The sequence below is a fragment of the Flavobacterium sp. DW-iso2 genome (genome assembly GCF_058725285.1).
In genome coordinates this window covers 1-48,889 of record NZ_JBZXDY010000029.1, presented here as the reverse complement: position 1 = coordinate 48,889, position 48,889 = coordinate 1, and the positions used below count along the sequence as shown (strand labels likewise).

47 protein-coding genes and 2 pseudogenes are annotated in these 48,889 nt (G+C 34.2%); 25 read left to right on the top strand and 24 right to left on the bottom strand.

All coding sequences use genetic code 11. From position 1 onward, the window contains the following. Positions 1-66: 66 nt before the first annotated feature. Positions 67-981 (top strand): DNA topoisomerase, encoded by a 915-nt coding sequence (locus AC4PRO_RS16005; RefSeq protein WP_492118090.1) that lies wholly within the window; start codon positions 67-69, stop codon positions 979-981. A 497-nt stretch (positions 982-1,478) separates the two neighbouring features. Here the strand turns inward: AC4PRO_RS16005 and AC4PRO_RS16000 are convergent, their stop codons facing one another. The 7 genes from AC4PRO_RS16000 to mobA all read right to left on the bottom strand — a co-directional run bounded on the left by AC4PRO_RS16000 (position 1,479) and on the right by mobA (position 8,767). Beyond that, positions 1,479-1,781 (bottom strand): hypothetical protein, encoded by a 303-nt coding sequence (locus AC4PRO_RS16000; protein ID WP_492118089.1) that lies wholly within the window; start codon positions 1,779-1,781, stop codon positions 1,479-1,481. A 6-nt stretch (positions 1,782-1,787) separates the two neighbouring features. Further along, a complete protein-coding gene (locus AC4PRO_RS15995) occupies positions 1,788-2,552 on the bottom strand; it encodes a hypothetical protein (protein WP_492118088.1) in 765 nt (254 codons plus the stop codon). After that, entirely contained in the window at positions 2,546-3,535 is a 990-nt protein-coding gene (locus AC4PRO_RS15990; protein ID WP_492118087.1) for a MarR family transcriptional regulator, read from the bottom strand. Before AC4PRO_RS15990 ends, AC4PRO_RS15995 begins: the two co-directional genes overlap by 7 nt. 145 nt (positions 3,536-3,680) lie before the next feature. After that, entirely contained in the window at positions 3,681-4,439 is a 759-nt protein-coding gene (locus AC4PRO_RS15985) for a metallophosphoesterase (protein WP_492118086.1), read from the bottom strand. Between the two features lie 468 nt (positions 4,440-4,907). Continuing rightward, positions 4,908-6,908 carry a conjugal transfer protein MobC gene (mobC, locus tag AC4PRO_RS15980; RefSeq protein ID WP_492118085.1) on the bottom strand — a complete coding sequence of 667 codons (2,001 nt, stop codon included), beginning with the start codon at positions 6,906-6,908 and terminating at the stop codon, positions 4,908-4,910. 105 nt (positions 6,909-7,013) lie between these two features. Beyond that, entirely contained in the window at positions 7,014-8,330 is a 1,317-nt protein-coding gene (mobB, locus tag AC4PRO_RS15975) for a conjugal transfer protein MobB (protein ID WP_492118084.1), read from the bottom strand. Beyond that, on the bottom strand, positions 8,327-8,767 hold the full coding sequence (mobA, locus tag AC4PRO_RS15970; RefSeq protein WP_492118091.1) for a conjugal transfer protein MobA: 441 nt from the start codon (positions 8,765-8,767) through the stop codon (positions 8,327-8,329). Before mobA ends, mobB begins: the two co-directional genes overlap by 4 nt. Before the next feature lie 728 nt (positions 8,768-9,495). Here mobA and AC4PRO_RS15965 point away from each other — a divergent pair. The 3 genes from AC4PRO_RS15965 to AC4PRO_RS15955 are packed head-to-tail and all read left to right on the top strand — an operon-like array spanning position 9,496 to position 11,333. Next, entirely contained in the window at positions 9,496-10,263 is a 768-nt protein-coding gene (locus AC4PRO_RS15965) for a ParA family protein (protein WP_492118083.1), read from the top strand. 4 nt (positions 10,264-10,267) lie between these two features. Then, the gene (locus AC4PRO_RS15960; protein WP_492118082.1) at positions 10,268-10,693 is read left to right on the top strand and encodes a DUF3408 domain-containing protein; all 426 of its coding nucleotides are present in this window, start codon (positions 10,268-10,270) and stop codon (positions 10,691-10,693) included. Continuing rightward, entirely contained in the window at positions 10,668-11,333 is a 666-nt protein-coding gene (locus AC4PRO_RS15955; protein ID WP_492118081.1) for a conjugal transfer protein TraD, read from the top strand. Before AC4PRO_RS15960 ends, AC4PRO_RS15955 begins: the two co-directional genes overlap by 26 nt. 244 nt (positions 11,334-11,577) lie before the next feature. On the opposite strand, the pseudogene AC4PRO_RS15950 reads toward AC4PRO_RS15955, so the two are convergent. The 9 genes and pseudogenes from AC4PRO_RS15950 to AC4PRO_RS15910 all read right to left on the bottom strand — a co-directional run. Then, positions 11,578-12,290: pseudogene (locus AC4PRO_RS15950) on the bottom strand (NADP-dependent oxidoreductase); the annotation flags it as partial. A 511-nt stretch (positions 12,291-12,801) separates the two neighbouring features. Then, the gene (locus AC4PRO_RS15945) at positions 12,802-13,470 is read right to left on the bottom strand and encodes an FAD-binding oxidoreductase (RefSeq protein ID WP_492118080.1); all 669 of its coding nucleotides are present in this window, start codon (positions 13,468-13,470) and stop codon (positions 12,802-12,804) included. A 31-nt stretch (positions 13,471-13,501) separates the two neighbouring features. Beyond that, positions 13,502-13,723: a hypothetical protein gene (locus AC4PRO_RS15940; protein WP_074723859.1), complete on the bottom strand. Its 222-nt coding sequence runs from the start codon at positions 13,721-13,723 to the stop codon at positions 13,502-13,504. Positions 13,724-13,733: 10 nt separating this feature from the next. After that, a complete protein-coding gene (locus AC4PRO_RS15935; protein WP_492118079.1) occupies positions 13,734-14,486 on the bottom strand; it encodes a PRC-barrel domain-containing protein in 753 nt (250 codons plus the stop codon). A 110-nt stretch (positions 14,487-14,596) separates the two neighbouring features. After that, positions 14,597-15,148: a ferritin gene (locus AC4PRO_RS15930; protein ID WP_492118078.1), complete on the bottom strand. Its 552-nt coding sequence runs from the start codon at positions 15,146-15,148 to the stop codon at positions 14,597-14,599. Between the two features lie 191 nt (positions 15,149-15,339). Beyond that, positions 15,340-15,507, bottom strand: coding sequence for a hypothetical protein (locus AC4PRO_RS15925; protein WP_176980657.1), 168 nt, complete (start codon positions 15,505-15,507; stop codon positions 15,340-15,342). A 371-nt stretch (positions 15,508-15,878) separates the two neighbouring features. Next, on the bottom strand, positions 15,879-16,061 hold the full coding sequence (locus AC4PRO_RS15920) for a hypothetical protein (protein WP_492118077.1): 183 nt from the start codon (positions 16,059-16,061) through the stop codon (positions 15,879-15,881). A gap of 45 nt (positions 16,062-16,106) precedes the next feature. Beyond that, positions 16,107-17,258 carry a baeRF3 domain-containing protein gene (locus AC4PRO_RS15915; RefSeq protein WP_492118076.1) on the bottom strand — a complete coding sequence of 384 codons (1,152 nt, stop codon included), beginning with the start codon at positions 17,256-17,258 and terminating at the stop codon, positions 16,107-16,109. 204 nt (positions 17,259-17,462) lie between these two features. Continuing rightward, on the bottom strand, positions 17,463-18,845 hold the full coding sequence (locus AC4PRO_RS15910) for an NAD-dependent succinate-semialdehyde dehydrogenase (RefSeq protein ID WP_492118075.1): 1,383 nt from the start codon (positions 18,843-18,845) through the stop codon (positions 17,463-17,465). Positions 18,846-19,652: 807 nt separating this feature from the next. On the opposite strand from AC4PRO_RS15910, the gene trhA reads away from it, so the two are divergent. Beyond that, positions 19,653-20,300, top strand: a complete 648-nt coding sequence (gene trhA / locus AC4PRO_RS15905; RefSeq protein ID WP_492118074.1) for a PAQR family membrane homeostasis protein TrhA — start codon at positions 19,653-19,655, stop codon at positions 20,298-20,300. 347 nt (positions 20,301-20,647) lie between these two features. Here trhA and AC4PRO_RS15900 read toward each other — a convergent pair whose 3' ends face one another. From AC4PRO_RS15900 to AC4PRO_RS15875, 6 genes are all read right to left on the bottom strand, one after another. Beyond that, positions 20,648-22,903 (bottom strand): FUSC family protein, encoded by a 2,256-nt coding sequence (locus tag AC4PRO_RS15900; protein ID WP_492118073.1) that lies wholly within the window; start codon positions 22,901-22,903, stop codon positions 20,648-20,650. Between the two features lie 100 nt (positions 22,904-23,003). Then, positions 23,004-23,219, bottom strand: a complete 216-nt coding sequence (locus AC4PRO_RS15895) for a hypothetical protein (RefSeq protein ID WP_492118072.1) — start codon at positions 23,217-23,219, stop codon at positions 23,004-23,006. Between the two features lie 30 nt (positions 23,220-23,249). Next, on the bottom strand, positions 23,250-24,245 hold the full coding sequence (locus AC4PRO_RS15890; RefSeq protein ID WP_492118071.1) for a sterol desaturase family protein: 996 nt from the start codon (positions 24,243-24,245) through the stop codon (positions 23,250-23,252). 326 nt (positions 24,246-24,571) lie between these two features. Then, positions 24,572-24,766, bottom strand: coding sequence for a hypothetical protein (locus AC4PRO_RS15885; protein WP_492118070.1), 195 nt, complete (start codon positions 24,764-24,766; stop codon positions 24,572-24,574). A gap of 11 nt (positions 24,767-24,777) precedes the next feature. Continuing rightward, positions 24,778-25,098 carry an HPF/RaiA family ribosome-associated protein gene (locus tag AC4PRO_RS15880; RefSeq protein WP_492118069.1) on the bottom strand — a complete coding sequence of 107 codons (321 nt, stop codon included), beginning with the start codon at positions 25,096-25,098 and terminating at the stop codon, positions 24,778-24,780. A gap of 24 nt (positions 25,099-25,122) precedes the next feature. Continuing rightward, positions 25,123-25,641 (bottom strand): hypothetical protein, encoded by a 519-nt coding sequence (locus AC4PRO_RS15875; protein WP_492118068.1) that lies wholly within the window; start codon positions 25,639-25,641, stop codon positions 25,123-25,125. 1,082 nt (positions 25,642-26,723) lie between these two features. Between AC4PRO_RS15875 and AC4PRO_RS15870 the strand changes: the two genes are divergently transcribed. The 20 genes from AC4PRO_RS15870 (at position 26,724) to AC4PRO_RS15775 (ending at position 46,514) form a co-directional block, all read left to right on the top strand. Further along, entirely contained in the window at positions 26,724-27,029 is a 306-nt protein-coding gene (locus tag AC4PRO_RS15870) for a DUF4134 domain-containing protein (protein WP_074723814.1), read from the top strand. A gap of 10 nt (positions 27,030-27,039) precedes the next feature. Continuing rightward, on the top strand, positions 27,040-27,372 hold the full coding sequence (locus AC4PRO_RS15865) for a DUF4133 domain-containing protein (protein ID WP_492118067.1): 333 nt from the start codon (positions 27,040-27,042) through the stop codon (positions 27,370-27,372). Beyond that, entirely contained in the window at positions 27,369-29,873 is a 2,505-nt protein-coding gene (locus tag AC4PRO_RS15860; RefSeq protein WP_492118066.1) for a TraG family conjugative transposon ATPase, read from the top strand. The genes AC4PRO_RS15865 and AC4PRO_RS15860 overlap by 4 nt, the downstream gene beginning before the upstream one ends. Positions 29,874-29,896: 23 nt before the next feature. Continuing rightward, entirely contained in the window at positions 29,897-30,529 is a 633-nt protein-coding gene (locus tag AC4PRO_RS15855) for a DUF4141 domain-containing protein (protein WP_492118065.1), read from the top strand. A gap of 2 nt (positions 30,530-30,531) precedes the next feature. Next, positions 30,532-31,524: a conjugative transposon protein TraJ gene (gene traJ, locus AC4PRO_RS15850; RefSeq protein ID WP_492118064.1), complete on the top strand. Its 993-nt coding sequence runs from the start codon at positions 30,532-30,534 to the stop codon at positions 31,522-31,524. A gap of 20 nt (positions 31,525-31,544) precedes the next feature. Continuing rightward, positions 31,545-32,168 carry a conjugative transposon protein TraK gene (gene traK / locus AC4PRO_RS15845; RefSeq protein WP_492118063.1) on the top strand — a complete coding sequence of 208 codons (624 nt, stop codon included), beginning with the start codon at positions 31,545-31,547 and terminating at the stop codon, positions 32,166-32,168. 11 nt (positions 32,169-32,179) lie between these two features. After that, complete coding sequence (locus AC4PRO_RS15840) at positions 32,180-32,467, top strand: nitrogen regulatory IIA protein (RefSeq protein WP_492118062.1); 288 nt, start codon at positions 32,180-32,182, stop codon at positions 32,465-32,467. Beyond that, a complete protein-coding gene (gene traM / locus AC4PRO_RS15835; protein ID WP_492118061.1) occupies positions 32,454-33,755 on the top strand; it encodes a conjugative transposon protein TraM in 1,302 nt (433 codons plus the stop codon). The genes AC4PRO_RS15840 and traM overlap by 14 nt, the downstream gene beginning before the upstream one ends. A 27-nt stretch (positions 33,756-33,782) precedes the next feature. Next, a complete protein-coding gene (gene traN, locus AC4PRO_RS15830; RefSeq protein ID WP_492118060.1) occupies positions 33,783-34,685 on the top strand; it encodes a conjugative transposon protein TraN in 903 nt (300 codons plus the stop codon). A gap of 233 nt (positions 34,686-34,918) precedes the next feature. Next, on the top strand, positions 34,919-35,194 hold the full coding sequence (locus AC4PRO_RS15825) for a molybdenum ABC transporter permease (protein WP_492118059.1): 276 nt from the start codon (positions 34,919-34,921) through the stop codon (positions 35,192-35,194). Between the two features lie 101 nt (positions 35,195-35,295). Further along, positions 35,296-36,636, top strand: coding sequence for a sigma-54-dependent transcriptional regulator (locus AC4PRO_RS15820; RefSeq protein WP_492118058.1), 1,341 nt, complete (start codon positions 35,296-35,298; stop codon positions 36,634-36,636). A gap of 162 nt (positions 36,637-36,798) precedes the next feature. Continuing rightward, complete coding sequence (locus AC4PRO_RS15815) at positions 36,799-37,068, top strand: DUF7674 family protein (protein ID WP_492118057.1); 270 nt, start codon at positions 36,799-36,801, stop codon at positions 37,066-37,068. 107 nt (positions 37,069-37,175) lie between these two features. Beyond that, positions 37,176-37,253, top strand: coding sequence for a K(+)-transporting ATPase subunit F (gene kdpF, locus AC4PRO_RS15810; RefSeq protein ID WP_108742587.1), 78 nt, complete (start codon positions 37,176-37,178; stop codon positions 37,251-37,253). Positions 37,254-37,373: 120 nt separating this feature from the next. After that, complete coding sequence (gene kdpA / locus AC4PRO_RS15805) at positions 37,374-39,062, top strand: potassium-transporting ATPase subunit KdpA (protein ID WP_492118056.1); 1,689 nt, start codon at positions 37,374-37,376, stop codon at positions 39,060-39,062. A 12-nt stretch (positions 39,063-39,074) separates the two neighbouring features. Then, positions 39,075-41,084 (top strand): potassium-transporting ATPase subunit KdpB, encoded by a 2,010-nt coding sequence (gene kdpB, locus AC4PRO_RS15800; protein WP_492118055.1) that lies wholly within the window; start codon positions 39,075-39,077, stop codon positions 41,082-41,084. A 14-nt stretch (positions 41,085-41,098) separates the two neighbouring features. Then, a complete protein-coding gene (locus tag AC4PRO_RS15795) occupies positions 41,099-41,659 on the top strand; it encodes a K(+)-transporting ATPase subunit C (RefSeq protein WP_492118054.1) in 561 nt (186 codons plus the stop codon). Between the two features lie 66 nt (positions 41,660-41,725). Beyond that, on the top strand, positions 41,726-42,808 hold the full coding sequence (locus AC4PRO_RS15790) for a porin (RefSeq protein WP_492118053.1): 1,083 nt from the start codon (positions 41,726-41,728) through the stop codon (positions 42,806-42,808). Positions 42,809-42,969: 161 nt separating this feature from the next. Then, positions 42,970-43,533, top strand: a complete 564-nt coding sequence (locus tag AC4PRO_RS15785; RefSeq protein ID WP_492118052.1) for a potassium-transporting ATPase subunit C — start codon at positions 42,970-42,972, stop codon at positions 43,531-43,533. Between the two features lie 138 nt (positions 43,534-43,671). Next, entirely contained in the window at positions 43,672-44,799 is a 1,128-nt protein-coding gene (locus AC4PRO_RS15780) for a sensor protein KdpD (protein WP_492118051.1), read from the top strand. Further along, positions 44,799-46,514, top strand: coding sequence for a HAMP domain-containing sensor histidine kinase (locus tag AC4PRO_RS15775; protein WP_492118050.1), 1,716 nt, complete (start codon positions 44,799-44,801; stop codon positions 46,512-46,514). The genes AC4PRO_RS15780 and AC4PRO_RS15775 overlap by 1 nt, the downstream gene beginning before the upstream one ends. 402 nt (positions 46,515-46,916) lie before the next feature. Here the strand turns inward: AC4PRO_RS15775 and AC4PRO_RS15770 are convergent. Both AC4PRO_RS15770 and AC4PRO_RS15765 read right to left on the bottom strand, forming a co-directional pair. Continuing rightward, positions 46,917-47,990: pseudogene (locus tag AC4PRO_RS15770) on the bottom strand (DUF932 domain-containing protein). A gap of 45 nt (positions 47,991-48,035) precedes the next feature. Next, positions 48,036-48,428, bottom strand: a complete 393-nt coding sequence (locus tag AC4PRO_RS15765) for a single-stranded DNA-binding protein (RefSeq protein ID WP_492118049.1) — start codon at positions 48,426-48,428, stop codon at positions 48,036-48,038. Between the last annotated feature and the right edge of the window lie 461 nt (positions 48,429-48,889).

Sequence of the window (48,889 nt, the reverse complement as noted above, 5' to 3'; positions counted from 1 at the left end):
CCAAAATGCAACAAAAAAACTAACTTTGAATAACTAACTAATTAATGGACTTGTTGCGATAGGTCCTTGAATCCGCCATACCGTTTACTTGAAGCCGTTTCTCCTGTTTGTATTAAAGAGATAACTGATGTTGTCTTGCAAGTCATACACTATGATTTTGAACTAAAAGGGATTAAAATTATTGATGCAGGTTGGAGAGCAATTATAGGAAGCTTTTCAGATGAAGAAAAAGATCCTATTCAAGACTTACCGGAACTAAAAATCGATGATGAAGTCAAGATTAAGGCATCAAGAGTATTGGAAAAGAAAACTAAACCACCTGCTCTTTATACGGAAGCAAGTTTACTTTCCGCAATGGAAAATGCAGGAAATCAGATTGGCAATGAACAAGAACGTAAAGCAATTCAAAATGTAGGGATTGGAACACCAGCAACAAGAGCAGCTATTATTGAAACCCTTTTTAAGAGGGAATATGTCAAACGTGATAAGAAATTATTAGGACCTTCAGAAAAAGGACTAAAGGTTTACGAGTTAGTAAAAGAAATGAAGATCGCTAATGCTGCTATGACTTCCGAGTGGGAACTAGCCTTGCAAAAAATAGAAAACAACGAAGAGAATATGGCAAATTTTCAAAGAGAAATAGAAGTTTATACAACAACTATAACACACGAGATACTTGCTTTATCTATTGCCGTCGAAAATCAACCAGAACTAATCTGTCCAAAATGTAAGCTTGAGAAATTGGCAATCCGGGATAAGTTGGTTAAATGTAAGGATGAAAATTGCAATTGGGTTCAATTTCGAAATATATGTGGCGTACAGTTAAGCCTTGTGGATCTGGAAGCATTAATTACTAAAGGTAAAACAAGCCTCTTAAAAGGGATGATTAGTAAATCTGGAAAGAAATTTGACGCCTTCATCGTTATGAATGAAAATGGAGAAACGTCATTTGTGTTTCCACAAAAGAAAAAAAGGAGATAAAGTTGTTTATTGATTTCTACTCATTGTTAGTAAAATGTAACTAAGATTTACTGATGTATTTCACTTAACAAATGAGAGATAAATTAAGTGAGTACCAACTCACATTGTAAAAAGGAAGGCTATAAACTGGATAGGGCTGGAATGCAGTGGAGCGTAGGAACGGAGAATAACGAAATGCAGCTCTATCCTGCTTATTAAAGCCTGACCGAACGCAAGGAATGAACGTGTGGAGCTGAGGAACGGAACAGTGTAAAAAAACAGCTGCTTATTTTTAAGCTGCTGTTTTTTTATTGGCTGTGAAGTGCCTGTGAAAGGTAGGATGCCAAAAAACTATTTTTCGTTTACAGCTTACTGTTGATGGCATACCGACTGGAGCATACGAACGGAGCAAAGAGAATGACTGGAGTGAGGCTTATTGATTACCTGAATTATCTCTTAGAACGTTTCTGCTGTTGAGTTAAATTGGTAATCGTGTTTGCCATAGTTTCTAAATTCTATTATTTATTGACTTGGAGATTAAGTGGTAGAACTGAAATATATGTTGTCAACGATATATTGAGCCAAAACCGCCAATTTACAATATTTATGATACTGACAATTAGTAGAATAGTAGCGATAACACATAATGCAATGCTGCTTTTTTGTCGTTTTTTAGTTTTTTTGACTGGAGTGAATTGTTTATTTTTAAAACCAGTGTTGTAAATGTTCACTCCACTATTAATCACATGATTTGTATCATTGTCAATTATAGCCCAACCAATTGAATTTGTGCCCAAATCAAGTCCTAAATACTTTCCCATTTATTTTTAAATATTAAAAGCACTAATTAATTGTTCAAATAACTCCTTTACATTCACATTTCCTGCACCCATTTCTTTAAAAATTTGTTTGTCTGGCAAATCATTCTTTACTGCTTCAGCAAAATTTACTATATCCGTTTTTATACTTGTTGGAATTGCAAAGTTATCTTCGGGAGCTAGTAGTAATAACAATCTGAAAACATCCATTTTATGTTTTCTTAATTGTCTTTCATCAATTTTTTCTCCGTTTTCTTTGCGCGTTTTATAATCGAGGAATGCTTTGGCTTTTAATCCTATTAAAGCTTCACTATTGGCGAGATGTATACCGTTATCTAATTGACTGTGTTGGATTGTGAAGTTGTAATAATCATCATCCATCAATATCGCCGATAAACTTGAAATTTCAGTGTCAACAGGAATAGGTATTAAATATGTTTCTTCATTTAAATCTAATAAATCAGGTATTCTGGAGAATAATTCAATTTGAAATGGAAATTCTTCTACTTGTGGTTTCTGGAAGCGATAGTATTTTCTGTCTTCTTCACTTTTCTCCTTGACATCATAATTTCCTTGTTTGATAAATTCCCAAAAATGAATTACAAATTCGGGGCTTAATGCTTCGATGACTAAAATTATATCAATGTCTTTTGTAGCTCGTGGTGTAAGACCAACGCTATCAATAATAATATCGCAAGCGGTTCCACCAATGATAATGTAGTTATCTGTGAATTCTTTGAAATGTTGTCTGAAAATTTCTAAACCTCTTACCATATGTATTTTTCTATTATTTGGTCTAATGCCATATCTGTTCGTTCATCAATAAATCCGTCTTTTAAACTTAAATATAATGACAATGGATCTACATTATTTTTCTTTGTTATTCCTTTTGTGAGTAGTTCCGGATTGTATTTCCAAACTTCTAATGCATAGTTGCCATTTTCACTATTTAGGTTTACTAAAAGATTGTTTTTTCTCAATTCGTAAAATTGTTTTTTCTCAATAGCAAAGTATTCTATTGAACTTGAATTCATATCCGTATATTCTTCCAGTGCGGTTGTGTTTGACTTAAACAACCCTTGTGGTTTATCATCAACATAAACCGTTTTCATTACGGGATTAATACACAATCCTTCTCTGTCTTTCCATAGTTTTTCAATGTCTTTTTCGAATATGATATTCTTTTCTTTTGTCCCTTCTACTTTGACTATGGCTAATCTTTTCAAGTTTTCTATTGCTTTGGTAATTCCCATTTGTGTGTATTGGAATTTCTCAGCTAGTTCTTTGAATGTATATTGGCTTAAATTATCCTCTTTGTGTAAAATTTGATATAATAAGATTAATTGAGCTGAGGGTAGTAGTAAGACAGATTTTTTAAATGCTTTGTCTTTCTCAAAATCTTTAAGGTCTATTAATAATTCTGACATAAACATTTGTTTCCCAGGTATAATGAAACTTATTCTGTTTTCTACTAGCCGTTTACGGTTTATTGCGGTTATAGTGTCAGTTACTATAATTATCCGTTTTTCAAGTTTTTTTTGAATCTCAACTACTTGTTTTCTTAACTGATTTGCATTGAAAGTATCCTCTTTGTTTAGCTCCAATAAAATTAATTGATGGGTTCTAAAGGTGGTGCTATAGAACTTAAAATTACTTTTGTATACAAAAGGTAGTTTATTCAATTGTTCCTTTTTTAACTCTTTTATTTCGAGTTGTACGCCGAGTATTTGTTGAAAATATTTTTTTAATTCCTCCATAATAAACTAATAAAAGTTATAATAAACTTGATAGGTTTATTATGCAAATATAGGTTTATTAAGGTAAATGTTCATTAATTAATGAATAAATATCAATTAATTAATGGATAAAGTCAATTGATTACTTTACAATTTGTCGGCTTATTTAAATTGAAATAATAGCTTTATTATTGAATCCAACATTTTCATTGTATTTGATATATCCCAATTGATTGGTTAATAGTTTTGTATTTTCAATTTCAAAATCACCAACATTGCAATGATGATGTCCATAAATCCAATAATCGATAGTATTATTTTCTATAAAGACATCTAAGTTTGTTGCGAAGGCTTCATTGATTTTGCTGTCGGCATATTTTTCAGGATAATTGATAAATGTTGGCGCATGATGTGTTACTACAATTGTTTTCTTATTAGCAGTTTCCTGTACTGCTTTTTTAATAAATGCCAAACTTTCTTGATGCAGGATGTGATAATCATCCGGATTGAATAAACGATTCTTGTATTTAATTACTTTAAAGTCAGAAAGACTTTCTTTAATAAGCCACTGTCTTAAAGGTGAAATGTTAGACCATAAAGTTGAAAAAATCAGATTAACACCTGAAATTTCTTTGACGCAATTGTTTACTAAAAAAATATTGTGACGGATTTGCTCCTCTAAAACACCACTTTTTTCTGCAATGTTGTAATAGTAATATTCGTGATTTCCAGGAATCCAAAAAGTCATTTTAAAATGAGCTGAAATGTAATCGAAGAAATCCGGGTGTTTATCCATTATGGCAAACGGAACTATATCTCCAGCTAAAATTAAAATATCCGCTTCTGGCTGTATAGGGTTTTGAAGTAGATAGTTTTTATTTTCTGGGAACTCAAGATGTAGGTCGGAACAATATTGGACTTTCATACGAAGTAGGCTATTTAGTTTTTAAAAAACAAGGAATTTCTGTTGCAAAAATAGAGGATTTTCACGTATTAAACTAAATCAAAAAATCTCTAATCTTCTTAATCAGAAAAATCGTCAATAGCAAAGTCATCTTCTTCAAACCTGTCAATCTCGATAGGATGGATAGGACCAGGTGGCTTGAATGTGCTCCTATGATCCCAGATGTGGCTGTTGGTTTTCTTCTTTTACGAGCCATTTTAATATTTTGACCCAGTCGCTATAAAAGGAGGTCATGTTTAGGGAACAAGATTTGTTTTTTGGCACTCATTTTCATAAACGTTCGTTATTATGAACAAAAAAAATCTATTTGTACATAATAACAAACATTTTGCGTTTGTTTCTTGAATGGTTTTATATAAATAGAATGCTTAGATACACTATTTGAGCATTATGTAATTAAGTCTGCTTGATAGTTGATATTCTTTTCAACTAACCCTCCTGTACCAAATGCTGTAAATCAGGATCGTTTTTTATCCGTTCCAATTCACTTTCAATAATCGAAACAATATCCCTTTTTATCTGTTTGTAATTAGCCTCAATTTCGGCTTTCATTTGATCTTCACCATTTTCATCAACGAAAGATAAGATAACAGGTATCTTTTTATATGCTTTAGTTTCTGAAGCTACTTTTTCATTATCTACGACAATTTCCGAATGGAAAATTTTCTGTTCAATACGTTCGTCAAAGTTGTCTGAAACCGCTCCCACGAACATTCCTTGTGTAAGCGTAGAGATTTTGGAAGCTGGAATCAAACTGTCTAATTGAGTGGATATCGAAGTTGATTTATCATTTCGGTTGATGGTTAGACTCTGACGTTTCTGCAACACTTTACCAAACCGTTCAGATAAGCTTTTGGCAGTCTCTCCCACAACCTGTCCACTGAATATATTCCCCACGGTATTTTGGATCACCTTACTTTCTTTGTCTCCATAATCACGTGTCAGTTGCGAATAGTCTTGAAATCCCAAACAGACCGCTACTTTATTACTTCTGGCTGTGGCTATCAAATTATCAAGTCCTCTGAAGTAAATTGTTGGTAACTCATCAATGATCACGGAGCTTTTTAATTTTCCTTTTTTGTTAATTAGCTTTATGATTCTCGAATTGTACAAACCCAATGCCGCCGAATAAATATTCTGACGATCAGGATTATTTCCAACGCAGAGAATTTTTGGTTCATCTGGATTATTAATGTCTAACGAAAAATCATCTCCAGTCATTACCCAATAGAGTTGCGGTGAAATCATTCGAGACAAAGGAATTTTTGCGGAAGCGATTTGCCCTTGCAACTGATCTTGAGCACCACCTTGCCAAGCATCCATAAACGGAGATAAATAGTTTTCGAGATCAGGGTAGGAAGTAAGGATGGTAAATACATCAACATATTTCTTGTTCAGTAATTCAATAGCATGCGGAAAAGTACAGTACTTTCCGTTATCATAAATTTTCAGAAACCAGATTATGGCTGCTAATAATATAATCGGAGATTCCACAAAGAAATCCCCTTGTTTTTGTATCCAACTCCTATTAAGATTCAACATTATCGTATAAGCCGATTCATAAGCATCTGAGATGTCCGTCATGAAATCGGGATTGATGGGATTACAACGGTGGCTTCTGCTAGGATCGTCAAAGTTGATAATATAGAACTTTGGTTTAATGGTATACTTATCGCTATGCTTTAATAAATGATTGTATGCAATGGTGGAAAGATCATCGAATTTAAAATCATAGATGTACATCGAAAATCCTTTTTCAATGTGCTGCTTAATATAGTTGTTTATGATGGCGTAACTTTTTCCAGAACCTGGTGTTCCCAAAACAATGGAGGCTCGGAAAGGATTTACAACGTTAATCCATCCTTCATTCCATTTTCCTTTGTAATAAAACTTGGTTGGCAAATTAACGGAATACTCGTTTTGCATTAATGTAGTTTCTTGCATAAAGCTTTCATTCTCATTATTGAAAACATCGTCCATGAGATTGGTACGAAGCAGACGGTTAATCCATACACCAGCTACCATTAACGAAATATAACCCGCTGAAGTAGTCAAGATGTACAAGGAGATAGCGATTCCAGCGGACAACTTTAACAAGGGTGTGTTGAGAAAGAAAAGTATAAATCCAATAATTATGGCAATGTATATTTTTGTCCAAATAATTTTTTCGTTTTTTACTCCTTTTGTTCCCAAACAGCTTAAAGCTAACAACACCAAAGCAAAAATCTTGGTGTATAGGGTGTGAGAAAACAGACTTGCCGTCCGCTGAAAATTGCCTAGTATTTTATTAATGATTTCTAGGGTCCAACCTTTTTCTAAGAAAAAGCTATAGCAAAACCAGTAAAAGTGCATCAGTAGCAAAAGAATACTTACCGCACGCATGAAAGCCATTATTTTGGCGAGTCCTCTTAAATCGTCTTCTCCTTGCATAGTAGAAATATTTAAAATGTAACAGGCGAAAGTAGATCGAACGTAGAAGAATCTAAGATAACTGACCTCCATTGGCGTTCATTGGCATTTGTTGTCTCGCTGAAACTATTTCTTGCCGCTACGATTGTTTCGTTTCGCCTTTTTCTTGAATTGATTAGCAAATGCTTGCTCTTCATAATCTTCACCTTGAGCATTTGGTAATAAACTTCCAAGGCTTTCTATAAGTCCACAATTTGTATTAGAATGGGTTGAATTATTTCCATTAAGAAAATCGAAAAGAGCGTGCGGTTTTTCATTTTCTGGTTTGGAGTCTTTCTCTTGATTTTGGGATGAGACTGTTTTATCAATTTTACTAGGATTCTGAACTTGGTTAGTTCCATCCTTTTTCCATAACTCATTAAAAACATTAGCAGATAAATTTTTACTCAATTGGGATCCATTCCAAACCGTGCGAGATTCGTGGTCAATAAAAGTTATTCCATATATTCGCCCTTGATCATTTCTTCGAACAACGGTATTAACTCCCTGATCTATTAATTGTTTTTTTAAGTCAGTTTCACTAGTTGTGGTGTGTAGGGCAACTTCAATCGAATTTTTCAGGATCTCTTTTAAAGGTTCTGTTTTCATTTTAACTTTTGATTGTTCAAAATGATTTTGTAAACTTTCCATTCCAGCCTGTTTTCCAAAGAGAGAGGATTTAAACGGATTTGTTGCTTTTTCTCCTTTATTATCCAATGCAAAATAGATGAGTCCTTGCTTCGTCTTACCTTGAATTTCTCCTGTTATTTGTTCGGCAGTGATATTAAATAGAGAGAGTAATGCGTTATAAGCTCCTAAACTTTGATACTGGTAATACTTTGGCAAATGCCGAATTACCGATGCTATTTGACTTTTTATATTAGCTTCTTTGTAGTCAACAGGTTTGAAAATTACTTCTTTCGAATTGTGTTTCTTTTCAGTAGCAGGACGCAATTGATATTTTTGTTCCAATTCGCGACAAGCATTCATAGAGCGCAATTTTTCATAAGAATCAGGTAACTTTTTACCGTAACGATCTACACAGGTCGAAACGATATGAATGTGCGTTCGTTCAATATCAGTGTGTTTGAAAACTACGTAAGGCTGATCTCCATAGCCCATAAGTTCCATGTAGTCTTTTGCGATTTTTCTAAAGTCTTCATCAGTAACACTATCTTTTGGATTTGGGTTAAGTGAGATATGCAAAACAGGTTTTTCTGTTCGTTTATTTGCCATTAAATAAGGTTCAAAAGAGCTGTATAATTGGTTAACGGTAAACTGTCCATTGACTGTTTCTCTTATTCTATGGGTCGCTAGTATTGCTCCATTTTCTTGGTCAACTTTCAAATGGTTATACGAAAGTGCACCAATTATATTTGCTCCACGACCAATTTTAGCTATCATTTTTCTTCTTTTTTCAGATGTTTAAATTCAAACTCTGCTGTTAATTGAGCGATATCGCGACATAACTGAGCTAATTCTATTGTTTGTTTTTCTAATTTAAAGAGGTAAGCTGCTGCTTTCTTTTCAGAAAAATTGCGGTATAGTATCTTGACAATCTGATTGTAATTGATACCAACTGCACGAAATTGACCATATAAAGTGGTTAAACGCATGTAATAATCCATTGCTGCCATATCTACTTTTACCGTTTTTATTTGCTTTTCAAATAAAACAGAAGTAATAAAACGAGCTTTATTGTCTAATCCCGAAGCTTCAAAAAGCGAAAGGAATTTAGCATTTTCCTGATCCGTTAAACGAAAAACATAACGATGAATGCTAGGATCCTTTTTGGGATTCCTACCACCTTTGTGTTGTTTTTTGTTCTCTTGATTCTCCATCATCATTCCAATTTTAATTTTTAGAAAACCCCGACTTCGGAGGGAGTTTTAAGCCCCGCCGCGGCGGGCAAGTTGTTTTGAGGTACGGAATTCATTTCGAGTGCCTCAAAACACAACTTGCTCTGTTCTGGTGAACAGATAATCCATCCGCCTGTCGGCAGGACAGATTTAATAGAGCAGGGAAAAACGGCTTAAGGCCGTTCCAGTTCTTGTTTGAAATTCTATTTATGGCCTTCATTTTTTAATCTATTTACTTCTTTAACAAAGTAAGACATTGATTGGTTTAGTGTTATGCTTAAAGGAATTGCCAAACCGTGTCAATAAAAGCCAAGAACAACCACAATGTTAAAAGCACTTATATCGCTCTGTTTCTTTGTACTTATAAACAAACAGGAATACCTAGTTAGCTTCGTACGTAACAACATAACTACATAGGTATCACTATAGAAAAGTACAGTCATACAGTTGTAAATAGAGATAGATTGAACTAGATATTTACATGATTAAGTACAGATGTACTTGCGTTTCTAAGTACTCCTGCGGATAAATACTCCTGGAATTGCCTACAGATATAAATACATAACGCAATGTGCAGATATTTTGTTAACTGCCTACTTAATTACATAAAATCACACATAAAGAAGTACACACCTATTGCTGTAGGTAACTAAATAAAAAAATACCAATACAAGTAAATACCGATATAAATAATTAAAAACAGTGGAACTATGAATGCAAAACACAACACAAAATTTATCGCTTTTTCTTCTCAAAAAGGAGGTGTCGGAAAAAGTACGTTTACAACATTAGTTGCAAGTACATTGCATTATCGATTAGGTTACAATGTAGCCGTCTTTGATGCCGATTTCCCTCAGCACAGTTTAATCAAAATGAAATCTCGTGATCTGGCTATGGTTATGGAAAATGAGCATTTGAAAAAACTAGCTTACAAACAATTTACCACCATCAACAAAAAAGCCTATCCCATTCTACAGCACAAAGCGGAAAGCGTATTGGAGGCTGCTCAGGAATTTTTAAATAATACTACTGTACCAATTGATGTTCTATTTTTTGATCTCCCTGGAACGGTGAATACTCCTGGTATTCTGAAAGCTTTGGCAGGAATGCACCACATTTTTACGCCAATAACGGCTGATCGTTTGGTTATGGAAAGCACACTCATTTTTACGCAGCTATTGCAAGATGTAATTATGAAAAAAGGAGCAACTTCTATAGAAACTATTAACCTGTTTTGGAATCAGGTGGATGGTAGAGAAAGTACGCCTTTGTACAAAGTTTACAACCAACTAATCGACCATTTGGGATTAAGTTTAATGCAAAGCCAAATTAAGAACAGTACCCGCTTTCGAAAAGAAAGTGAAGAGAATAGCAAAACCATATTTCGTTCTACTGTAATGCCTCCCGATGAACGTTTGATGAAAACCTGTCAGTTAGACCAGTTTATAAATGAATTTTTGAAAATCATTCAATTATAGAATTATGGAGAAAGGAAACAAGAAAAAAAATACTCCCGAAATTAACGAAGAGTTGATGATGAACTTGATGGTGGATGGTATAAAAAAGGAAGGTTTACAAATTCCAGTAGAAAAGGAAATAGAAAATAGCAATTCTAAAGAGTTTCCAAAGGAGAAAACTATGTTTAAGGAAAAGAGTAGGGGCAAAAGGGTAAGTGAAGGGGATTACGAAAGCATCTTTTTCAAAAGGATCGATACCATTGCTCGTGACGGAAAAACGGTTTATATCCGACCTGATTTTCATGAAAAACTTTCCCGTATTGTACAGGTGATAGGGGAAGACAAGATCACTATTTATGCTTATTTGGATAATTTGCTAGATTACCATTTTCAGGAATTTGGTGAGCAGATTACTAAGAGTTTTAATGATAAATACAAACCCATTTTATAAAGAAGTTATGGAAACAGTGATCGTAATATGCTTACTAATTGTTATTGTACTGCTTTTACAAGACAAGATTATCATCAAGAAATATCCTGAACAAAAGCCAGTGCAAGAAAAAAGTAATCCAAAGCTACCCGACATTATGGGACAACCCAAACCTCAAAGAATCCTTTCAGTGCCAAAAAACGGCAATGAAAGTCAAGAGCAGAAAGAGGAACAAACTAATGGTAATTTTGATATTGAAATCGACGAAGAAAAAGTCGATGAACAAATTTCACAAGAAGAGCTGGATGAAGTTTTTGGGAATGTACCTGATTTTGAGGACGAGGAAGAAGATTGGAATAGTTATGGAATATCCGATGGCGAAAATGGTTTTGCTCAAGGGGTTACCTTTGAAGAATTAAGCACTGTAAAAACGTTGTTAAAAAAAGAGAAAATGAGACCATCTCAAAAGGAAACAGCAACAGTCCTACTTCAGAAAATACAAGGAACCGAATTATTCGACCTATTGGAAAATTCTATCGAAGATGCTTCTCAAAAAATAGCCAAGCTGCTAGACGGTACACTTTCTTTTGAAACAGATTTCAGTTCTTCTTCTTTGCGGAAAAATGATTTAGAGGAGTTTGATATTGGGGAGTTTATTTAGGCTCCCCAATATTTTTCAGAATCTTAAATAGTAATTTAGTAATATTTAATTACAAAGTAATTCATAAAGATTTCAGTCAACCTTCGTTTTCAACTCTAAGTATTTTATAATCTCCGTAACCCTTTCATTATTAAGTACATTATTTCATGTATGTTTTTGCTACAAAACAATATTTTATTTTCCTCAATGCTAAGTTTATTTAATTCCGATAACTTATTAAGATTGAATTTTAAAAACTCTTCTTTGGACCTACTATCGTAGTCACTTTTCCACCTTCTTTAATGATTTCAAAAGCATCAAAGGTGTACTCATTCCCTAAAGTGTCAAAAACAATATCCAAATTGTTTGCAACCTCTTTATAATCTTCAGGTTTATAATCGATTACTCGGTCAGCACTCAAAGCTTTGACCCAGTCTACATTTTCGCTGCTGGTAGTCGTATATACGATAGCTCCTTTAGCTTTAGCATATTGAATTGCAAAGCTACCTACACCAACAGCCTCAGCATGAATAAGAATTCTATCATTCTCTTTATGCCAACGCTCTCCAAGGCTTGTATTGGTATAAGTGCTGTTAATGTAAGTCCTGCTACTTCTTCGAAAGAACTATTTTTGGTTTTTTTAGCAAAGAGGTCACTATTTACACTTACAAATTCTGCAATAGTACCCATTTTTTCTTGTGGCACTCTGGAAAAGGCTTCATCTCCTATTTAGAAATTGTTTACATCTGCACCTTTCTCAACCACCACACTACATACGTCAAAACCTATTGCGCTTGGTAAGTTTAAAGAGATCATCTCTTTCAGTTTACTTTCTACCATTTTGTAATCGATAGTATTTAACGAAGCTGCTTTAACTTCAACTAAAATATCATTTTGTTTTAAAGAAGGTTTTTCGATCTCATTGATGGATAAGCTGTCTTTAATTTTACTGTATTTCACGATTTGTAGTGCTTTCATGTAAATTATTATTTATTATCTAGCTTTTAGTTTTCTAAAAAACTATCGATTAGCTAGCTTAACATCTTTATTTAGATAAGTATTGAGAAGCTCTTCCCAAACATCAACCGTGTTATTTTCTAATCTTTATCTTTCCAATTAGATCTAACAGTATGTTTTTTTATTTTGCGGAATCTCATCTATGATTGCCAGGTGCCAAAGGACCAAAGGATTCAAGCTATGAGAACTAGTTGAAATAAAAGACTGAACAATAGTGTATTATCGGAATGTAAAGTGCCAAAAGTATTTTTTTATCAAGATATTAACCAATATTTTCAGAAAAAAATAAAATAAAAATTAACGCTATTAGGAGACAAAATATGTTTTGGATTATTGTCGTTTTTATGTTTTTTTTTTCATGATTTATTGCTATCGGATGCGTTTGTATCGTACACAATATGAATTTAAGGAGATTTTTATATAATTCTAAATTCGAGAAAAGAACATAAATAGTTAAAGACGTTTTAACAGATTATTTCTCAAAAACTACTGCATCAGTTTTCGCTCCCAATTGGGCGAGTGCTTCTGAGATGGCTGTTACAAATTGTGGTGGACCACAAACATAAAAGTGCTGTTTAAAGTTATCTATTTTTTCTTTTAGAAAAGCATAGTCAATCCTACCATTTTCATAACCCTCTTTTTTTTCATCAGTGAGCGTGTTGATGAAATTCTTACCGAGCATTTCATTAAATTCTTTTTTCAGAATTATATCTTTTTCGGTTTTATTGGTAAAAATTAGTTTATTGTTAGCAATTTTTTCATCCGCTTGTAACTGCCGCAAAATTGCAATGAATGGTGTGACACCTGCACCACCAGCAATGAATACCCCTTCGCCTTTATATTCAATTGCGCCCCAAACATCACGGATGATAAGTTCGTCACCGTTCTTTAATTTTCCCAATTCTTTTGTAACTCCGTTATGACTATCATAAATTTTAATTGTAAATTCTAGATGTTTATTATCATTTAAACTAGTAAATGTAAAAGGTCGTTTTTCATTTTTAAGTGCAGGAGTATTTATGGACACCTCGGTTGCCTGTCCCGGTTTGAATTTGAAACCTTCTGGCTTTTGTATTGTGAATCGCTTTACATCATGCGTTACTGGCTCTACTGAAATTATTTTTACAATATGATTTTTCATTGTGTTTATTTATTAGGAATTATTGGTATACTCAAGAATTAACTCTTCCTTTCAATCGAATATCAATTCTTTTTTTCTTAACGGTTAATCGCTTCATTACATCCATTAAGGTTGCTTCTTTTGTCTTCTTATAGATCTTGTTGATTGCTAATACAAGCCGTTTTGCTTCTCTTGAAGCTGTCACTCTATCACTATTAGACATATGACTCATTTTAGCTTTTTCAAAAACGGCTGCTTCTTGTAAAATTTCCATAATTGTTATTTTATTTTTCGTAATAGTCATTGAGTGAATGCTCATATGAATCGTTAATCGGTTCCGAAGAATCATACTTGGGACTGTTTTTCACTTGCTCCTTTGAGTGATTGATGATGACTTTTTGCTGCTGCCATTTTACCTCTTTAATCCAATGTGGAGAAATGATCACTTTTTTTCCCGAAAACCAGTTGCCGGTTTCCACAACAAGAAAATTGATTTTCCAGATTACATCATCAATTATAAAATCTTCGACTTCGCCTATGTCACCGTCCGTTGCATGAATAGCATACCCTGTAACTTCACGTGTGCTTCGCAGATGCGGTTTGTCATTAGTATGCTCTTCTGCTTTCCTTTTTATCAATTCCTTTTCTGTCTCTCTTACTTCAACTAACGGATATCCCCACATGCCTAACCCCATGTGTCCATACATTCCGTTTCCGTAGTAGCCGGGCCATGCGTAGTATCCACGGATCAGCTCTTCCTGTTGTTCTGAAACAGGTTTGTCTGTGTCAATATCAGGACTGTTTTTTATTTTTTCCTGCGTAAGATATACAGATAGTGTTTTTGATTCGCTATCCAGTTTTTGAAATGCTTCGGGCGAAATCAAAACTTTTTTTTCGGAAAGCCATCCTCCCGTTTTTACCACCATATACCGTATGGTTGAGGTTTGGTCATCAAAATAGAAATCATCTACTTTTCCAATTTCACCATCAGTTCCTTTAATGATGTAGCCTAATAAACTGTTTATACTTCGTTTCATATTATTATTTTATATTACTTTAATTATTTGGTTCATTACTACGATTAAGCAGGCTTCATCCGAACATTAATTCAAATCATCAATAAAAACCCAAGCCTTTAACCTGTTTATTAGGGATTAGTAGTGGTAGCATCTTGAGCCATACTTAACTCACCGGACCTTTTTTCCAAATCTTTATCTATTAGGTATAGTGAATCACCGTTTGCTTTTTCACCGCCCACAATTTTAATTTTATCCAGTAAAAGGCTGGCAAGATTTTCTTCTTCAATTTGTTCTTTCACGAACCACTGTAAGAAATTCCATGTAGCCCAATCTTCTTCATCGAGTGCCATTTTTACCACTTTATAAATGGATTTTGTATTATCCACTTCATGTTCAAATACTTTTTTAAAGCAATTATTTACACTGACAGGATCGGTTGCAGGTGCAGGAATAGCAGTAACTGTGGCTTTTGCACCTCTGTTTAATATGTATTCGAGTATTTTCATCATATGGTTTCGTTCCTCTGCTGCATGACGGAAAAGAAAATTTGCGATGCCGCTGAATCCATTGTTATCAGCCCATGCAGCGTATGATAAGTATATTTGGGAAGCATGTGCTTCTTTAGTCATTTGCTCATTCAATGCGGTTGTGAGATTATTTGAAAGTCTATTCGTTTTCATAATATTTTTTTTAAATAATTTTGCTTTTCTAAGTACTAATAAGGAAAAACGTGATATTTTTCAATTTTTCTCATCGATTTATAGTTTCTTTTCCTTATCCATACTTTTTGAACCTTAATTAATATCTGTTATTTTACAGGGTATCTTATTCTGTAATTTTGTGCAATTAAAAGATATTTCGTGTAATTACATCAAAATAAATCGATAGTAAATATAATAAATCCTATGAAGCAAAGGGCTATTATACCGGCAATGATATAGACAGTAACTTTTGTCAATTTATTTTTTTGAAAAATATAGTTTCGTGTTTTATTGTTTTCTTCTTTTACAAATTTAAATTCTTCTTTTCCTTGTTTCATATGTTCCTGTTTTTAATATTTTAATTTAGCTTTCTAGTTTAAACTTGTAAGCCTATTTTTTTTAAACTTCTAATTATTCATCACTTTATTTTTCAAAAAGTGGTCGCATAATTCTAAAAAAAACTGTTTTACTGAATTGTCATTTTATACAAATAAGCAAAGATATATGAGGTTCTCATTGTCGAGTTTTATAGGTCAACCTCTTTTTTTAGTTTTTACTGTCGTTTTGTATTTATTTTTTGCTTAAACTTCTGGTGAATATTTTATTCTAAGGGCATTAAATTCATAAGCGACACAATACTGTATCAAGACACGTCTTCATTTTTTCTATGTCTTTATCCACAGAGTTTTTAGCGATGTCTATATGGTATTTAGCGATTAAAGGGGTCTTTATGGCTCATAACGGCTAAAGGTTGCATTCTCTTTGGGCGCGCTTCTAATCTAGTTCTATGTTCACTGATCCTATCGAAAGCATCTTTTATTATAGCTTTCAAAGTTTCTCTGATCTCTTCAGTTCGTGAGATATTAAAATCTGTTTCTAGTAAGATTTTCATTTCTAGTATTTTTTAGTTGTTTGAATTAGCATTATTTGCTTGATTTTAATAACGAAACAGACCGGCAACCCCTGTTTTCGTAGGCATTTTTTCATGTGGAATAATCATCACTTTGCCGCCCATTTTTGTTACCAGTTCGCCCAAGTCATCCAGCAAATCATCCACTTCAGGATTGGCCAAATCACCTTTTTCAATGCTGCCTGTCTCGTTTATTATCTTGCCCGGAATTTGGAGTTCTGATTCAATTAATAGTGTATCCACCTTACCGGCTGCCGCAGCTACAGCTACTTCACTTATATTATCACTTGCTGTATCTTTTGATTTTGCCTGATCGTACTCATTACAAATTTTGGCGATATTTTCATTATAGTAAGGCTCCATAACTTTCCAGGCATGTTTCACCAGCTCATCCGTTTCTACAGACTTTGGATTCACATCAATACCGCTTGGAAGCAATGAAAGATTGTTGCTTACCTTATGAAAAAGATTGTGGTGCTCTGGTAATGCAGCCAGTATAAGTGGCAATCCGGATGGACCGGAATAGTTATCATTAATCGTTTTTGCGACAAAGCGAAAAAACTTTTCGGTATCGATATCCGCTTGATCTGATTTCCCACCTTGCCCGTGATGCATGTTGCTGGTTTGGTTACCTACACCACCATAAGATGCAACAGTGGTATGCTTATCGGTTAAATCATAACCCAATGCTTCATTTATATTTTTTGGAGTGTCTGAGGGAAGCTCCAGTTCTGTAAGTGAATGCCTATTTCCTTCATAAATTTGATAATCATGTAAGCTTAAACCTAATACATTGTAACGCTCCACTGACTGCAAATATCTGCGAAGTGGTTTTGTATGAAAGCTGTTAGCCACAACGGTTAATTCTTTTACTGGTACGGGTAAATTTATAGTTCTGAACGTATCAACTGTACCAAGTACAGCCAGTCCGTCTAAGGTATGTCTCCAAAACTCTTTATTACTTTCAAGCGCTACAAATGGCTCCAGCAGTATTTCAACTTCTGACTCTGAATGTTTTTGGAGTAGGGAATTTTTTAGGTTTTTCAACAGATTTTTAAATAGTATCGGATCCCGGAGATTGTTAGGATGGGCACGGTGCGTGGGCATATATAGTGATATGCAGCTTCCTTCATTCACACTTAATAATTCTGGCATCATGTCTTTAGTAAGTAAATTCATATATTTTTGATTTATTAGTTGTTAAATAATTATTTACATTGTTTTATTGATTTGTCAAATACATTGTTTTATTTTCATGAGGTTAATTCATTTTATTTCTTTGAAGATAGAGAGAAAAATATACAAAGTATCTAAATTATAGTTGCTAAATATTTAACATGTATTGAGTATTTAATATCAGGTTTTTCTAATTTATTACTTTTTTTAAAATGGATCATTTAGTCCACTTACACGAATTAGTTTTTTATTTACAAACTCTTGAATTCCTAACTCTGATAGTTCCCGACCGAAGCCTGAATGCTTTGTTCCGCCAAATGGAAGATCTGCTTGTGTCCAAGTGGGATGATTGATGAAGACCATTCCTGTATCAATTTGATCGGCAATTCTTCTTCCTCGTTGAATGTCCTGTGTAAATACAGAACCTCCAAGGCCATAATTGGAATCATTGGCTAAATCAATGGCAGCTTGGTCGTCTTTCACCACATAGAATGAGGCTACAGGTCCAAATAATTCTTCATGATAAGCAGCAATGCTAGGTTTCAAATCGGTAAGTATGGTGGGTTCCATAAAGGCACCTTCACGATCTGCACGTTTACCGCCCAATAAGACTTTTGCACCTTCATCAACAGAACGTTTTACTTGATCGGCTAAATGAACTGCGGCTGCTTCACTACTTAAAGGGCCTAAGTCGGTAGCGGGATCCATTGGATCACCCACTTTCATTTTTGATAACTTATCCTTAAACTTTTGAATAAATTCGTCGGCTATTGCTTCCACGGCAATGAACCGTTTGGAGGCTATACAACATTGACCGTTGTTATTCATCCTGCCTACAACTGCCCACTCAACTGTTTTTTCCATGTCGGCATCTTCCAGTATAATGAACACATCATTACCGCCTAGCTCTAATACAACCTTTTTCAAATGTTTTCCGGCTTCCATGGCAATACTTGCACCAGCTTCTTCACTTCCTGTTAAGGAAACACCTTTTATTCTTTTATCAGAAACCAATGCTGATGCATGTTTGCCTGTAATAAATAAATTGGTATATAATCCTTCAGGTGCTTTTGCTTCTTCGAATAGTTTTTCGATAGCAGCAGCACATTGTGGTACTATGGATGCATGCTTAAGTAATATGGTATTGCCCACCATAATGTTAGGAGCTGCAAAGCGTGCTACTTGATAGTAAGGAAAATTCCATGGCATCACACCTAACAATACACCGATGGGGCTATTTCGAATTATAGCTTCTCCATATTCTGGATCAAGTACTTTATCGGCAAGAAAACCTTCTGCGTTATCGGCATAGTAATCTATTATATCAGCACTCAAGTCGATTTCTCCTTCTGCTTCGGAAAGGAGCTTACCCATTTCTAAGGTGATAGTTTTGGCAAGTTCAGATTTCTTGATTCGCATGAGTTTAGCTACTTTATGTAGTAAATCAGCCCGTTGCTGGTAGCTCGTTTCTTTCCAGTTTGTATAAGCTAGATGGGCTTTCGCCACTTTAGCATCAACTGCTTTCTCTGTCATTTCTTCGAAAGACTTCACTATCTTGTTTGTGTTTGGATTAACCGTTTGTATGGACATATTGACTCGTATTTAATTACATAGTCTGCGGAAATATTCCGCAACCGTTTTGAACTCATTTCCAAAAGAATACATCAATTTCATTGATCTAAATGGATACACTACAATTTTCACGTAGGACTTTAATGCGATTTTAGTGAAGGTAGTGAATATTACCAGTTAAAACTAATTAATTATCAGATAGTTATATAGTTATCTTATCTACAAATTCGATTGGTAAAAATTATTGTGACGTAAGGTTACTTGTGATAACGGTTTATGCTTTTCTCATTTCTAGCGGTCTGTTGTGAGTTGATATTCTCTGCACTTGCTGCTAAAGTTTGATATCTGCTGGTTTAATTTACAACCCAGTTTCAACAACAAAAAAAAAGAATTAAATGTATTCAAATTGTATTTCGTTAAAGGCCTTGCTATTCCTTGTCTAAAAAAAACAGGTTTAGGACTAAATTTCTAATGTGTATACCTATATTAATATCAATTTTAATTACACCATTTTTTTTTTTAATTCAATGCGATAGTGTTAAGGGAAAAAACGATATTGATCCAGTACTTAAATTATTTTTTACTTTGATTCTGGTCATATTAAGTTTTTCGGTAAAACGGTATATTTATTTTATATAAAGTACCGACCTATAAAAGAAATAAAACAAAATTTTCTTTGAAACTATTACAAGATAAAGGCCTTCTGAAAATAAAATAGATAGTAATAAAACGGTAAATTATATAGCTAATCGAACTAAGTTAGGAATAGATTTGAGTAATTTTACAAAAAAGGGTTAGAACAATAAGCCTTATCAAATCAATTTTATGCGAACTCAGAATTCAAATATAAAAATCAGGCAAGAACTAGTAAACAGTATCGTACATGGTTTTGGAATTATTTTTGGTATCGTAAGTATTCCTATCCTAATAGCATTTGCCATTAAAAGTGATAACACTTCTGGTATTATTGGTGCGGCTATATATGGTTTTTGTTTTTTACAACTTTTTACTTTTTCAACACTCTACCACGGAATCCAGCATGCTCAGGCAAAACGCACACTTGAAATCCTTGACCATATCAGTATTTTTTTCTTGATAGCAGGTACTTACACTCCGTTTTTACTTATGTATATGTATAATTCTTTTGGGATTACTTTGCTATCGGTTTTGTGGGGGCTTACGACAGTGGGGATCATTTTTAAGATTTTTTTTACAGGGAAATGGAAGGTTTTTTCAACGTTAGTTTACATAGCAATGGGTTTTATTATGATTGTTGGCGGACGTACTTTCTTTGAAAGTATTCCCTTCAATATCCTCACTATGATTCTAATTGGATGTGCGCTTTACGTCATGGGTGTTGTCTTTTACTTATGGAAGAAATATGCTTACAACCATGCTGTCTGGCATTTTTTTGTGCTCGCAGCTGCGGTTTGTCATTACGTAGCCATTTTATTAGCAGTCGAGTCGAATTGATTCAAAAAATGAGTAGGGTTTATAAAAAAAACAAAAGGCGCAACTTTAAGGACGGCAGTAAAGAGGCTGACTATAAAGAAGAGAAGAGTTGATATTTGATTAGAAGGAGGTACGAATTCCCGGTTATGACAAACCAATTAGTAGAAAGCCTGCGTTTAAAAAATATTAATAAGGTAATTATTTTTTATCTTTTGGTAATTCATTTTTTAAAATGGGAAACTAACTGAATTATAAAGGATAGTGCCTAATAGATGCCATTGACAAGTTCCAAATTTAGTTCGTGAGTAAATGCTGCAAGTAATAATATAAGGTACGTTGGGAGTATTTCCTGAAATTTAATAAAACCACTACTGATCTTCTATAATCGAGGAATGGTAGCGTTCAGTTGCTTTCTTTAGATTTTCTGAAAGGGAAATTAACCAGTTCATGTGATTGGTAATTAAATAGGCTTCCTGTAGACTATGAAGTGTATCTGTATCTAATGCGGTGTTTCCTTGTCTGATGTTTTCATCTCGAATATTAGATAATTGCTGGTATTTTACCAACAACTTTTCTTGTGCATCTTCAACAGTTTCTTTGTCGACTTTTTTCTTTATGTGAATGTCGCCTAAAGAATCGACAGACATCTGTAGGGTATTGGAAATCTTTTTGATCAGTACATTAAATTCTATAGATGCAGGAGTAGTTTTATGATTGCTGATAAAATTTCCAATGGACGCAATGGCTGAGGTCATTGTCTGGTTCAGCGTTACAATTTCATAAATCAATTGAAATTCTTTCTGTTTCGATTTTGGGTCTTGGGTTAATCGCTGGAAGGAAGCATTTAAATTACTGATGGCAAGAAATGCTTCTTTCCTTGCTACACTATAGGAGAGTTTGTGTTTAGAGGGATTTTGATATAACTCTTGTGTTGCTAATAGATATATCTTGTTCATTTTTAAAGCATTCAAAAGAACCTGTTTTAGATTATTGGCTTCCCAACTGGGTAAAACTAAATAATTAGCTACGACAGCGATAATGGCTCCAATAATGGTGTCGATGACACGATATTGAATCACTTCAAAGGCATTAGGATTTATGAATGAATACAAAAAGATAATACTAATGGTAACTAATGCGGCAGCAAATCTATAATTCTGCTGAATCAATGAAAACGCCGATATAAAGGAAACAAATGCCAGAACTGCATAGATCACTAGGTTTTGAGTAAGTAGCACAATACCTGCGGCAACAGCAGCCCCAATGAGTGTGCCGATGATACGATCTTTAGAGCGCTCTTTAGTTAAACCATAACTAGGGCGCATGATTACAAGGATAGTCAGCAAGATCCAGTAGGTATTTTGAATGTCAAAAACAAGACCTAACACATAGGCAAATACAATAGCGATCGTAAGACGCAATGAATGTCTAAACATTGTAGAATTCATACTGAAGCTCTGAACAAGGACGTTCAGTCTATATTCCTGCTGCGTTAAAAACTGCCTCGAATCTTGTCTTTTTAAGGATACTTTAGAAGCCTCGTTCACATTGGTCATTACACATCTAATAATCCTGATTTCTTGAAGTAGTTGTTCTTGGTAATCGTATAGGTTTTTTAATACCAAAGCACCTTCTCGAGCTTCAGGTAATTTGACGGTTTCAATGTAATTTGTAATCGATTCGTTAGTTTTGGATAAGGCATCTAATAGACTATCTTTATTTGGTATGTTATCATTTTGAATCAGTATTTCAGACAAACTTATGAGATGATTTCCCATTATTTTACTCAGCGTTATCGAAGCTTTTAGGAATTCTTTACGCTTGCCAAAAGTCCTATCGATCATTTTATAATCCAAGTGTTTTGCTTCTATTAATTCGAATATATTGATAGAGGAAAGTAAAATGAGTAATTGCTTTTCTTCATGATGTGAACGTCCAGAACTTTTACGTGCGGTAAGCATTGATTCTCGAAGTGTTTCATGCTTTTCATTGATTTGATTTTGAAGGACAAAGGTTTGTTTAAGGTGTTCGTCACGCTTGGTTTTCTTAGTCAATAATTTTGCGCGTAATTTTAGGTACTCACCAGTAAGGAGAAGCGTATCTGACAATAACTGATTCTGATCTTTTACAGGGGTGATTTTTTGAAAAATAAAGGAAACGAGCAGATACCAAAGACCACCAACTCCCATTAAGGCCACCTGAAGAAAAATTTCATGCGCTGTTTCTTTTTGAATGGCAAATGATATAACCATTGCTAACAAGCCGGCAAAGGATACTAAAGATACTCTAAAACCGTAAACCGAAATTAGCGAGACGGTAAATGTAATTATAGTAAGCGCCAGTAACAAAAGAGGGAGGAAAGGTTTTGAAAATAGGATTATAGTTGTAATAACCATTGTCAACCCGATACTGATTAAAATGGCATTGACCTTACGTTTGAAGCTTCCTGGAATGTCGCCGGGCGCATTTAAAAAAGCACCCACAACTATAGCTGGCGCATATTTAAAATACCCTAAAAAATAGAGTACCGCAAATGGCACAGCAATCCCAATTCCAATCCGAATTGCTCGGTCCAAACGGGTACTTTTTAGAAACAATTCTAGTTGTTTGAGTTTTTCTTTCAAGCCGATTTAAAATTTGATTCTAAAGTTAGGATAATTGAGCGGACGAATTGTCTTGTACCTCTATTTTAGTGGGTTTTTAATTGGTGAAATTAAAAAAAATTTATTGTAAAACGGCAGTATAAAGATTTTTAGATAACTGTTGTTTTTTCTCATTATTGCCACGCTCCAGCTCTCCTTGGTGTTCGTTTCCCGGGGAGTTCGCTCCCGAAGAAAGATGTTTTGAAAAGTGTTCGTGTATGGCTTGCATTCTTGTATTATAGACAACAAAAAGCGATGTAGGTATAAGAAATTCGATAGGTTTTCCGGAATAATTCATAAATACTATGAATTTGGCACGTAGTTGGCATTAGTTTTTCATATTCCATGATTGACTAATGGTGCTGTTTCTTACCTTATCAATGCTATTTATTTTTATAAAATTAACATCCGTCTTATTTGCTTTTTCAAACTCCTTTAAATGAATAGAATTGAATTTAGCTTTAACAGTTTCTAATTTAGAGGGACTTGTAAATAGCATTGCGTAAGCTTCTTTTAAAGAGCGACTATTTATTACATCTAAGACGATGTCCTTCCATTCATGAAAATTTAAAGTAATGGGGTTGTATGAATTAATTGGTGTAGTAATGCCATAAACTGTTTGCTCTTCCTCTGCTTGAAAAGTTCCAAATATTCTGTCCCAAATAATAAGTGTTGACCCAAAGTTCTTATCCAGGTATTTATCATTTGTTGAATGGTGCACTCTGTGATGAGACGGTGTAACAAAAATATATTCAATTGGAGCTGGTAATTTTCTAATATATTCGGTATGAACCCAGAATTGATAGAGTACTTCGATTTGATGACATATAAAAAAAAGAACAGGGTCAAATCCTATTAAAACTACAGGAACAAAGAAGATAAATTTAATGTGTTGTGTCCAACTCAACCTAAAAGCCACAGACAAATTATATTTTTCTGAATTATGATGAGTAACATGAGTTGCCCACCAAAAACGATTAACATGTGTTAATCTATGGGACCAGTATCTAGAAAAATCTAACGTAATAATGCAAAGAGTATAGGCCCACCATACAGTTGGAATACTCCACGGAACGAGATTATAGAAAAATAATATAATTCCGAAAATCCCAATTTTTAAAAATGCTGAGATACCAATATTTACAAGCCCTATAAATGTGGCCGATAGAGTGTCTAAGCTATTGTAGTATTCTTTCTTTTGAACAATTGTGAGAATCCATTCTAAAGCAACAAGCAAAATCAGTGGAATTGCTGCGATTTGGATAATATTCAGTCCAGTTAGTTGCTCTAACAGCATTTCCATCGTCAAAGGATTATCTTTCATATAGTGTAATTATTAGGGAGCTATTTGTTGTGGGAGCGCGTCCAATTTTTTTTAACGTTTCAAGCTGAGAAACTAGTTTAAACTAGCTGCTAGACTATTCTGTTTAATGAATAGCATAATTTTTCGCTCTTTGTTTTATATAGTTAGAATCAAAGCGCAAATTTTAATCTTATCTGATCGAAGACTTTACAATTTGCAAGTTAGTTTTTTAAACTTTGGTTCGATCCTTAATTTTTCATAAAATTATAGTGAAGTGATCTGCAATATTAATTAAAACTAAAAATTTATGCTATTGTATTGATTCTTATTCAGTTGTATTTTTTGCATCAAAGTTGTTTTTCTATTTTAATATTGGCTCTTCCATCAAGCCATTCTTTCAATAAATCTATATTTTCGATACAAATGTATGGGAGCTGATGGAACAAAGAGAGAGGTTCACCGGGCTGAATTATTTCATTTATTTTGGCAAGTTCTATGATAATGTTTTTAATTAATGGTAAAGTAACATTTCTATTTTTCATGCCTTTAAATTTTATCTTTCACGATTTTTCATTCGTTCAAGAATGGTCTCTAACGATATTTTCACTTTATCTATGGCACCTGAAACAGCATTTTTGACAGTATCGGCCTCACAGGTAACCGCTATTGGATCTCTGCCTTCTATTCTTGCTTCTAGTATACATTGTATATCATCGTGTCCTTCTTTTTTTCCGTTTTCGTCTGATAAATGTACTTCTATACGGCTAATATGCGATTGAAATCGGTTTAGCTTTTCGGTGATCAAGGAAGTAAAATAGTCTTCTTGATTTTCGGAACCAGAGATTGTTTTGTCGGTGTTTATCTGAATTTTCATAATTGTATTATTTTAGTTTATATACTATCCTTTGTCTTCGTCTAAATCGTTGTGGTTGTCTCCGCCCAAACTGTAATAATTGTTTTCTTCGTCTTCGCTTCCCACATTTTCTTGTTGGTCGTCTAGCTCTGAAGCTGGAACATCTAAATCAGCACCCGTTTTCACATCTTTAAAGTCCTTTTCGTTCCAAGTACCTTCCTTTTCATTTGGTGCTTTCTTTTTGGAAATATCTTCTGGATTCAAATCCTTTTCTTCCTTCAATTGTTGATAAATATCTTCAGATGGCGGATAGATATGTAAGTCTGCATAGTCAGGTGTTTTAGGAACTTCTTTAGAATCAGTTTCATCATGCGTTTTAGCATATTTACGCAAAATATCTTCTAAAGAATTATTATATTCTTCAAGGCTTTTGATAGTTACTTCCTCACTCTCCGAATTGTTGTCGGGCATTTCAATTATAAACTTTGACAGTTCAGGATATTCTTGTTGAATCGTGGTAGTAATCTTTATGATGCTTTGTTCTAATTCTTTTTTAGTTTTCATTTTCATTTTTTTTATGATTCATAATCATACTTGTTTACTACACGTAAAATTAACGTGCAGCTAAAGTAAATCGTTAATTTAAGTCTAATATATTTAAATCGCTGTACTACTAACAGATAGTTTTTTTCTTAAACCAATATTTTAAAGGTACAAATTTTTAACTTCTTAAACTGTTCTTTGCATTATTTAAAGATTTAAGCAAAATGCTTTTAACATAGTAACTTCTTCATATTTATTAATATGAGATAGGTGCTTCAGTTTATTTCCTTTTAATTAATCAATTTTTTCAAAATGAGTTGTTAAATTATTCGAATTACCTAGTACATCTTTATTTAGTTTTTGGCTACTAAGCTTCAACGTTATATAAATTATATTTTAGCGTATTTCTTCTAAACTAATTTGCTTCCTTTTCCTTTGAGATAGAATTTCAGATTTTGCTTGGTTTTTAAATGCATAACCAATCAAAACTCCTGTAAAATAATATTTATTACATTGAAAATTCAAAGTGCCTTCCGTAAGATATGTAATAGCTAAATCCGTCTAATTAGGTCGTTTGCTGCTGTGATAGTTGACCCCATTGATTTTCCAATTGAATTAGATTAGTTTCTTTTAAATATTTATTTAAGCTAATTAACTTCCTATATAGGGTCAGAACAATCAAGGAGAGTTAAAATCCTACTTTCGTCAACAAATGTTAGATATAGCTCACAAAATTTAATGATTCGCGTATCTGAAACTTTTGGAAAACTCCGTAGTAACTGCTTCTGGATTTTTCCCTAGATGGATATATTTTTTTACTCATTTGGTAATTCCTCTTCAGTGCTTCAACTATTGATGAAGTGCTTTAATTTATGTCAAGAAAATCTAGGAATGCATATCCCTACTATCCTCAAAAGTATCCATTGTTTTGTGAGTAAATTAAGTAGATTTTGAAAATATTAAGTTCTTTACTCGGATTAGTCAAGCAATGCCAAGAGACTCCAATGACTTCCTATTTAAAATAATATTATCTATCCCATAAGATATTTGTCCATAAATCCTGCAAAGTGCAAGGGTAAAAGATAAAAAAATCTATTTAAATCATGGAAAGACATAGAAAAAAAGTAGTGTTGATAGCAGTTATAATGCTGTCAGCTTTTGGTGTATTTGCACAAGGAAATGGTACTGCAGGAATCACGGAAGCGACTCAAATGGTAACCTCTTATTTTGATCCTGCTACAAAACTTATTTACGCTATTGGAGCAGTAGTGGGGCTCATTGGCGGGGTAAAGGTGTACAACAAGTTTAGTAGCGGTGATCCTGATACTAGTAAGACAGCGGCGAGCTGGTTTGGAGCTTGCATCTTTTTGATTGTAGCGGCTACTGTTTTACGTTCCTTCTTCCTATAATTATTTCCTTATGAATACTTACAATATAAATAAGGGAATAGGAAGAACGGTAGAGTTTAAAGGACTGAAAGCACAGTATCTGTTCTTATTCGCAGGTGGACTGCTAGGGATGCTTATCCTGGTAATGATCTTGTATATGACAGGAGTCAATTCTTATCTGTGTTTGTTTATAGGAATTGGTGGGGGATCGCTGTTAGTGTGGCAAACTTTTTCACTAAACAAAAAGTATGGTGAACATGGTTTGATGAAAGTAGGAGCTAATAAACGACATCCACGATATATTATCTGTCGCAAGCCTGTGCATCGTTATTTTAAGATGAACTCCAAATTATACCAGTTATGAGAAATAAATCAAAAGCAACGACATTGGAATCTAAGTTTCCGTTGTTGGCAGTAGAAAATAATTGTATTATCTCAAAGGATGCTGATATCACTGCTTGTTTTCGAGTGCAGCTACCAGAACTTTTCACAGTAGCCTCTGCGGAATATGAAGCGATACATTCAGCGTGGCACAAGGCTATTAAGACCTTGCCCGATTACACGGTGGTACACAAACAGGATTGGTACATTAAGGAAAATTATACTCCTGATATTGTTCAAGAAGATTTGAGTTTTTTAGCAAAATCCTACCAACAGCATTTTAATGAGCGTCCGTTTCTCAATCATTATTGTTATCTGTTCTTAACAAAAACGTCCAAAGAGCGTATGCGAATGCAGAGTAATTTCTCTTCGCTTTGCAAAGGAGTACTTATTCCAAAAGAAATAAGAGATAAGGAAACAATTTCTCATTTTATGGAATCAGTGGCGCAATTTGAACGAATAGTGAATGATTCCGGTTTTATAAAATTGGAACGATTGAGTGAGGAAGACATCATTGGAACAAATGAGAAACAAGGATTATTGGAACAATACCTAAGTCTTTCAAGAGAGGAGGGAACACCAATGCAAGATATTGCTATGGGAGGGGAAGAAGTTCGTATTGGAAACAAAAGACTTTGTCTGCATACGTTGTCCGATACTGATGATCTGCCTAGTTCCGTATCTGCAGAAACTCGCTACGAAAAATTGTCCACCGATAGAAGTGATTGTCTCTTGTCTTTTGCTGCGCCAGTTGGATTACTGTTACCTTGCAATCACATCTACAACCAGTATCTTTTTTTGGATAACAGTGAGGACAACCTTCGGAAGTTTGAGAAATCAGCAAGAAACATGCATTCTTTGGCAAGGTATAGCAGAGCCAATCAAATCAATAAAGAATGGATCGAACGCTATTTGAATGAAGCACATTCTTTCGGACATGCTTCTATTCGGGCTCATTTCAATGTAATGGCGTGGTCTGACAATCCAGCAGAACTAAAACAGTTAAAGAACGACACAGGTAGTGCTTTGGCATTGATGGAATGCAAACCAAGGCACAACACTACCGATGTTGCGACGCTTTATTGGGCAGGAATGCCAGGCAATGCAGGAGATTTTCCAAGTGAAGAAAGTTTTTATACTTTCATAGAACCTGCGTTGTGTTTTTTTACGGAGGAAACGAATTATAAAAGTTCACCGTCTCCATTCGGAATTAAAATGGCCGACCGACTCACAGGAAAACCCATCCATTTGGATATCTCTGATCTACCCATGAAACGGGGTATTATCACCAACAGGAATAAGTTTATTCTGGGTCCTTCCGGTTCTGGAAAGTCCTTTTTTACCAATCACATGGTCAGGCAATATTACGAGCAAGGGGCACATGTTTTATTGGTAGACACTGGTAATTCCTATCAAGGTTTGTGCGAACTCATTAAAGGAAAAACCAAAGGCGAAGATGGGGTTTATTTCACTTACACCGAAGACAATCCAATTGCCTTTAATCCATTTTACACCGATGATGGCGTATTCGATATTGAGAAAAGAGAAAGTGTCAAAACTTTGATTCTAACATTATGGAAAAGGGATGATGAACCACCAACACGGTCCGAAGAAGTGGCATTGTCCAATGCGGTGAGCGGTTACATTGAAAGGATTAAGCAGAAAGATGAATTTCCTTCCTTCAACGGATTTTATGAATTTGTGCAAGGAGAATATAGAAAGGTATTGGAAAATAAAAAGGTACGAGAAAAAGACTTTGATATTGACAACTTTCTCAATGTATTAGAACCATACTACAAAGGGGGAGAATATGATTACCTGCTGAACTCTGAGAAGCAACTTGACTTACTTAGTAAGCGATTTATTGTTTTCGAAATTGATGCAATCAAGGATCATAAAATCCTTTTTCCCATTGTGACGATCATCATTATGGAGGTTTTTATCAATAAAATGCGTCGTTTGAAGGGAGTACGAAAACTAATCCTGATTGAAGAAGCTTGGAAAGCGATCGCCAAAGAAGGAATGGCAGAGTACATCAAATACCTGTTTAAAACGGTAAGAAAGTTTTTTGGAGAAGCGATTGTAGTAACCCAAGAAGTAGATGATATCATTCAGTCACCCATTGTGAAAGAAAGTATCATTAATAATTCGGATTGTAAAATACTCCTTGACCAACGAAAGTACATGAACAAATTTGATGATATCCAAGCTATGCTTGGTCTTACTGAAAAGGAAAAAGCACAGATACTTTCGATTAATATGAACAATGATCCCAATAGGTTATACAAAGAAGTTTGGATTGGACTAGGAGGGACGCATTCAGCAGTATATGCTACAGAAGTGAGTCTTGAAGAATATTTAGCCTATACCACAGAAGAAACCGAAAAGTTGGAAGTGATGCGTCTTGCGGGAGAACTGGATGGAAATGTAGAACAGGCCATTAAAAGGTTAGCTCTTGAGAAAAGAGAAATAGAAAACAAATAGTAAAAATTTAAAAACGAATAAAAATGAAAAATTTAAAAATTATGGTGTGCATGGTAATTTTATTTGCTGTCATGCCGACTGCTAAAGCACAGTGGGTGGTAACAGATCCAACCAATTTGGCTCAAGGAATAGTCAATTCAGCGAGACAGATTATACAAACTTCAACCACAGCGACTAACATGATTAACAACTTTAAAGAAGTCCAAAAAGTATATAATCAAGGAAAAGAATATTATGACAAGCTAAAGGCTGTAAATAACCTAGTAAAGGATGCTCGAAAAGTACAGCAGACCGTATTACTTGTTGGTGATGTCTCTGAGATGTATGTAAGTAATTTTGGGAAAATGTTGAACGATCCTAATTTTAATGAACAAGAATTAACGGCTATTGCTAATGGGTATTCCATATTGTTAAATGAAAGTACCGAACTTCTGAAAGAGCTAAAGCAAATTGTAAGCTCTTCCAGCTTGTCGCTTACTGATAAGGAGCGAATGGATATTATTGATCGTGTTTATCTAAAAGTTAAAGAGTACCACAATTTGGTTCGTTATTTTACCAATAAAAATATTTCGGTTAGTTATCTGCGAGCTAAGAAAGCAAACAGTAGTAAAAGGGTATTGGAGCTTTATGGAACTGCTAACCAAAAATATTGGTAATCATGGAATTTAGTAATCTACACCAAGTACTACGTTCGCTCTATGACGAGATGTTGCCACTATCAGCTGATATGGCAGCAGTAGCAAAAGGTTTAGCTGGATTGGGTGCTTTGTTTTATGTTGCATTAAAAGTGTGGCAGGCACTAAGTGGCGCAGAACCGATAGATGTATTTCCGCTACTTAGACCTTTTGCTTTAGGACTCTGTATCATGTTTTTTCCAACGATTGTTTTAGGAACACTAAATGGGGTACTTAGTCCAATTGTACAAGGAACACATAGCATATTAGAAAATCAAGTTTTGGATTTGAATGTTTTACAACAGCAGAAAGACCAACTGGAAAGAGAGGCTATGCTTCGAAATCCTGAGACTGCCTATTTAGCATCGGATGAAGATTTTGATAAGAAATTGGATGAATTAGGATGGACGCCTTCTGATTTGGCAACAATATCGGGTATGTATATTGAAAGAGAAATGTATAGTATCAAGAAAATGATTCGCGATAGTTTTCGAGAATTTTTAGAAGTGCTTTTTCAAGCTGCTGCACTGGTCATTGACACGATACGAACTTTCTTCTTGATTGTGCTATCAATATTGGGGCCTATAGCATTTGCTATTTCAGTCTGGGATGGGTTTCAGTCCACCTTAACGCAGTGGTTTACTCGATACATTAGTGTGTATCTCTGGTTGCCAGTTTCTGACCTTTTCAGCTCGATGTTGTCCAAGATCCAATCGTTAATACTGCAAAAGGATATTGACAGTTTATCCGATCCTAATTTTATTCCAGATTCATCCAGTACGGTGTATATCATCTTTATGATTATTGGCATCATTGGATATTTTACAATTCCTACAGTGACTGGGTGGATTATTCAGGCAGGGGGAGCAGGAAACTTTGTTCGTAATATAAATCAAACTAGCGCTAAAACTGGAAATATTGTAGGAGCTGGTACGGGAGCAGTTACTGGAAATATTGGGGGGAGATTAATGAAGTAACAATTTAAAATTAAAGTAAAATGGAATTTAAAACATTAAGAAATATTGAAAATAGCTTTAAACAAATCAGACTGTATGCCATAGTATTTGCAGTACTCTGTGTTGGAGTAGCAGGATATGCAATTTGGGAATCGTATCGGTTTGCAGAATTGCAGCGTCAAAAAGTTTATGTGTTGGATAATGGTAAATCATTAATGCTAGCGTTGGCGCAAGACGCTTCAATCAATCGTCCTGTAGAAGCTCGGGAACACATACGTCGATTTCATGAGCTTTTCTTTACACTGGCACCAGACAAGAGTGCTATAGAAAATAATATGAAAAGAGCATTTAATCTAGCAGACAAAAGCGCTTTTGATTATTACAAAGACTTAGCTGAAAAGGGGTATTACAATCGGATTATTTCAGGTAATGTGCAACAACGCCTTGAAGTAGATAGTGTGATATGCAACTTTGAAACCTATCCTTATGCTGTAAAAACTTATGCCAAGCAGTACATCATTCGCTCTAGTAATGTAACCACACGTAATCTAGTTACCTCCTGTTACCTTGTGAATTCCGTTCGTTCGGATAATAATCCGCAAGGCTTCAATATAGAAAAGTTTACTGTGCTGCAGAATAATGATTTAGAAATTATTGAACGTTAAAATAAATCAAGATGAAAAATCTTCGAACAAATATGGACTTATGGTTAATAAAGATTGATGTACGCTGGAGAGCACTTCCTCTTCAAAAACAGTACAAGTACATTCTGTATTCTTTTATCAGTTATTTGATTCTTACTGTAGTTGTTACACTTAGCGTTTGGTTTGAAACCGGAAAACACAGCAGAAAGCTGGATGTGGAGCGTATCGAAAACGCTCTTCTCAAAAAGAACGAATCCACAGCGTCGCTACGGGATTCCTTGTTGTTAATTATAAAAAACAGAAAACATGAAAGAAAGTGAAAACAAAAAAAATACGGTCTTGGTTACGGATGGTAGCTTAGATAAAAGTACAGATATAGCGCGAGAATCTTCAGATAATAATGTAGAAAAATTTAAAAAGCCAATCCTGTTTGCGTTGATGGGTATAGTATTTCTTGGTTGTATGTATCTACTATTCAAACCATCGGAAAACATAAGAAAGACAGAAGATGTAGGTCTCAATGATTCCGTTCCTCAGGCTTCTACTATCGGTTTACAGAATGATAAACAAAAAGCCTATGAACAGGAAATAGTGGAACAAAAAAATCGAGAAAAACAAAATGCGCTAACCTCTCTTTCTGATTACTGGAATGAAGGGAGTACAGAAGAATCATTGCAAGATGTTCCTGAAACAGAAAAAGAAACCAATACTAATACTTCGCTGAATAGTTATCGCAATGCACAAAATACGTTAGGCAGTTTTTACAATAATGATAAATCTGAAACGCAGGAATTACGCAAACAATTAGATGAGGTAAAAAAAGAGTTAGCAAGAAAGGAAGAAACACCTACCAATATTGTTGACAATCAATTGGAGTTAATGGAGAAGTCATATCAGATGGCGGCTAAATATTTGCCAGTCAATAAGACTTCAACGGAACAATTAAATGAAAAAACAATGGCTGTTTCTACTGCTTCAACCGAAAAGGAATCTTTTATTTCATTTATTCCTGCTCGAAAAAATGCTGTTTCGTCATTGAATAGAGATCTTCCTGACAGTTCATTTATAGCCAATTGGAGCGAAAGTCGTAATCGAGGATTTTACACTGCAGGGAAAATCGAAAAGGAGACACAGCTCAAAAATAGTATTCGAGCAGTTATCCAAACCACACAGTTAGTATCAGTGGAAAGTAGTGTTCGTTTGCGTTTATTAGAGCCTGCCAAAATGCAAAATCATATTATTCCGCAAGGAACGGTGTTGACGGCAAATTCAAAATTTAATCAAGGAAGGCTGCAAATGAAAATTACTTCTATTGAGTTGGATGGTACTATCCTCCCTGTTGATCTTACTATCTATGGATTAGATGGACAACAAGGATTATTTGTACCCTATTCTCCCGAAATGAGCGCTGTGAAAGAAATGGCTGCCAATATGGGACAAACTTCAGGAAGCAGTATTATGCTTTCAAGTTCCCCAGGACAACAGATAGCTGGCGATTTGAGCCGTGGCCTTGTGCAGGGTATTTCAGGTTATTTTTCAAAAAAAATGAAAACTCCAAAAGTCACTTTGAAGGCAGGCCTTCAAGTGTTTCTAGTTTCAAAAAAATAATTATTCACTTTAATAAAAAATTTAAATATGAAAACTACAAAAAAATATATAGTAATAGTACTGGTCTTATTTTTAGGATACAGTATGGAATCAGAAGGGCAAGTGACTGTTACTAATGCCCAAAAATTGGACTTAGAAAAAATAGATCCGTACCCGATAGAGGTAACTTATAGTAAAACGTCGCATCTACTCTTTCCTTCTGCAATACGATACGTAGATTTAGGAAGTGACTATTTGATTGCAAGCAAAGCAGAAGATGCAGAAAATGTACTAAGAGTAAAAGCTTCAGTCCGTAATTTCGATGAGGAAACAAACTTTTCTGTAATTACCGAAGACGGGCATTTTTATAATTTCAATGTCCTCTACAATTCTAGTCCTATGGATATAAATTATAATCTTTTGGAAATGCAGAAAGGGATAAATAGAGAGCATAGAAATGGTGTCCTATTTGAGGAACTCGGAAAAAATTCGCCTTCACTGGTAGACGATTTAATGGGAATAATATACAAAAAAGACAAACGTTTAATAAAGAATAAGGGTGCTAGAAGTTATGGTGTCGAGTTCATATTAAAAGGAATCTATGTAGATGATGGCAAGTTCTATTTCCATACTCAAGTTACTAATTGCAGTTATGTCTCTTTCCATGTCGATTTTGTTACTTTCAAAGTAGTTGATAAAAAGCTAGCCAAACGTACGGTTATACAAGAAATGACGTTGAATCCACTAAGAATTTACAAACCATTGGACGAAATTAAAGGTAAAACGGTAGAGCGAAATATATTTTTATTGGATCAATTTACTATTGCCGATGACAAAGTACTCCTGATAGAAATTTATGAGAAAAACGGAGCGAGACATCAGTTGATAAAACTTAAAAATTCAGATTTGGTCAGGGCAATACTGATAAAAGACAGGAAGTTTCATAATTAAAATTGGTTCTTTATAAAGGAGGTATTTGAGGATAATTCTCTCATAGTATTCAAAATATAATAATGGGCAAATAGGCTGTTTCACGACTTGTGATATAGCCTATTTTTGTTGGGTATATTACAGTGTTTTTTTTCCTGTTTATAAATAAATACGCAACTTACTGATTTATAAATAGTAAGTTCCGTACTGATGAGGTAGTTTGTATTAAATTTAAAATTAAAAAAAATCAAATTATGAATCCAACAATGGTTTTAAGTGGTTTAGCTTTGCTAAGTGGTTTTGGTATTCGTTATTGGATAAACAGAAGAAAATTTTACAGAAGAAGTCCTTTGGGAGCGGAAAGTTTTTCAAGTTATGAAAAATCAGTCTTTATTTCATTTTTGGAACGTACAGGAAAATGGATTGCTTATATTCTGATTATTTTTGGACTACTTTTATTATGGAGTTATTCAAAACAACAGAAAGAGAATATTGAGCTAATTCAAAAAGAAGTTCAAAACAAAAATTAATTAGGCTACATTCTTTTAAGGCATAAGTTTATTGCTTTGCAATTTATTAGTTTTTGCAATAAAATAATAGTTAGTTTTACATAAATAAAACACTGCATCTTTTGAAAAATATTTTAATAATTGATGACGAAGTAAAACTTCGTGGATTACTCGCTAGGATTATAAAATCAGAGGGATTTGCGGTCGTTGAAGCTTCAGATTTGAAGTTAGGATTCAAGAAACTTGAGCAGAATGATATTGATATTGTTTTGTGCGATGTGAAACTTCCGGACGGAAACGGTGTCGATTTTCTTCAAAAAATTAAAACTAAATTTCCGTTAACTGAAGTAATTTTATTAACGGCTTACGGCAATATATCTGACGGTGTTCAAGCGATGAAAAATGGAGCATTTGATTATATTGTCAAAGGAGATGATAACGATAAAATAATTCCACTTTTATACAAAGCTATGGAAAAAGTACAACTGCAGAAGAAAGTGAAGCAGCTGGAAAATCGCATTATGAATAAGTATTCCTTTGATGCTATCATAGGAAAGTCTAAAGCTTTATTAGAGGTTATTGAATTGGCAAAAAAAGTAGCCAAAACAGATTCTACCGTTTTATTAACCGGAGAAACAGGAACGGGTAAAGAAGTTTTTGCCCAAGCTATACACGAAAATAGTACTCGGGTAGGAAAATCTTTTGTGGCCCTGAATTGTAGTACTTTTAGTAAAGAATTATTAGAAAGCGAATTGTTTGGACACCGTCAAGGTGCGTTTACAGGAGCTGTAAAAGACAAAAAGGGTTTTATCGAAGAAGCAAATGGAGGTACGTTATTCTTAGATGAAATAGGAGAGATGCCTCTTGATTTACAAGCCAAATTGTTAAGAGTTTTAGAAACCAATGAATACATAACCGTTGGAGATAGTACCCCAAAAAAATCCAACTTCAGGTTGATTGCTGCCACAAATCGCAATTTAAAAATAGAAAGTGAGGCTCATCGTTTTCGATCTGATTTATACTATAGGTTGAATATTTTCGAAATAAACTTACCACCTTTGCGTGCGCGTGTAAAGGATATACGTGGTCTTACTAGTTTTTTTGTCGAAAAATTTTCAGTCGCAATCAATAAGAAAACGCTAGGAATTGAGGACGATTTTTTGGAGCACCTAGAAAAATATACTTGGTCAGGTAATGTGCGTGAGCTTAAAAATGTAATTGAAAGAGCTGTAATTTTAGCTTCTTCGAATTCTTTAACTGCAGCCGATTTACCTTATGAAATTATAAATTATAAAGAGAATAGTGGTGATACTGTTCTATCTGCCTTCGCTATAAATAGTATGGAAAAACTACATATTCAAAAAGTATTAAACTATACTAATGGGAATAAAGCAGAAGCTGCCAGGTTGTTAGAAATTGGAATTGCTACTTTATACCGTAAGTTAGAAGAATATAAAATTTAATAAAACCTATCATTTCAATAAAAAGCCTATCATTTTGATAGGCTTTTTTTGTGGACTAAAATGATGTTTATGTGTTAATCTGTTGATAAATAATTGATTATGTAGTTTGTTCTTTTTTTGGAATGTCTTTTGGCTTTGCACTAGAAAATAAATAACATTCAAATGAAAAATCAAGTTACTAATGTATTCAAAAATGCAGAACGATTTGCCGACATTACTAAAAAAGCACTAATCGCTGGAAACGTAAAAAGGGCCAAAAAATGTTTAAGTATTGCTGAGAAATTATTTCTAACTGGTAGTACCGAAACTAGCGGGATAATTGCCAATGTCTATCTCTATTCTATTGCATCTTTTTTAAAAGTAAAGAACTGCACCATTTCGAACTTATTTCCTGAAGTTTTGAAAATAGAATATTCAAAGCAATGTCATTAACCTTATTACAATTATTATGATAGCAACAATTTTATTACTAGGCTTAGCCATACTACTGTTTAGCCTCTGTTTTTTAATAATCGAATTATTCGAAAAAATCTAAAATTATGACTGCACTTTTTATTGTCGCAATAGCTGTTTTTGGCTATATGGTTTATGTATTACTTAAGCCAGAAAAATTCTAAAATGAACAAGGATAAAAATAAGCAAGTGTTGCTAATTGTTATGTAGCAGATTTTCGCCATTGCAGTTTTAGTTCTTGTTTGTTTAAAAACCAAAATTTATTTAACCCTTAATACTAAAAAATGAATACAGAAATATTTGGAATTATAGCAATGTTTATGCTTACTCTAGCACTCGCTGTTCCATTAGGAAAATACATTTCCAAGGTTTACGGACTCGAGAAAACTTGGCTAGATTTTATATTCAACCCAATTGAAAGAATGTTTTTCAAATTAAGTGGCGTTAATCTAGAGCAAGAAATGAACTGGAAACAACACATGAAAGCTTTACTAACTATCAATATAGTTTGGTTTTTAATAGGAATGATCATCATGATGACCATGGGAAGTTTGCCCATGAATCCAGATGGAAATCCAAGTATGTCAGCTGATTTAGCTTTTAACACTGTGATTTCTTTCGTGGTGAATTGCAACCTGCAACATTATTCAGGTGAAACAGGAATTAGCTATCTAGGACAGTTCTATTTGATGTTTCTCCAGTTTGTAAGTGCAGCGACTGGAATGGCTGCTGCTGTTGTCGTCTTTAGAGCATTTCGAGATAATACTACAACTGAATTAGGGAATTTTTATACGTATTTTATGAAATCATGTACACGTATTTTACTTCCGATTTCTTTTGTAGTGGCAATTATACTGGCTTTTCAAGGAACTCCAATGACCTTTGAAGGAAAAGACACGATTACTACTTTACAAGGTAATTTACAAGATGTTTCGCGTGGACCTGTTGCTGCTTTTGTAGCGATAAAACATGTTGGTACCAATGGAGGAGGATTTTTTGGAACCAATTCTGCACATCCTTTTGAAAATCCAACTTATTTCTCCAATATGGTCGAAATGATTGCTCAAATGTTGCTTCCATTCGCAATGATATTCGCTTTCGGATATTTCATTAAAAGGAAGAAATTCTCGTGGATGATTTTTGGCGTAATGACTGTTGGATTCTTGGCTTTGGCAATCCCTAACATCGTCAGTGAAATGCAGGGTAATCCTATGATTACAAAAATGGGGATTAATACTTCACTAGGTGCCATGGAGGGAAAAGAATCAAGAATTGGTGCAGCTGCAACAGGATACTGGAGTATTGCTACTACTGTAATTTCTACAGGTTCAGTCAATTCAATGCACGACAGCACGATGCCTCTTTCTGGTATGAATGAATTGCTAGCGATGATGATTAATAGCTTTTATGGTGGAGTTGGAGTTGGAATTTTAAACTTCTTTATCTTCATAATTTTAGCGGTTTTTATAAGTGGATTAATGGTTGGAAGGACACCAGAATTTTTCGGAAAGAAAGTCGAAGCTAGAGAAATGAAAATAGCGATGATCATTGCTTTGATTCACCCATTCTTAATATTAGTTGGAACTGCATTAACGGCTGCTATGCCTCAGTATGGCGCAGCAACATTAAATAATCCTGGATTTCATGGACTTAGTGAAATGTTATACGAATTCACATCGGCATCCGCAAATAACGGAAGTGGGTTTGAAGGTTTAGGAGACAATACCTTTTGGTGGAATGTTTCTACAGGTATCGTGCTGCTTCTTGCACGTTTTCTGCCAATTATTGGACCTGTAGCCATCGCTGGACTCTTAGCACAAAAGAAATATATACCTGAAAGCGATGGAACATTAAAAACGGATACGGCAACTTTTGGTTTAGTGACCTTAACTGTTATTTTAATTATCGCCGCGTTAGCTTTTTTTCCTGTACTAGCATTAGGGCCTATAGCTGAATATTTTACTATTTACTAAAAAGAATTTAAAATGAATAAAGATCAATCATTATTTCAAAAGGAGATTGTGCAACAAGCATTGGTACAGTCTTTTGTGAAATTGAATCCGAAGTTAATGTTTAAAAACCCTGTGATGTTTACGGTAGAAATCGGGACAATCGTTATGCTGTTTGTCTCTATTTGGACATTGGCAGGTGAAACATCACAAGGTAGTTTTGGGTATAATTTTGTTGTATTCCTAGTACTGTTATTTACCTTGTTGTTTGCCAATTTTGCTGAAGCTATTGCCGAAGCACGAGGAAAAGCACAAGCTGACAGTTTACGAAAAACAAGAGAAGAAACACCAGCAACCTTAAAAAGTGGAGAAACCATTTCTTCTTCGCAACTGAAAAAGGGAGATTTGTTTGTTTGCGAAGCTGGCGATACCATCCCAACGGATGGAGAAATCGTAGCAGGTTTAGCAACAATAGATGAAAGTGCCATAACGGGTGAATCGGCTCCAGTCATCCGCGAGTCAGGTGGAGATAAAAGTTCAGTAACTGGTGGTACAAAAGTATTGTCAGACCGTATTATAGTGGAAGTGACCAATGAGCCAGGAGAGAGTTTTTTAGACAAAATGATTGCTTTGGTAGAAGGAGCCTCACGCCAAAAAACTCCAAATGAAATTGCCTTAACGATATTGCTTTCGGGTTTTACTTTAGTATTTATAATTGTTTGCGTGACTTTAAAACCATTTGCAGACTATTCAAATGTAAATATTACGATAGCTTCATTTATAGCATTATTTGTTTGTTTGATACCAACCACAATTGGAGGTTTATTATCTGCGATTGGAATAGCAGGTATGGACAGAGCTTTAAGAGCCAATGTAATTACCAAAAGTGGTAGAGCGGTTGAAACTGCAGGAGATATTGATGTATTGTTGTTGGATAAAACGGGAACAATTACTATTGGTAATCGAAAAGCAACTCATTTCTATGCTGCTCCTGGTATTTCACAAGAGCAATTGGTTAAAGCAGCAGTTTTAAGTTCTATGTCGGATGACACTCCCGAAGGGAAATCAATCGTAGAATTGGCAAAAATAGATCCTTTGACGTTGCAAGTGAATAACGCACAATTTATCAAATTTACTGCTGAGACGAGAAGTTCAGGAATCAATTTTGAGGGAACTCGAATTAGAAAGGGCGCAACTGATGCCATCAAAAGTATGGTCATCAATGCGGGAAATCCTTTTCCAACCGAGCTTTTAGATCAAGTAAAAACGATTGCTGAAAACGGAGGTACTCCTTTAGTAGTTTCTGAAAATGAAGTGGTACTTGGAGTGATTGAATTGCAAGATATCATCAAAACGGGAATGTTCGAACGATTTGAACGCCTCCGTAAAATGGGTATAAAAACGGTCATGGTGACGGGAGATAATCCTTTGACTGCAAAGTTTATAGCCGAAAAAGCAGGAGTTGATGATTTTATTGCTGAAGCCAAACCAGAAGATAAGATGAACTACATCATACAGGAACAACTAGCAGGAAGGCTAGTTGCCATGATGGGAGATGGTACTAATGATGCACCGGCTTTGGCTCAAGCAGATGTTGGTGTTGCTATGAACAGCGGAACGCAAGCAGCAAAAGAAGCAGGAAATATGGTCGATTTAGACAATGACCCAACCAAGTTAATTGAGATTGTTGAAATTGGGAAACAGTTATTAATGACCCGCGGTACGCTTACTACTTTTAGTATTGCTAATGATGTTGCCAAATATTTTGCCATCATACCAGCTTTATTCATTACTGCAATTCCAGCGCTTCAAGGATTGAATATTATGCATTTACACAGTCCTGAAAGTGCCATACTTTCAGCAGTAATATTCAACGCAATCATTATTCCGTTCTTGATACCATTAGCGTTAAAAGGAGTGAGCTACAAACCAATTGGTGCAAGTGCTTTGTTGAGAAGAAATCTATTGCTTTTTGGTGTAGGTGGAATCATAGTACCGTTTATAGGGATCAAATTGATTGATATTGTAGTTGCATTATTTATTTAAAAAAAAAAGAAATTATGAAAAATAATTTAATAATAGGAATTAGAATGACCGTTGTCATGCTCGTACTTTTCATGGTAATTTATCCACTATCGGTTTGGGCAGTTGCTCAATTAGCGCCAAATAATGGTAAAGGTGAAGAGGTAGCATACAAACAAAGTAACGGATACTCCAACATTGGTCAAAAATTTTCAGCTGACGAATACTTTTGGGGAAGACCATCTGCTGTAGATTATAACGCTGCTGGCTCAGGAGCTAGTAATAAAGGAGCTTCTAACGAAGAATATTTAGCTGTAGTTCAAGGTCGTATTGATACTTTTTTACTAAAGAATCCTACCTTAAAAAAGGCACAAGTACCAGTTGATCTAGTGACCGCTAGTGGAAGCGGATTAGATCCTAACATATCTGTTGCAAGTGCTAAAGTACAGATTGAGAGACTTCAAAAGGCGAGAAACATGGGTCGCGAAAAATTAAATTCGTTAATAGATGCAAATACAGAACAGCCCTTTTTAGGCGTTTTTGGACCTAGAAAAGTGAATGTTTTAAAATTAAATGTTGCGCTCGATCAACTTAAATAAAGTATCTGAAAATCAGGGAGATGTAACGCTATCTCCCTTTTTTTTAATCAAACTAAATCAATTACAATGAATACAAAAATAGTTACAGTCGCATTATCACTTATTTTATCGAGTGCTGTTTTTGCGCAAGAAGAGAAAAAAAATCCGTTAACGTTTTCTGGTTATGTTGAAACCTACTTTCAATACGATGCAAATAATCCTGATAATAATATACGTCCAAGCTTTATTTACAGTCACAACCGAAATAATGAGGTAAGTTTAAATTTGGGTTTACTAAAAGCAACCTACGATACAGGAATGGTTCGCGCCAATTTGGCTTTAGCAGCTGGCTCGTACATGAATGTAAATTATTCAGCTGAGCCTGGAGTTTTAAAAAATATTTTTGAAGCAAACGTAGGATTTAAAGTTTTGAAAAGTCAAAATTTATGGATTACAGCAGGTGTTTTACCTTCACATATCGGTTTTGAAAGTGCTGCTGGTGCGGACTGCATTACCTTAACTAGAAGTATAATGGCTGAAAATTCTCCATATTTTGAGGCTGGAGCCAAAATTACTTATGTTTCTCCAAGTGGGCAATGGGAATTGTCAGGATTGTATTTGAATGGTTGGCAAAGAATTCAGCGCGTTGATGGAAATGCTACTCCTGCTTTTGGGCATCAACTAATTTACAGGCCAACAAACAAAATAACCTTAAACAGCAGTTCTTTTATTGGAAATGATAAACCGGATGTTGTACGTCAAAGGCGTTATTTTCATGATTTTTATGGACAGTTTGAACTAACAAGTAAAGTGAAATTGATGGCAGGATTCGATATGGGTTTGGAACAGGATATTACTCAAGGCGATCATTATAACAAATGGTACGGAGCTTCAGCGATGACACAAATTACGGTAACTGATAAATTTAATTTGGCGATAAGGACAGAATATTACCAAGATAAAAAAGGAGTAATTATCGCTACAGGAACTCCAAACGGGTTTGAAACGTATGGTGCTTCCGTGAATTCAGATTATAAAATAAGTTCGAATTTAGTTTGGAGAATTGAAGTAAAAAATTACACTAGTAGAGATGCTATTTTTATTAAAAAAAGTGCAGGGTCTAATAATGATAGTGTAGTATTGTCAACATCCTTAGCGATGAAATTCTAAAAATTCATTTCTAGTCTTTAGAAAAAAAAACTAGAGTTGTCGTTTTTTGTTGCTTAATTTTTTTCGATAAAAAAGTAATTATAAACTGTTACTTGAAAGATAAAGGATGTTTCTAGTGGATCGCAAATTTATAAGATGTTGTATTAAAAAATAAAGTTAAGATGAAACAAATAATTTTAAAACTTAGATTTAAATTTTTGAGTGTGCTACCTATATTATTACTGTACTTAATCATAGTTTCAGGATGCCAAAAAAAATCTTCAGAGCAATTAAAAACAGCTGCTAGTTCGATTAATGAAAATCTAGCAAGTAATTATAAATTAGAAAAGAAATGCCGTGAGGATCAATATTTCTGGAGTACAGTTCTGGACGAAGAGTTCAACAAAGTAGAAAAAAGTAAAAAGAGTATGGTAGCAAACCATTTTGAACTTTTTTATCCCGTTACAGTTAAAGAAAAGCTCATCACTGTAAAAAAAACAACGGTGCACAGAAAAGTAAAATCACTACCTATCGCGACCGAAGTTGGATTAGCAATTAATGCAAACATTTCTATTGATCGTGCAAAAAAGCAGGCTGTACGGATTGCAAGAGCAAGAAGCATTTCGATAAAAATTATAGATTCGATCATTAAGGAACATACTGAAAAAAGATTAATTGGATGTTTGGGTCCAAAAACAATTAATGTTGTAATGTTAAATTCTGAATTAGACAAGTTAGCTAAATAATTTTAGGAGGTTAGGATTTACTTCAGATAGTCGTGAAAATCATTTTTTTGAAGAAAAGAGTGCAACAGGTCGCTAGATTAGCTTCTGAAATAAGTAAAAAAAGTAGGAGATTAAATTATTTGTGGTATCAAAAAAAACATGGAACAAGAAAGACAAAATAATGCGCAGCATTTTTTGGATTTGATTCAAAAATCGCGAAAAGGAAAGTTTAAAATCTACATTGGCATGAGTGCCGGTGTAGGTAAAACCTATAGAATGTTGCAAGAAGCCCATACATTGTTAAGGAAAGGGATTGATGTAAAAATTGGTTATGTTGAAACACATTCTAGAAAAGAAACTCTGGAATTACTAACTGGTTTACCTGTAATACCAAGGCGAACAATTTTCTATAAAGGCAAAGAACTAGAGGAATTGGATGTTCAAGCTATAATTAATCTTAGGCCAGAGGTCGTAATTGTGGATGAACTAGCACACTCTAATGTTGAGGGTAGTAAAAATGAAAAACGATGGCAGGATGTTTTGGAAGTTTTAGAAGCTGGAATTAACGTTATTTCTGCTATAAATATTCAACATATCGAAAGTTTAAATGCAGTAGTAAAGGAAATTACGGGTGTGGAAGTACAAGAGCGCGTACCCGATAATGTTTTAAGTATGGCGGATGAAGTAGTCAATATTGATCTAACCGCAGAGGAATTGATCAACAGATTGAAGGAAGGTAAAATTTATGGAGAAGACAAAATACAATTGGCTTTGGCCAATTTTTTTAAATCAGATCAGATATTACAACTACGCGAATTGGCACTAAAAGAAGTAGCAAGTCAAGTAGTACGAAAAGTAGAGCATGAAAAGCCTAAAAGTGCTAATTTCAGACATGATAAATTTCTTGCTTGTATTAGTAGCAATGATAAAACGGCAAAAATTGTGATCAGAAAAACGGCACGTTTAGCTAGTTATTACAACTGTAAATGGTTAGTATTGTATGTGCAAACTCCACAAGAAAGTAGTGTTAGAATTCCGCTTGCTAAACAGCGTTATCTCATAAATAATTTAAAATTAGCAACCCAGTTAGGAGCCGAAGTAATTAAAAAAGAAAACAGTAAAATTACCAATGCGATTCTCGAAGTAGTAGAGCAAAAACAGATTACAACGGTTTGCATAGGAAAACCACATTTCAATTTATTTAAAGTAATTTTGTCTTCGAGTATTTTTAATAAATTATTAAATAAGTTGGCTTCATCAAATGTTGATCTTATAATTTTATCCTAATGAGAATTAAAACTAAATTAAATTTAAGTGTAGGTCTATTATTTTCGCTAATAATTTTACTTTCAGTTGTCAGTGTTTATTATATCAATTCGATAAAACAAGATACCCAAAACATCCTTAAAGCCAATTATGATTCACTAGAGTATGCTAGGAACATGTTAATGGCAATGGACGATATTAGTGAAAATAATAATGATGCTAATTTGATTTTTAGAAAAAATTTAGAATTGCAACTTCTCAATATTACAGAGAAAAATGAAGCGAAAATGACTCATAAGTTAAAAACAGCTTTCCATTTATTACAAAAAAATACTGATTCAGTAGTAGCTAGATCGGAGATGCACGATGCTATTTTGGAGATTATGAAACTCAATACAGATGCAATAAAGCTAAAAAGTGATATCGCCCAAAAAACAGCCGAAACAGCGAATTTTTATATTATGATATTGGGAACGCTTTGTTTTCTTATTGCTTTCAACCTATTGGTGAATTTGCCAAATAATATTGCAAATCCTATCAAGGAGTTGACTACGAGTATTCAAGAAATTGCGAACAAAAACTACTCAGAAAGAGTTCATTTTTTACAGCACAATGAATTTGGAGATTTGGCTCGTTCCTTTAATATCATGGCCGAAAAGTTGCAAGAATATAATAATAGTAATTTATACAGTTTGTCTTTTGAAAAGAAAAGATTAGAAACATTAATTAATAAAATGCACGATCCTATTATAGGATTAGACACTAGTAATACTATTTTATTCGTTAATGATGAAGCTCTTGCCGTATTTGGCTTAAAGCAAGAGGAGGTTGTAGGCAAAAACGTAGTTGCTTTGGCTGTAAAAAATGATTTAATTAGGTTGCTATTAACCTCAGAAACGAATGAAAAGATCTTGCCAATAAAAATTTTTGCAGATAATAGAGAAAGTTATTTCGAAAAAGAAGTGGTAGACATTACTATAATACCAACGGGCGAGGAGAAAGAGATCGCTATTGGAAATGTAATTATCTTAAGAAATGTCACTTTTTTTAAAGAATTAGATTTTGCTAAAACCAACTTTATAGCGACAGTTTCTCATGAATTAAAAACTCCAATATCCTCTATAAAATTCAGCTTGCAACTACTAGAAAACGCAGAAACTGGACTGATTAACAAGGAACAAAAGCTACTGTTAGACAGTATAAAAGAAGACAGTCAAAGGCTGCTTAAATTAACGGGGGAGCTACTTGATATTTCGCAACTAGAAACAGGAAAGATAAATTTGAAAATTGAGAAAACAAATCCCTATCTGATAGTAGATCATGCTGTTGATGCAGTAAAAATGCAAGCAGAAAATAAACAAATTGAAATTGTTATTGATGAGGCAGAAGACCTGCCATTTATAAATGCGGACAGCGAAAAAACGGTTTGGGTCTTAATTAATTTTTTAACCAATGCTATTAACTATTCTAGTTTGGAGAGTAAAATTATTGTTCAAGTAAGGAAAGCAGATAATCAAGTTGTATTTCGAGTTATTGATACTGGCAAAGGGATTGATTCTAGGTACAAACATAAAGTGTTTGATAAGTATTTTCAAATTCCAGGTAGTAATAAATCAGGAACAGGTTTGGGATTGGCAATTAGCAAGGAATTTATTGAAGCGCAACATGGGAAAATAACAGTGGAAAGTGAACTAGGTTTGGGGAGTACATTTAGTATACTGCTGAATTTAGTTTAGTTGTACCAAATTGAAATTTATAAGTTGTGTAATTTCAAATGACTAAAGTCAAAAATAGTAGTTGTAAAACTTGAGGTTTGGGAAAAAGATCAACTAAAATAAATAGGATACTGAATATCCTATCCAGTAATTTCGACCTTTTTGATAAAATAGCATGAGCAATGAGCATCTGTGCTATTGCTGTTTAACTAAAATGGTTGTACCGTTTCCTGCAAAAAGACTTTCCCGATCATAGGAAGGGAGTGTCTTTTTGCAGCCAGACTTAGAGGTAATGCAACCGGAATAGGTTGTGTCCTAAAATCTTTAAGATTTAGAAAAAAAACTTTATTCTGTAAAAACAATTAAATTTTTTAAAATAGGCGACTGCTTTTTTAAGTAGTCGCCTTTAATTATAAAATTTGTTTAATTGAAGTTGAAAACGTCAGTACCATTTTTTTGAAATGAGGTACATAATTCAAAAGCCTTTTGAGATTTTAATTGTGCAGTACCTCCCAAAATAATAGATTGTAATTTTGCTTCATTGTCCTTATAGCTACGTACATTTTGGTAGTAGCCTGTAACTGCATTGTATGCCCCAAACAAAGTGCCTTTTGTGGTATCCATTTGCTGTGTGTCACTGGTCATAGCATAGGTAAAAGCATCCTCAACTGTGTTTTTAAATACTGTGGATATTTCACTATCATTTCCAGTTTTAAGATGTTGTAAGGTTTCTTTGTTAGGGCATAGTGCAAATTGTATCAATTTTTTAATCTCGCTATCATTTACCTTTACTTTTGCCCAATCATTAAAGATTCCTTCTAATTGGTTACTAAATTCATTTGCTAATTCCATCACTTTATGAGCGTTATCTAAACGCTGTTTTGCTCCCGAAGTATGGCGGATGCGTACCACGTTGCTCATATTTAGAAGTGAAGCGTTAAGCGTATTTTAGCATACAATTCTAACAGGTGTAAAAGCTGCCGTAATACTTCCGCTACCATCATGTGAAGTGGTGAGGAAAATGTATTTTTCGGTGACATCATCACCATTACCAACACGAATATAGTTAGGTAATTTTGCTGTAATAAAAATGCGTTCTCCATTACCTAATGCGCCTGCAGTCTCGTACATAATTCCATCTGTACCACCTACAATAGCATCAAAGAAACTAAATGCTTCACGATTTTGTACAATATGATAATCTTTGCCGACTACACCCAAAACAGCATTGTTATCCGTACGTATAGTAGTAAAATAATTAGGCACTTTTAATTCATTGTCCTTTATTTCTAAACTGTCAGTAGGATCAATTGTGTTTGATACCTTGGAATAAAGAGGACTTTTTATAACTTCATAATCAAGTCCTGCGTGGTTAATTGCTTCTGCACTTGTCGGATAGTCCTTTACGATTTGACCTAAACCGTGCCAAGCTTTTTGTTGTACGCTAAAAAATGAATAACGTCCGGTTCTTTCGTTGAAATTTAAATTGTGTGCCATGATTTTAAAGTTTTAAAAGTTGAAAAAAATTTTATGTATTTAGTGTTAAAATGGTAAATCATCAGCAGGTTCTAATGTGCTGATCCTTGTGTTATCCTGTGTTTTGATCCCGTGTATAAATTCAATTTTCTTAGTACCTCCGTGCAATTTTATTGCCGATGTATGAAAATTCAAACTTGATTTTAATTCTCCGTTAGTAGCTGTCCAGGCTCTTGTACTTACTCTACCTGTAAGCTCAACTAAAGTGCCTTTGGTGAGCATTTTTGTAACATTTGGACTTATCCAGTAGGAGGAATCAAAATAGCTTGTTTGCTCTTTGCGTTCGCCTTGCTTATTTCGGTAGCTGTCATTGATAGCTACCGAAAAATTCACTACTTGCTTGTCTTGTGGGGTTCTGTGTATTTCCGCATCCTTTGTTAATCTTCCGATGATATTCATGCTTTCTATTTTTAGGATTATTTTTTAAATTAATTTATTCGGTAATGAGAGGAGGAGCTGTTTTGTTTCACTCTAAATCCAATATAAATAGTATTACATTTCATTGTTGACATTTTTTTTATTCGTCCAAAGAGTCGGAGTATGCTATGTTTCGTTTCGAGAGCATAAAAGGTTAGTGTTTAGCAAAAACAAGGTTTTATCAAATAAATACTACCCGCATGGGTGGAGATTTTTTGATAAACCCGTAGGGCTTGATCTTTTTTTTGCGTCAAAAACACTAGTATACCTTTGCTCTTGAATTGGGACAATTAGCATATTGGCCTTTGAAAATAGATAGGATGGAAGCAAGGTTGTAAAGCGTATTATGTGTGATTGTAAAGAAGAAGGAGAATTCAATAACCTAACGCAACAAATGATAAATTTTATCTTTGTTGAATTATGAAAAAAACGTACAAGCGAAT

What these genes read in the sequence shown, in the direction of transcription:
- AC4PRO_RS15985 (WP_492118086.1), bottom strand. Translation starts at nt 4,439, where the DNA reads ATGAAAGTCCAATATTGTTCCGACCTACATCTTGAGTTCCCAGAAAAT.
- AC4PRO_RS15815 (WP_492118057.1), top strand. Translation starts at nt 36,799, where the DNA reads ATGAAAAATCAAGTTACTAATGTATTCAAAAATGCAGAACGATTTGCC.
- AC4PRO_RS15765 (WP_492118049.1), bottom strand. Translation starts at nt 48,428, where the DNA reads ATGAATATCATCGGAAGATTAACAAAGGATGCGGAAATACACAGAACC.
- AC4PRO_RS15855 (WP_492118065.1), top strand. Translation starts at nt 29,897, where the DNA reads ATGAAAAATTTAAAAATTATGGTGTGCATGGTAATTTTATTTGCTGTC.
- AC4PRO_RS15920 (WP_492118077.1), bottom strand. Translation starts at nt 16,061, where the DNA reads ATGAAAATCTTACTAGAAACAGATTTTAATATCTCACGAACTGAAGAG.
- AC4PRO_RS15945 (WP_492118080.1), bottom strand. Translation starts at nt 13,470, where the DNA reads ATGAAAAATCATATTGTAAAAATAATTTCAGTAGAGCCAGTAACGCAT.
- kdpA (WP_492118056.1), top strand. Translation starts at nt 37,374, where the DNA reads ATGAATACAGAAATATTTGGAATTATAGCAATGTTTATGCTTACTCTA.
- kdpB (WP_492118055.1), top strand. Translation starts at nt 39,075, where the DNA reads ATGAATAAAGATCAATCATTATTTCAAAAGGAGATTGTGCAACAAGCA.
- AC4PRO_RS15775 (WP_492118050.1), top strand. Translation starts at nt 44,799, where the DNA reads ATGAGAATTAAAACTAAATTAAATTTAAGTGTAGGTCTATTATTTTCG.
- traM (WP_492118061.1), top strand. Translation starts at nt 32,454, where the DNA reads ATGAAAGAAAGTGAAAACAAAAAAAATACGGTCTTGGTTACGGATGGT.
- AC4PRO_RS15895 (WP_492118072.1), bottom strand. Translation starts at nt 23,219, where the DNA reads ATGAATTATTCCGGAAAACCTATCGAATTTCTTATACCTACATCGCTT.
- AC4PRO_RS15865 (WP_492118067.1), top strand. Translation starts at nt 27,040, where the DNA reads ATGAATACTTACAATATAAATAAGGGAATAGGAAGAACGGTAGAGTTT.
- AC4PRO_RS15930 (WP_492118078.1), bottom strand. Translation starts at nt 15,148, where the DNA reads ATGAAAACGAATAGACTTTCAAATAATCTCACAACCGCATTGAATGAG.
- mobB (WP_492118084.1), bottom strand. Translation starts at nt 8,330, where the DNA reads ATGATAGCTAAAATTGGTCGTGGAGCAAATATAATTGGTGCACTTTCG.
- AC4PRO_RS15875 (WP_492118068.1), bottom strand. Translation starts at nt 25,641, where the DNA reads ATGAAAACTAAAAAAGAATTAGAACAAAGCATCATAAAGATTACTACC.
- AC4PRO_RS15990 (WP_492118087.1), bottom strand. Translation starts at nt 3,535, where the DNA reads ATGGAGGAATTAAAAAAATATTTTCAACAAATACTCGGCGTACAACTC.
- trhA (WP_492118074.1), top strand. Translation starts at nt 19,653, where the DNA reads ATGCGAACTCAGAATTCAAATATAAAAATCAGGCAAGAACTAGTAAAC.
- mobA (WP_492118091.1), bottom strand. Translation starts at nt 8,767, where the DNA reads ATGGAGAATCAAGAGAACAAAAAACAACACAAAGGTGGTAGGAATCCC.
- AC4PRO_RS15940 (WP_074723859.1), bottom strand. Translation starts at nt 13,723, where the DNA reads ATGGAAATTTTACAAGAAGCAGCCGTTTTTGAAAAAGCTAAAATGAGT.
- AC4PRO_RS15885 (WP_492118070.1), bottom strand. Translation starts at nt 24,766, where the DNA reads ATGAAAAATAGAAATGTTACTTTACCATTAATTAAAAACATTATCATA.
- AC4PRO_RS15790 (WP_492118053.1), top strand. Translation starts at nt 41,726, where the DNA reads ATGAATACAAAAATAGTTACAGTCGCATTATCACTTATTTTATCGAGT.
- AC4PRO_RS15880 (WP_492118069.1), bottom strand. Translation starts at nt 25,098, where the DNA reads ATGAAAATTCAGATAAACACCGACAAAACAATCTCTGGTTCCGAAAAT.
- AC4PRO_RS15860 (WP_492118066.1), top strand. Translation starts at nt 27,369, where the DNA reads ATGAGAAATAAATCAAAAGCAACGACATTGGAATCTAAGTTTCCGTTG.
- AC4PRO_RS15995 (WP_492118088.1), bottom strand. Translation starts at nt 2,552, where the DNA reads ATGGTAAGAGGTTTAGAAATTTTCAGACAACATTTCAAAGAATTCACA.
- kdpF (WP_108742587.1), top strand. Translation starts at nt 37,176, where the DNA reads ATGACTGCACTTTTTATTGTCGCAATAGCTGTTTTTGGCTATATGGTT.
- AC4PRO_RS15955 (WP_492118081.1), top strand. Translation starts at nt 10,668, where the DNA reads ATGATAAATACAAACCCATTTTATAAAGAAGTTATGGAAACAGTGATC.
- AC4PRO_RS15890 (WP_492118071.1), bottom strand. Translation starts at nt 24,245, where the DNA reads ATGAAAGATAATCCTTTGACGATGGAAATGCTGTTAGAGCAACTAACT.
- AC4PRO_RS15870 (WP_074723814.1), top strand. Translation starts at nt 26,724, where the DNA reads ATGGAAAGACATAGAAAAAAAGTAGTGTTGATAGCAGTTATAATGCTG.
- AC4PRO_RS15785 (WP_492118052.1), top strand. Translation starts at nt 42,970, where the DNA reads ATGAAACAAATAATTTTAAAACTTAGATTTAAATTTTTGAGTGTGCTA.
- AC4PRO_RS16000 (WP_492118089.1), bottom strand. Translation starts at nt 1,781, where the DNA reads ATGGGAAAGTATTTAGGACTTGATTTGGGCACAAATTCAATTGGTTGG.
- AC4PRO_RS15840 (WP_492118062.1), top strand. Translation starts at nt 32,180, where the DNA reads ATGAAAAATCTTCGAACAAATATGGACTTATGGTTAATAAAGATTGAT.
- AC4PRO_RS15780 (WP_492118051.1), top strand. Translation starts at nt 43,672, where the DNA reads ATGGAACAAGAAAGACAAAATAATGCGCAGCATTTTTTGGATTTGATT.
- AC4PRO_RS15915 (WP_492118076.1), bottom strand. Translation starts at nt 17,258, where the DNA reads ATGAATTTACTTACTAAAGACATGATGCCAGAATTATTAAGTGTGAAT.
- traJ (WP_492118064.1), top strand. Translation starts at nt 30,532, where the DNA reads ATGGAATTTAGTAATCTACACCAAGTACTACGTTCGCTCTATGACGAG.
- mobC (WP_492118085.1), bottom strand. Translation starts at nt 6,908, where the DNA reads ATGCAAGGAGAAGACGATTTAAGAGGACTCGCCAAAATAATGGCTTTC.
- AC4PRO_RS15960 (WP_492118082.1), top strand. Translation starts at nt 10,268, where the DNA reads ATGGAGAAAGGAAACAAGAAAAAAAATACTCCCGAAATTAACGAAGAG.
- AC4PRO_RS15910 (WP_492118075.1), bottom strand. Translation starts at nt 18,845, where the DNA reads ATGTCCATACAAACGGTTAATCCAAACACAAACAAGATAGTGAAGTCT.
- AC4PRO_RS15795 (WP_492118054.1), top strand. Translation starts at nt 41,099, where the DNA reads ATGAAAAATAATTTAATAATAGGAATTAGAATGACCGTTGTCATGCTC.
- AC4PRO_RS15925 (WP_176980657.1), bottom strand. Translation starts at nt 15,507, where the DNA reads ATGAAACAAGGAAAAGAAGAATTTAAATTTGTAAAAGAAGAAAACAAT.
- AC4PRO_RS15825 (WP_492118059.1), top strand. Translation starts at nt 34,919, where the DNA reads ATGAATCCAACAATGGTTTTAAGTGGTTTAGCTTTGCTAAGTGGTTTT.
- AC4PRO_RS15965 (WP_492118083.1), top strand. Translation starts at nt 9,496, where the DNA reads ATGAATGCAAAACACAACACAAAATTTATCGCTTTTTCTTCTCAAAAA.
- AC4PRO_RS15935 (WP_492118079.1), bottom strand. Translation starts at nt 14,486, where the DNA reads ATGAAACGAAGTATAAACAGTTTATTAGGCTACATCATTAAAGGAACT.
- traK (WP_492118063.1), top strand. Translation starts at nt 31,545, where the DNA reads ATGGAATTTAAAACATTAAGAAATATTGAAAATAGCTTTAAACAAATC.
- traN (WP_492118060.1), top strand. Translation starts at nt 33,783, where the DNA reads ATGAAAACTACAAAAAAATATATAGTAATAGTACTGGTCTTATTTTTA.